The organism is Brucella daejeonensis, from assembly GCF_014199265.1.
Lineage (GTDB): Bacteria > Pseudomonadota > Alphaproteobacteria > Rhizobiales > Rhizobiaceae > Brucella > Brucella daejeonensis.
In genome coordinates, this window is sequence record NZ_JACIJG010000012.1 from 1 (window position 1) to 57,671 (window position 57,671).

Below are 57,671 nucleotides of genomic sequence, written 5' to 3' on the forward strand. Positions count from 1 at the left end.
GGTGCGGCGGTGGGTGCGTCGCGCGCGGCGGTGGATGCGGGCTATGCGCCGAACGACTGGCAGGTTGGCCAGACGGGCAAGGTGGTCGCGCCGGAGCTTTACATTGCGGTGGGCATTTCGGGCGCGATCCAGCATCTGGCGGGCATGAAGGACAGCCGCATCATCGTGGCGATCAACAAGGACGAGGAAGCGCCGATCTTCCAGGTGGCCGATTACGGCCTCGTCGGCGACCTGTTCACCGTCCTGCCGGAATTGCAGAAAGCACTCTGATAAACCGGAAAGCGGCGGGCAGACCCCGCCGCTTTCTCGTTGGGCGGTGCGGTCGCGGGCTTCAAGCTTTTGCGCCGCCGAGCGCATTGGACGATCTCGGTTGGAACGGGATGCCGGAACCGCTTCAGTAAATGCCGGTATGGATGGTGCCGTCCGCGCCACACCATGCGCGGTACATGCCGGGGCTGTTGAATGGCAGGCTGATATTGCCCTGACGATCAACGGCGACCAGACCGCCTGACCCGCCGATTTCGCCAAGTTCGCGAACGACGTTGCCTGCGGCTTCTTCTAGCGATTGCCCGGCCCAGCGCATTCGCGCATCGATTTCGTGTCCGACCGCCCAGCGTATGAAATATTCTCCGTGGCCGGTGGCAGAAAGCGCCGCCGTCCGGTCGTCCGCCCATGTTCCCGCACCGATGACCGGACTGTCTCCCACGCGTCCTGGCGTTTTCGCGGTCATGCCGCCGGTCGATGTCGCGGCGGCAAGGTGACCGAACCTGTCCAGCGCTACCGCGCCGACCGTGCCGTGCTTGCGAGCGGGATCGCCATCGTCGCTTGCGCCGCTTTCCCGGCGGGCCATTTCATCGTGCAACGCCTTGCGCCGCTGTTCGGTCGAGAACCAGTCCGGTGCGACCATTTCAAGACCGGCGGTTTCACAGAAACGCTTCGCACCTTGCCCGGCAAGAAAGACGTGCTCGGTCTGCTCCATGATCGCACGTGCGGCCAGAACCGGATTACGCGGACCGCAAATGCCGGAAATGGCGCCACATGCTCGGGTTGCACCATCCATGATTGCGGCATCCATTTCATGCGTTTCATCCGTCGTGAAAACGGCTCCGCGTCCCGCATTGAAAAGCGGATTTTCTTCGAGGGCGATAACGGATGCCGTTACCGCGTCAAGAGATTTTCCGCCATCGCGAAGCACATCCAGACCCGCTTGCAGACATGCACGAAGGCCAGCGTGATAGGCCGCTTCTTTCTCCGGCGTCATGTTTGTCTTGAGTATGGTGCCGGCGCCGCCGTGTAACGCGATGACAGGTGTAAATTCAGGCATTCTAACACTCGATTTGAAGTCCATCCCGAAAAGGGTGGAACGATTTCGGTGGGGAAGGCTGGTATTACTCCGGTTTGACGCCCATGGCCAACCTATCTTCGTCGGAGCGCGGCATTATAGGAAATCGTCTTCTTAAGGTCACGGCTGACGTGTTCACGGCCAGTGGGAGGCCCGGGTACTCCCAGAACAGCCCGTTACCTCGCTCGATGTCGTCATTCGCCATGGCAGGGTCGTTGAAGGAGGGACGGATTCTCCCGGTTTATCCACGTGAATCTGCCGAAATTTTTAAGCGCCCCTTGATTACAGTCAAGGAAGCCGGTCACCCTTGACCGTAAATCTGGCGGGGAGGGAGATCGGGCCATGCGAAACATAAAGCGCGCATTCTGGGGAATATTGATTTTGCTGAGTGCGCTTTGGCTGCTCACGAAACCAGCCATCTTGCCTGCAACCGGTTTCTTCGTTTTGCGTGACGCCATGATGCAATATAGCGGCATTATAGCAATGGGCTGCATGAGCGTAGCCATGATCCTGTCTCTGCGGCTGCGGTGGCCGGAGCGCTGGCTGGGCGGGCTGGACAAGATGTACCGTCTGCATAAATGGATGGGCATTGCGGCGCTTGTCGTTTCCATAGTTCATTGGCTATGGAGTGAAGCACCGAAATGGGGGGTGGGTCTAGGGTGGCTGAGCAGGCCAGCGCGCGGCCCTCGGCCAGCCATTGAAAATCCTGTTCAGCAATTTTTGATGACGTTTCGCGGCTCGGCAGAAGGGCTGGGCGAATGGGCGTTTTACGGGGCCGTACTCTTGATCGTGCTGGCGCTGATCAAGTATTTTCCCTATCGGTTATTTTACAGAACGCACCGTCTGCTGGCCGTAGCTTATCTCGTACTGGTGTTTCACTCGGTCGTTCTGATGACATTCGATTACTGGATGTCGCCCATAGGCCTGGCGATGGCGCTGCTGATGGTTGCTGGCAGCTACAGCGCGGTTGTCGTGCTCTTGCGTCGCGTAGGCATCGGACGGCAGGTGCGGGGCAATATAGTTTCGCTTCATTACTATCCCGGTGTACACACGCTTGAAACGGAAATCGACGTGCCGCATGGCTGGCCGGGACACAAGCCGGGCCAGTTTGCTTTCGCGACGTCGGATCGTTCGGAAGGCGCGCACCCTTATACCATCGCATCAGGATGGAATGACAAGGAACGGCGCATCACTTTCGTAACCAAGGAACTGGGCGATCACACTGACCGGCTGCGGGAAAAGCTCCGCGTCGGGCAGGCCGTGACGATCGAAGGGCCCTATGGCTGTTTCGATTTCGATAACATGCAGCCACGGCAGATATGGATCGGTGGGGGTATCGGGATCACACCTTTCATCGCAGGTATGCAGCACATCGCGCTGGAGCGCCAAGCGCATCCGAATGGGTTTCACCCGCCAGAGGTCGACCTGTTTCATTCGACCACGGAATACGATGAGGAGGCCATCGCCAAATTGACGGCGGATGCTGCGGCAGCGAATATCCGTATGCATGTGCTGGTAAATGCCCGTGACGGTCGCCTGACGGGGGATCGCATTCGTGACACAGTGCCGGAGTGGCGCGACGCCAGCATCTGGTTTTGCGGCCCGTCCGGTTTCGGTGAAGCGCTGCGCCGCGATTTTGCAGCCCATGGCCTGCCTGTCGATGAGCGGTTTCATCAGGAGCTTTTTGCAATGAGATGAGCGGCACTTTGCCAGCCGTTGCGTTCATTTTGCCGTCAACGAAACTTCAACAAGCTGAGACAAATCTGTTACGTTGAAAGCCTATTTCCCGAGTAGTTTCAATATCGGCCACCGATACACGGTGCCATTGTTGCTCGGGGAAAGACATGCTTATCACTCGTCGTCACGCATTGGGTCTGATGGGCGCTGCCGCAGGCACGCTTGTCATGCCAGGGATCGTTCTTGCAAACCAGCGCCGCTCGATCACCATCGCAGTCCAGAAGATCACCAACAACAACACGCTCGACATCTGGAACGAACAGTCGAATGTGGGCGAGCGCGTTTTCTTCCCCAATCTGTGGGAAGGCCTGATCCAGCGCGACTGGATGGGCAATCAGGGCCCTGTCGCGGGTCTGGCGACCGAATGGAAGCGTCTCGATGAAAAAACCATCGAACTGAAGCTGCGTCAGGGCGTGAAATTCCACAATGGCGACGAACTGACCGCCGAAGACGTGGTCTTCTCCTTCTCCGACGAGCGCCTGTTTGCCGGCACCGAACCTGCCGGTGGCAAGACGCTTTATGAAGCCAATTTCAAGCCGCAGACCGCCAAGGAATTGCCCGCCGGCATTCCGGGCATTTCACGCCGTCTCTGGCCCGCGCTGCGCGGCGTCGAAGCCGTCGACAAGTATACGGTCCGTTTCCACAATGCGACGCCTGATGTCACGCTTGAAGGCCGTCTCTACGCTTTCGGTTCGCAGATCGCCAACAAGCGCGCTTGGGATGAAGCCAAGTCTTATTCCGAATGGGCACGCAAGCCCGTCACGACCGGTCCTTACAAGGTTGCCGACTATAAGCCGGACGTGGAACTCGTTCTCGAAGCCCATGACGAATATTGGGGCGGACGTCCGCCGCTGCAGCAGATCCGTTTTGTCGAAGTGCCGGAAGTGGCAAGCCGCGTCAACGGCCTGATCTCCGGCCAGTACGACTTCGCCTGCGACCTGCCGCCGGATCAGATCGGCGCCGTGACCGCCAATCCGGGGCTGGAAATCCAGAGCTCGACTATCTGGAACCACCGCACCACCGTTTTCAACACGCAGAACGAAATCCTGCGCGATCCGCTGGTGCGCCGCGCTATGACCCATTCCATCGATCGTCAGGCGATTGTCGATGCGCTGTGGGCTGGCCAGACGGTTGTACCGGCAGGCTTGCAGTTTGAAAGCTTCCGCACGTCCAACATGTTCATCGAAGACTGGCAGCCGCCGAAATTCGACCCGGAACTGGCACGCGATCTGTTGAAGCAGGCCAATTACAAGGGCGACGCGATCCCTTACCGCCTGTTGAACAACTATTACACCAACCAGACGCCGACGGCGCAGGTGCTGGTGGAAATGTGGAAGCAGGTCGGCCTCAACGTCGAAATCGAGATGAAGGAAAACTGGGCCCAGATCCACGATCCGGCAGGCACCAAGGGCGTACGCGACTGGTCGGCGTCCAACAATATCAACGATCCGATCACGCCGATGGTCGTGCAGTTTGGCCCTAATGGTGAAGTGCAGCAGAAGAAGGACTGGTCGAACGACGAGGTCAACAAGTTGTCGGTCATCATGGAAACGTCCACTGATCATGACCAGCGCAAGAAGGCCATCAAGCGTATGCTCGAAATCTGCGAGCGCGAAGACCCAGTCTACAATATCCTGCATCAGAATGCCGTGTTCACAGGCATGAAGAAGGACCTGAAGTGGAAGGCCGCACCGGCATTTGCCATGGATTTTCGCTCCACGAACTGGAACGTCTGATCGTTCCATCGACAAAGGCTGGCGCATCAATGCACCAGCCTTTTCATTTTGACGAAAGGTGAGGACATGGCGTTCGTCTCCATTCGGGATTTGAAAGTCTCTTTCAGCGGCGTGCAAGTCCTCCACGGCATCGACCTCGATATCGAGCGCGGCGAAACGTTGGGGCTGGTTGGGGAATCGGGTTGCGGAAAATCAGTGACGTGGCTTGCCGCACTCGGCCTTCTGCCGGGTAAGGCCGCAGTCTCAGGCTCAGTCAAGATCGAAGACCGGGAACTGGTCAGTGCATCCCGCCTCGTCAAGGAAGGTGTTCGCGGCGGTCGTATCGCCATGATTTTTCAGGATCCGAGTTCCTCGCTCAATCCTGTCAAGAAAGTCGGCAGCCAGATCGTGGAATCGCTGTCGCTGCATCGCGGATTGAAGGACGAGGCCGCACGCAAGGAAGCGGTTCGCCTGATGGAACGCGTCGGCATTCCCGACGCCGAACGCCGCTTCAACCTGTTTCCGCATGAATTTTCCGGTGGCCAGTGCCAGCGCCTGATGATTGCCATCGCACTTGCCGGTCAACCCGATGTGCTGATCGCCGACGAACCGACCACCGCTCTCGACGTTACCATTCAGGCACAGATTCTCGACCTTCTCGACCAGATCCGGCAGGAAACCGGCATGGCGGTGGTGTTCATCAGCCATGATCTGGGCGCGGTCAGCCAGATCTGCGAACGCGTCTGCGTCATGTATGCCGGACGCATCGTGGAACGCGGCAAAACTGCCGAATTGTTCGAAGCACCGCAGCATCCCTATACGCGCGGCCTGTTCGACGCCATTCCCCGGATTGACGGCGGACGCGAAAGACTGCGCGCTATCCCCGGCACCGTGCCCGATCCGCGCCATCTGCCGCAGGGTTGCGCCTTTGCGCCGCGCTGCTCGCACGCGGCCGAACAATGCGCAACCGAACACCCGCAATTGCAGATGCTGAATGGGCAGGAAGTCGCCTGCTTTTATCCCTGTTCCGAGAGCACCGCGCCGCAAACCACGTCATGCAGCCAGACCGGCGTAACCCCGTGTCCGCAAGGAGCCTTCGCATGAGTTTCCTGCTTGAAGCACGCAATCTGGTCCGGGTTTACCAGAGCGACGGCCTTTTCAGGAAGGCCGCGCCGGTCAAGGCTGTTGACGGCGTGAGCCTCTCCGTTCGCCCCGGCGAAACGCTCGGCATTGTCGGTGAATCCGGCTGCGGCAAGTCCACCCTTGGCCGCATGCTGCTCGGCATCGATGATGCATCGGAAGGCGAAATCCTGTTCGACGGCAAGCCCCTGCCGCGCCGCCACACGAGCGAATGGCGCAAGCTGCGTTCCCAGATGCAACTGGTCTTTCAGGACCCGCTCGCGGCCCTCGACCGGCGTTTGCCGATTGCCGCGCAGATCGGCGAACCGTTGCAAATTCACGGCCTTGCTTCGGGCGCGGATCTGAAATCGCGCGTCGATGAGCTGATGCTGGCGGTCGGCTTGCGTCGGGATCAGGGCGAGCGCTATCCGCACGAACTGTCCGGCGGACAGCGCCAGCGCGTCGTCATCGCCCGCGCTCTCGCCACGGAGCCGCGTCTTCTGGTCTGCGACGAACCGGTTTCCGCGCTCGACGTGTCCATTCAGGCGCAGGTGGTCAATCTTCTGCGCGATCTTCAGGAAAAGCATGGCATCGCCATGGTGTTCATCAGCCATGACCTCAAGGTTGTGCGCAATATCTGCGACCGCGTTGCCGTCATGTATCTGGGCAAGATCGTCGAGGAAGCCAGTTCCGGCGTGATCTTCGAGACACCGCAGCACCCCTATACCAAGGCTCTGGTTTCTTCCGTACCGGTGCCCGGCAAGAAGCTCAACCAGCGCACGATCCTGAAAGGCGAACCGCCGAACCCGGCCAATCGCCCAACCGGCTGCGTGTTTCATCCGCGATGTCCGATAGCGGGTTTCCAATGCCCGACCGACATGCCCGTTCTGCAACCGTCCGGCTACGACAGACGCACCGCCTGCCATTTCGTAGAACCGGCCCAAAGCGCCGCGTGAGGAGGCCCCATGTTTTTATTCATAGCCTCTCGTCTCCTTCGCGCCGTCGTGACGGTCTTTCTGGTCATGACTTTTGCCTTCGTCGTGCTGCGCATGTCCGGCGATCCGGCCCAGATCATGCTCGGCCCCGATGCGCCGCAGGTCTCCGTCGATGCCTTCCGCAAGGCATGGGGTCTCGATGATCCTTTGTGGATACAATATCTCTCTTATCTCAAGGGCATTTTGAGCTTCGATTTCGGCATGTCGATGCGCGACAAGGCCCCGGCAATCGATCTGGTGCTGCAACGCGTGCCCGCCACGCTGCAAATCACCATTCCGGCGCTGATCATCAAGCTTAGTCTTGGCATTCCGGCGGGCGTTTACGCCGCCCTGCATCGTCAGGGCATTGCCGACCGCGGCGTCATCACGTTGTCGATCCTCGGTTTCACCGTGCCTTCATTCGTGCTCGGCCTGTTGCTGGTGCTGATCTTCTCGGTGCAGCTTGGCGTGCTGCCATCAGGCGGCAGCGATACGTGGATCCATGGCATCCTGCCGACGCTGACCATCGCCATTGGCGGCACGGCTATTCTGGCACGCTTCTCCCGCTCCGCCATGATCGAAGTGCTGGGCCAGCCCTATATCCGTACGGCCTCGGCCAAGGGTGTGAGCTGGCATGATGTGGTGTGGAAACACGCTTTGCCTAACGCATCCGTGCCGATTGTCACCATTGTCGGCTTCATGGTCGGTGCCCTGATCGCCGGTGCCGTGGTGGTTGAAACCATCTTCTCCTGGCCTGGCATCGGACGACTTCTCGTCGTCTCGGTCGCCAATCGCGATCTAGCAGTTGTGCAATGCCTGCTTCTGGTGATCGCAAGCTGCATGGTCTTCTCCAACCTGATTGTCGATGTGCTCTACGGCGTTCTCGATCCGCGCCTGAGAACAAAAACCGCGCATTGAGAGCATTTCCAGCAAAAGTGCGAAACGGTTTTGCGTTGGATAATGCGAAAATAGACGAGCTAAAATTATGACCGATACCGCCCTTCATGCCAGTCCCGTCAAGACCCCCGCTTTGGTCAGCCGGCTGCGCGCCATGATGCCCTTGAGCGTTGCCTTCGCCGTCTTCTGGCTGGCGCTGATGTTGTTCGTTGTGATCTTTGCCGACTATCTGCGTCCCTATTCCATCACCAAGATGGATCTGATGGCGCGTCTGGTGCCAACGGGAACGCCCGGTCATTGGCTCGGAACCGACGAACTCGGTCGCGACGTCTATTCGCGCCTGATCCAGTCGATCCGCGTTTCGCTGGTCATCGCTTTCGGGGCGACGATCCTGTCGGCAGTCTTCGGCACATTGCTGGGCTTTCTGGCCGCACGTTTTCGCGGCTGGGTGGAACACATCGTGCTGATGCTGGCCGATTTTCAGGCCGCCCTGCCCTTCATGGTACTGGCGCTGGCCGTGCTCGCCTTCTTCGGCAATTCCATGCCGCTCCTGATTGGCCTCATGGGTTTTTACGGCTGGGAACGTTATGCGCGTATCGCACGCGGGCTTGCCATTTCCGCCGGTGCACAGGGCTATGCCAGCGCTATTGCGCAACTCGGCGCGACGCCGTTGCGCGTCTATTTCCGCCATATCCTGCCCAATGTCGCCTCGACACTCATCGTCTCGATGACGCTGACCTTCCCGGAAATCATCCTGATGGAATCCGGTCTTTCGTTCCTCGGCCTTGGCGTGCAGCCGCCGGAAAGCTCGCTCGGCAACATGGTGGGTTTTGCGCGCGAATACCTGACGCGCGCACCATGGATCATGCTGGCCCCGGCTCTGGTGATCGTGCTGACCACGCTTTCGATTTCGCTTCTGGGTGACTGGCTTCGCGACAAGCTCGACCCGACCGTTCAATAAGGAAAACCCAAATGACAATGATCATGGCCCATCGCGGCGCGCGCAATCTGTGGGCCGAAAACTCTCTCACCGGCTTTCGCAATGTTCTGGCGCTGGACGTCGAGGGCGTGGAATTCGACCTGCACCTGACCAATTCCGGCCAGATACTGATCATCCACGATGCATCGCTCGACCGCACTACGACCGCAAGCGGCCATGTCCGCGATCTCGACGATGCGGGCCGTCGCGCCGTGCGCCTGAAAGACGAACAGGGCACCGTCACCGAAGACCATATTCCGACCTTCGAGGAAGTGCTCGACGTGCTGGCCGCACGCCCCGACCTGAAACTCTATGTCGAGCTTAAATCCGGCCCGGACGGCAAACCCTATGAAGACCTGGTGGAAAAGACCGTCGAAATCATCCGCGCCCGCAATATCGGCGAGCGCGTTGTCCTGCATTCCTTCGACCGCAGCGTCGTGGAGCATTGTGCCGAAGTCGCTCCTGAAATCGACCGGCTGATGTCGCTCAACACCGAATGGGTGGAGCGCAATGGCGGGCTGGAAAACTTTTTCCGCAGCGTGGAGCCGCTGGTTCGCTATGTCGGCGTTCACCACCAGCTTTTCGAGGCTGAATTCGACCGCATCACCGCCCTGTTTCCCAAGGATCGCCTTGGCGTCTGGACGCTCAATGACCGCGCACTGATCGACCGCTGGATGACACGCGGTGTCGCCAACATCACCTCGGACAGCCCCGATCTCGTTGTCGCTTCGCGTCTGGCGCTGACCGAAAAAGCAATCTGAACCAGAACTCCTCCCTCAACCATCCTCTCAATCAGGAAATCACCATGTCCGAACTGCCGCTTCTTGGCGCCGCGATGCCGCTCGCTCATCTGGAAAGCAATCTCGACTTCATCCTGTCGGAAAATCGCGATCTCGAAATTCAGGATTTCATCGAGGTCGCTCTCCTGAAAGGCGACTGGAAACCCCGCGCCGACCGCGTCAAGGCTGCGCTCGACGGCTATAAGGGGCGTCTTGGCATTCACGGCCCGTTCTGGGGCCTGAATTTCTCCAATCAGGACGAGGACATCCGCAAGATTGTCACCACGCGCTACCTTCAGGGTCTGGACGTGTGCGAATATATCGGCGCCACGCAGATGGTCATCCACAGCCCCTATACGCTGTGGTCCTGCAACAATGTCGAGAATTTCCCCGAAGCCGTCCAGCAGACACTCGATAACGCCCATGACACGCTGGCGCCTGTCGTGAAGCGCGCCGAAGAAATCGGCTGCACGCTGGTGGTCGAGAACATCGAGGATGTCGACACCGACGCACGCTGCGCGCTGGCCGACAGCTTCCAGTCGTCCGCCGTCGCCGTTTCCGTCGACACCGGCCACGCGCATTACTCCTACGGCTCGCAGGGCGCGCATCCGGTCGATTATTTCATCAGCCGCGCCGGCAACCGCCTGCATCACGTGCATCTTCAGGACGCTGACGGCCATGCCGACCGCCATTGGGGCATCGGCGAAGGCACGATCCGCTGGCATGGTGTCTTCGCAGCGCTGGCAAAACTCGACAGCAATCCGCGCCTGATCCTTGAACTGCGCAACAAGGACAAGATCATGCCGTCGGTCAAGTATCTGCAAGACGCTGGCCTCGCCCGCTGATCTCTACGGATTGCATCCGCTCCCCGGAGAAACAAGCCTTGCTCCACATTGGGTCTCTTGTTTCTCCAAAAGCGAATTGAAGGTCCTTTTCCTGCCTCCGGCCGATCTGATGTTGCTAATCCGCTGATGCATTTCGAGCATCAAAGGGCCGTGCGCGCTCCGACACCGTGCGCGCGGCATCTTCGATCAGCGGCCCGAAACTGCTGCTGAAGCTTTCCGCCGACCATTCCTGCAGATTGCCGGCAATGTGAATCGCGCCGATCGGGACGCCTTTTGCATCGGTGATAGGTGCGCCGATTGCGATCTCGTGGGTCAATAATTGATGGCAAAGGACGGAATGCCCGCGCTCGCGCGTTGCGCGAACCTGTTCCATGACGCCTTCGAGCGTGGTGATTGTATATGGCGTGAAGGGAGTCAGATCGGATCGGCTGACGATATCGGCGATCTTCTCGTCCGGGAGGCGCGACAGAACGGCGATGCCGCCAGCCGTGCAGTAGGTGGGGACCGCGTTGCCGACGATGGTCGCGCTGAAAATTTCGTGTTTTGAGGGCATACGCAGCGCATAAACCACCCGGACATCGTCGAAGAGCGACAGGTCGACGCGTTCGCGCACCCTGCGGCGCAGCTCCAGCATGACCGGATTGGCGCGCTGGAGCATCGGGTTGAGCCGCAGAAAATCATGCGTCATGTCAAGAATGCGCAGGCCCGGAAGATAGCCTCTGTCCTCTGGATCGCGCGCAACCATGCCGAGTTTCAGCAGGGAATTGACGATCCGCTGCGCCGCGCTGCGGTCGATGCCCGATGCCGTGGCTATCTGGGTCAGCGATAGCGGGTGACGCGCGCTCTGGAATGCCGACAGCACGGCGACCGTGCGCGCAACCGAACGTAGAAACAATGGGTCGTCTTTGAATTCCTCCGCTTCGTCAGGGGCGAAGGTGGATAGTCCGGTCAGGTCGCGAAATTGGTTCATGGGAAGAAGCTTTAGTCGCCATTCAAGGATTGACAAGGATCAAAATTGGTCCCTATCATAAAAACAATATAGATGTATCGCTGACAGATACACATATCCGCCCGAGGGGGCAAATCAGGAAATGGGAGTGTGCTCGTGCCAAAACGCGTGGCTGTCGCTGGCTTTTTGCATGAAACGAATACTTTCGCCGCGTCGCCGGCCGATATGGCGGCCTTTATCCAGGGGGGCGGATATATTCCGCTCTCTCGCGGAGCGGCGATACTCGACAATGCGCGCAACGTTAACCTTGGTATAGCAGGGGCACTCGATTTCGCCCGCGAGGCTGGTTGGGAGATCGTACCGATCCTGTGGGCCGGTGCCATTCCATCCGCGCCTGTGACGCGCGATGCCTATGAAGCAATTGTTTCCGAGATCGTTGAAGGCCTGGAAAATTGCGGCCCTGTCGACGGAATTTTCATCGACCTGCACGGCGCCATGGTTGCCGAGCATATCGATGACGGTGAGGGGGAACTTCTGCAACGCGTTCGCGCTGTTCGCCCTGCCGAACCGCTTGCTGTCGCGCTCGACCTGCATGGAAATATCACACGCCGAATGTTCGAGCATGCGGATGTGATGGTCGGTTTTCGCACCTATCCCCATGTCGACATGGCCGAAACGGGATACCGGTCCGCGAAGGCCCTAGAAGCCCTGATGGACAGACCGGAAGGCTGGCACAAGGCGATGCGTCAGGGTGATTACCTGATCCCAATTGCCTGGCAATGTACGGATGATGAGCCGGCCAAAAGTCTCTATGGCATGACGGTCGGTCTGCCGGACAACGTGTTGACCGCCTCGCTTTTCATGGGATTTCCCGCCGCCGATTTCGCCGAATGCGGGCCTTCGGTCTTTGCTTATGGCTGGGGCCGGGACGCTGTCGAAACCTGTGCCGATACCATTATGGCGGCACTGAAGACCGCCGAGCCATCCTTTGCAGGCACGGCCTATCAGCCGGAAGAGGGCGTAGCAAAAGCGATTGCACTGGCGCGGGATGCAAGCCGCCCCGTCATTATCGCGGATACGCAGGATAATCCTGGAGCAGGCGGCAGTTCCGATACGACCGGGATGCTGCGGGCGCTCGTGGCCTGTGGCGCCGAACGTGCAGCCATCGGATGTATCCATGATCCGGAAGCGGCAAATATCGCGCATCAGGCAGGCGAGGGCGCGGAAATTGAAATCGCGCTCGGCGGCAAGTCCGGGATTGAAGGGGACGGGCCGTTCACGGCGCGATTTATCGTTGAGAAGCTTTCTGACGGCAGGGCACATGCGACCGGTCCTTATTACGGCGGCACATGGCTGAACATGGGGCCATCGGCCTGTCTGCGTCTGGGTGGCACGCGGGTCGTCGTTACCAGCAATCTGGCCCAGATGGCGGATCGGGCGCTCTATCGCATGGTGGGTATCGAACCGGAAAAGGAGGCCATTCTCGTCAACAAGAGTTCCGTGCACTTTCGCGCGGATTTCGCTCCGATTGCAGAGAAGCTTCTGGTTTGCACCGCGCCCGGCGCGATGCCGATCAGCCCGGCGAAACTGTCATGGAAACATTTGCGTCCGGGCATAAGGCTCGAACCGCTCGGGCCGAAGTTCACATAATAAATAAAATAAAAACCTTCAGAGGAACCAAACAGATGCAGTTTTTCAGAACTCCCAAACCCGGACCTGTTCTTCGCAGGCTGAAATATGGACTTGCCGCGTCGCTGATAGCGCTCGGCTCAGGAAATGCCTGGGCGGAAACAACGCTTACCGCTGTAATGCATTCGGATCTGCGTGTTCTCGACCCGATCATCACGACAGCCCATATTACCCGCGATCATGCCTACATGATCTATGATGTGCTGATCGCCGTGGATGAAAACTTCAAGCCGCAGCCGCAAATGGCTGACTGGGCCGTCTCGGACGACAGCAAAACCTACACCTTTACGCTGCGGGACGGTCTGAAGTTCCACGACGGCGCTCCGGTCACGGCGGCAGATGCCGTGGCGTCGCTTGAGCGCTGGGCCAAGCGGGATGCGGGTGGCCAGCTCATCATGGATATAACGGGTTCACTGAAGGCGACCGACGACAAGACCCTTGTCTGGACACTGAAAGAGCCTTTCGCTCCGTTCCTCGACACGCTTGCCAAGCAGGCGGCGCTGCCTCCGTTCATCATGCCGGCGCGCATTGCGGCCACCCCGGCCGATACGGCGATCACCGAGCATATCGGTTCCGGTCCGTTCAAATTCGTACCCCAGGAATTTCAGCCCGGTGTCGGTGTGAGCTATGTCAAGAATGAGGACTATGTTCCCCGCAAGGAGCCAGCAAACTGGATGGCTGGCGGCAAGGTCGTGAACGTGGACAAGGTGCGCTGGGTCACGATGACCGACGCACAGACTGCCGTGAACGCTCTGACCAGTGGTGAGATCGACTATATGGAACAGGTTCCGGTGGACCTCGTGCCGTTACTCGAAGGAGACGACAGCGTCGTTCTCGAGCAGCGCGATCCGCTGGGTTACCAGACCATGGGGCGTCTCAACTTCAAGCATCCTCCTTTCGACAATCCTGATATCCGCCGCGCAGCCTTTTTGGCAATGTCTCAGGAACCGGTTCTTGCCGCATTGATGGCCGACCCGAACTATTACAAGGTCTGTGGTGCGGTTTTCGGCTGCGGCACCCCGAACGCGACCACTGTCGGGGCGGAAAGCATCATAGGGAAGGGGAATGTCGAGGAAGCGAAGGCCCTGCTCAAGAAGGCGGGCTATGACGGCAAGCCCGTGGTGTTGATGCAGCCGACCGATGTGACCAGCCTGTCGCCTCAGCCCGTTGTCGCGGCGCAGCAATTGCGCGCAGCCGGGTTCAACATCGACATGCAGCCGATGGACTGGCAAACCCTGGTCGGCCGGCGTGCCTCCAAGGACGAGCCATCCAAGGGCGGCTGGAACATCTTCTTCACCAACTGGCAGATTCCGGAAATCTGGACGCCGTTGAATTCGGTGATGCTGAACGGTCGCGGCGATCAGGGCTGGTTTGGCTGGCCGCAGGACGACAAGATCGAATCGCTGAAAAAGGACTATATCGCGGCGAAGACACCGGAAGATCAGAAGGCTGTGATCGAAAAGATACAGGCTCACACGCTTGAGAACGTACTCTACATCCCGCTCGGCGAATACAATCCGCCTCAGGGGCGCCGGGCCAATGTGGTCGATATGCTCGGCTCGCCCGTACCGGTCTTCTGGAACGTGAAGAAGACCGAAGAGTAACTCTGCCCGCCGCTATCGCTATTACGGCGCGATAGCTCCCAGTCCAACGCGGAGCCGGTTTGCCTTGCCGCCGGTTCCGCACCAAGCGGGACGTGCATATGGCTGTCTATCTGATAAAACGCATATTCGCGCTGGTGCCGGTTCTGTTGCTGGTATCGATTTTTGTTTTCCTCCTCCTGAGACTTACACCGGGCGATCCGGCCGCCATCCTCGCAGGCGATGCCGCGACGACCGAACAACTGGAACGCATTCGTGAGGCCATGGGCCTCAATGAGCCGATCCTGACGCAATATTTCACCTGGATGGGCAGGATATTCCGGGGCGATCTCGGCGTTTCGCTGATTTCCGGCGTTCCGGTGCTGGACATGATCTCGCAGCGCATCGGCCCAACGATTTCGATTGCCGTTCTGACCATCATAATCGCCGTACTGGCGGCAATTCCAATGGGGGTGGTGGCGGCTTGGCGCCACCGGTCGTGGATCGATTATCTGGTGATGAGCTTTTCGGTTCTTGGGTTTTCCGTGCCGGTCTTCCTTGTCGGCTATGTGCTCCTTCTCATTTTCTCGGTCAATCTGGGCTGGCTTCCGGTACAGGGCTTCAAGCCGATTTCGTCCGGCTTCGGCAGTTTCTTGGAACGAGCCATCTTGCCTGCTCTCACACTGGCCTCGATCTATATCGCGCTCATCGCCTGCATGACGCGTGCGGCAATGCTCGACGTTCTGGGCGAGGATTATATTCGCACCGCACGCGCCAAGGGTGTGAGCGACCGTCGCCTTCTCTTCGTTCATGCGTTGAAGAATGCCGCCGTGCCGGTCGTCACCATCGTTGGCACTGGGTTTGCACTGCTGATCTCCGGCGTCGTGGTCACCGAAAGCATCTTCAACATCCCCGGTATCGGTCGCCTGACCGTCGATGCCGTGCTTGCCCGCGATTATCCGGTCATTCAGGCCATGATCCTGCTGACGAGCGCGCTCTATGTCTTCGTCAACCTGCTGATCGATCTCTCCTACACATTGTTCGACCCGAGGATTCGCTATTGATGCGCTCAGAACCGACATCGGCTGGCATGAATTGGATGCTTCGCCTGTTCTCTTTGCCGCGCGTCGCTCGCGTCGGCATCGGGCCACTGATTGCGGGTGTGCTTCTCGCCGCAATTGTTCTTCTAACCCTGATTTCGCCATGGATTGCACCTCACGATCCGCTGGCCATAAACCCGATGATGCGGCTCAAGCCACCATCGGACGAATACATGCTGGGTACCGATAATTACGGTCGCGATCTCTTCTCGCGCATGATCCTCGGTGGACGCATTTCCCTGCTGATCGGGATATTTGCGGCTGCGGCATCGATTGCGGTCGGTGTGTTCATCGGCCTGATAGCGGGTTTCTTCCGCACGGCCGATGCGATCATCATGCGCATGATGGATGCCTTGATGGCCATGCCTTCGATCCTGATCGCCATTGCTCTCGTCGCACTCAACGGACCGTCCATCGGCTCGGTCATCGTGGCCATTACCATTCCGGAAATTCCGCGCGTGGTGCGTCTGGTGCGTTCCGTCATTCTGAGCGCCAGAGAGGAGCCATATGTGGAGGCCGCGCTGGCGCTCGGCTCCAGCACACCGAAGATTCTCTTCCGGCATCTTTTGCCTAATACGATGGCCCCGCTAATCGTGCAGGGAACCTATATCGTCGCCTCCGCAATCCTCACCGAAGCGATCCTTTCATTTCTCGGTGCGGGCATCAGCACGGAAATTCCGACCTGGGGCAATATCATGGCCGAAGGCCGTCAGTTCTTCCGTATCAAGCCCTCGATCGTGCTGTGGCCGGGGCTGCTGCTGACGCTTTGCGTTCTTTCGATCAATCTTCTGGGCGATGCGGCGCGCGATACGCTCGATCCGCGCCTGAAAAAGCGGGAGGGCTGACATGGAACTGCGAAATCGCGATTTCTCGTCGGAAGCGGTTGTGCTGGAAGTAGACAATCTCGTCGTAGCACTTCCTGGCGGGACGCCGGTTCTGCGCGGCGTGAGCTTCGATATCCGGAAAGGGGAAACGGTCTGTCTCGTCGGCGAGTCCGGTTCCGGAAAATCCGTCACCTCCCTGACGGCGATGGGGCTTTTGCCGCAAAACGCATTGCGAGTGAAAAGCGGCGCAATTCGGCTCGATGGAAAGAATCTCCTGCAACTCTCATCCGCAGAGATGAAGCAGATGCGCGCAACGCGCATTTCCATGATCTTTCAGGAACCGATGACCGCGCTCAACCCGGTCATGCGGGTAGGGGAACAGATCACGGAAGTTCTGGATATTCACACCGGACTGTCGGCGGCAGACAAACGCGCCAGGGTGATCAACATCATGGAGCAGGTTCACCTGCCGGATGTGGAGCGCATCTATCAGAGCTATCCGCACCAGCTTTCGGGCGGACAGCGCCAGCGCATCATGATCGCCATGGCGCTTGTTCTTGAGCCGGCGGTGCTGATTGCAGACGAGCCGACCACGGCGCTCGATGTGACGACGCAAAAGCAAATATTGTCGCTCATCGCCGAACTACAGGAAAAGCACGGCACCGCCGTTTTGTTCATCACACATGATATGGGCGTTGTGGCTGAAATCGCGGATCGCGTCTGCGTGATGCGCAATGGCGAGATCGTCGAGCGCGGGACAATCCGGCAAGTCCTGTCCGCGCCGCAACAGCAATATACCAAGGATTTGCTCAGTTCGGTCCCGAGCCTCATTCCACGCTCGGCGCGGATACAGCAGGAGCACAAGGCCGTCATTCGGGTACACGATCTCGGCATGACCTATCGCAGCGGGGGTCTTTTCAGGCGGAAGCCGGGTGTCAAAGCCTCGCGTGAAGTGAGCTTCGAACTACAGCCGGGACGCACGCTCGGTATCGTCGGCGAGTCCGGCTCCGGCAAGACCACCGTGGCGCGTTCGGTCATGCGGCTGATCGAGCCGACGGAGGGGCAGATATTCGTGGACGGGCAGGACATTGCCCATCTCGGCAAGCGGGAGATGAAGCCTTTCCGAAAAAAACTGCAAGTGGTGTTTCAGGACCCGTTCCGCTCACTCAATCCCCGCTGGACCATTGAGCAAAGCCTGACCGAAGGGCCGCTCAATTATGGCGTTCCCTATGAGAAAGCCGTGGCCGAAGCCAGACGTCTGCTGCGTATCGTTTCGCTGCCCGAAGATGCGCTGAAGCGTTATCCGCATCAATTCTCCGGCGGACAGCGGCAACGCATTGCGATTGCCCGGGCTGTTGCGCTTCGTCCTGACATTCTGGTGGCGGACGAGGCCGTCTCGGCGCTCGATGTATCGGTGCAGGCGCAGGTTCTCGACCTTCTGGCGGAGCTTCAGAAGGATACCGGTATCGCAATCATCTTCATTACGCATGATCTGCGTGTCGCAGCGCAGATTTGCGATGACGTGCTGGTGATGAAGCGCGGACAGGTGGTTGAGCAGGGCAATGCTGCCGATGTGCTCGGCAACCCTTCCCACGAATATACGCGCTCATTGATTGAAGCGGCTCCCGGTCGCTTCTGGGATTTTGCGGCTGGACGTCCTGCTGCCTGACCGACGGGCCGATGCTCACGGCCCCGGTTATCTTCAATTGTTTCACACAGGAATAAAATCATGCCCATCATACCGTTTATCGAGGAGAACGCCGACGAGATGCGGGCGGTCTTCGAGGATCTGCATCGTCATCCGCAAATCGGCTTTGAGGAGAAACACGCTTCGGGCGTCGTCACGGCTCTTCTGGAAAAGTGGGGTTTCGACGAGGTTCATACCGATATCGCCACGACCGGCGTTGTAGGTATCCTGAAAGGTCGAAATGCAGGCAATCGTCGGGTCGGCCTGCGTGCAGACATGGACGCCCTGCCCATCGATGAGATCTCGGGCGTTCCTTATACATCGAAAAATCCCGGTCGCATGCATGCCTGTGGTCACGACGGGCATACGACGATGCTTCTGGGCGCTGCGCAATATCTGGCCGCTACACGTAATTTCGAAGGCGATGTGGCGTTTATTTTCCAACCAGCCGAAGAGGGTCTTGGCGGCGCGCGCACCATGATCGCCGAAGGATTGTTCGAGCGCTTTCCATGCGACGAAATCTACGGAATGCACAATCAGCCATTGGGTACTCTTGGCAAGGCGGCCATTCGCAAGGGTGCCGCTATGGCTGGCGCAAGCTTCTTCGACATCAAACTGACCGGAAAGGGCAGTCACGCGGCGCAGCCGCATAATGCGCGCGATGTGCTGGTGATCGGCGCTGATCTGGTCGGTCAGTTGCAGACCATCGTATCGCGCAATATTCCGGCCACCGATGCCTGTGTCGTTTCCTGCACGCAGTTTCACACCGGCAGCGCCTATAATATCGTGCCTGAGACTGCCACGATTACCGGCACCATCCGTTATTTCGATAAGCGCGTCTGCGATCTTGCCGAAAGCCGCCTGCGCGAGATTTGCGCGGGCGTTGCTGCGGGTTACGGCATTACTGTCGATGTCGACCTGCGCAACGTATTCGATGTCCTGCGAAACGATCACGAACTGGCGGATGCCTATATCGCGGCGGCACGCGATGTTCTGGGCGATGAAAATGTTCGCGACGATTGCCCTGCTTTCATGGGCAGCGAGGATTTCGCCGACATGCTCGCGTGCGTGCCCGGTGCCTATATCAATGTGATGCACGGCGGCAAGGCCGCTCTTCATAATCCGGCCTTTACGCTCGATCCCGCGACGCTGCCGATCGGCGCGTCGATCTATGCCCGTATCGTTGAAACCCGTCTGCCCGTGAACAAGGAATTAGCAGCATGAGCGCGCAAGAACTGCCGTTTGACCTTGATGACATGATTGCGCGCCTGCGCCCATGGATTGAAACCGAGAGTCCCACTTTCGATGCCGCTGCCGTGAACCGCATGGTGGATGCTGCGGCCTATGATTTTGCCGCCGCTGGAGCGAGCGTCGAGTACATTCCCGGTCGCATGGGGTTTGGCGGCTCGCTGCGCGCCCGTTTCCCACATGCGGATCAGGGCAAGCCCGGCATTCTGGTTTCCGGCCATCTCGACACTGTTCATCCCCTCGGTGTCATCAACATCAATCCCTTCCGCCGCGAGAATGGCCGGATTTACGGACCGGGCATTCAGGATATGAAAGGCGGCAATTTTGTCGCCCTTGAAGCCATGCGCCAGATTGCGCGAAACGGGCTTGCGACAAAACTTCCGGTCACATTCCTGCTCACGCCGGATGAAGAAGTCGGGACGCCATCGACACGCGACCTGATCGAACAGGAAGCGCTGAAGAACAAATATGTGCTTGTTCCAGAACCGGCGCGTCGCGACGGCGGTGCGGTGGTGGGGCGTTACGCCATTGCACGCTACAATCTCGAAACGGTCGGCAGGCCGAGCCATGCCGGTTGGCTGCTCAAGGAAGGCCGTTCGGCCATCCGCCGCATGGCGGAGAAGATCATCGAGATCGAAGCTCTTACGACTGACGACTGTACCTTTTCGGTCGGTGTCATTCAGGCCGGGCAATGGGTGAACTGCGTCTCGTCAAGCTGCAGGGCGGAAGCCTTGAGCATGGCCAAGACCCAGCAGGATCTGGACGACGGCGTTGCGCGGATCATGGCGCTGGCTGGAGGCAAGGACGATGTCGAGTTCATTGTTACTCGCGGCGTTACACGGCCGGTCTGGGAACACGGGCAACCGCAGGACATGAAGCTTTTCAACTTTGCAAACGACATTGCCAGGGAGATCGGCTTCACGATGACCGCCCAGAGTTCGGGTGGCGGATCGGACGGCAATTTCACCGGCGCGCTTGGCGTTCCGACACTGGACTCCATCGGCGTTCGCGGGGAGGGCCTGCACACGCTTGGCGAACATATTTTCGAGGACAGCCTGATTGAGCGCGCCCGACTTCATGCCGGGCTCTTCTTGCGGCTTGAGTAAACGGTACGGGTGCAGTCATGTCCGATACGAGGCTTGCGGCCCGGAAGGTTCCGGGCCTGAAGGGCGACGTCACGATCAATGTGGACCGGTGGGGCATTGCCCATATCAGTGCCGGAAACCTGCATGATCTGTTTTTTGCGCAGGGCTGGAACGCCGCGCGCGATCGTCTCTGGCAGATCGATATTGCTCGCAAGCGGGGGCTTGGCCTTTTGGCGCGCGATTTCGGTCCCGGTTATCTTGAGCAGGACAGGGCTGCGCGGCTGCTTCTCTATCGTGGCGATATGGCGCTGGAATGGAAAGCCTATGGGCCGGATTCGGAAGAAATCTGTACGGCCTTCACTGAGGGGATCAATGCCTATATCGACGCCTGCGATGCGGGCACGATCGCGCTGCCGCCGGAATTTGCATTGCTCGGGAACCGGCCCGACCGGTGGAAGGCCGAGGATGTGGTGCGTGTGCGGACCCATTCATTGACTCGCAATGCTTCCTCCGAACTGTTGCGCTCAAAAGTGATGGCAGCGGCGGGTGTGGAATTGGGTGCGAAGCTGGACCTGCTTCGCAAGCAATTATCCCATGGCGTTGAACCGAGACCGGTTGATGGGTTTGATCCGGCAGTTATGACGGATCGCGTGCTCCGCGATTTCAATCTTGCAGTCAGCCCGGCCACCTTCTCAAAGGACAGGCTTGCCGCGACGCTTGATGAAGCCAGTTTGTGGACGAGCGTTACGCCCTCAGGCGACATTGTCAGAGCGTCTTTTGAAGAGGGCTCCAACAACTGGGCCATATCGGCAGATAAGACGACGACGGGACGGCCCATACTGGCGCTCGACCCACATCGCACGCATGTGCTGCCGTCGATCCGTTATGTCGTGCATCTTACGATGCCGGGACTGGATGTGATCGGCGCTGGCGAGCCAATGGTGCCGGGTATTTCCATGGGACACAATGGTACCGCAGCTTTCGGCCTCACCATTTTCGGAGCGGATCAGGAAGATATTTACGTCTATCGAACGCAGGAGGGCGATCCGGACCAATACAGCTATCGAGATAACTGGGAAACGGTCTCGACGGTCACCGAAACCATTCCGGTGAAGGGGCACCCGGACCAGACCGTTGAACTGAAGTTCACGCGGCATGGTCCGCTTATCTATCAGGATGCCAGAAACAATCGCGCTTTCAGTCTGCGGTCGGTCTGGATGGATGCGGGGATGGCACCTTATATGGCAAGCCTTTCCGTCATGAGGGCAAAGACCTATGCTGAATATTCGAGCGCACTGGAAGGCTGGGGCTGTCCGTCGGTCAACCACATCTATGCGGATACAGCCAATACAATTGCATGGAAACCTTCCGGCGCTTCCCCCATCCGCGATAATTGGGACGGGCTGCTCCCGGTGCCCGGTGATGGTCGTTACGAGTGGAACGGGTATCTTCCGCCAAAGTCGGGACCATTTGAAATAAACCCGTCGCGCGGGTTCATTGCGACGGCCAATGCCATGAACGTGCCGGACGCTTGGGCAGCGTCAAATCCGCCCGTCGGTTATGAATGGCTCGACAGCAGCCGGCATGAGACTTTGCATCGCGAACTGGCACGCCCTGCACTGATCTCGCTGGAAGATTGCGCACGGTTGCAGTGCTCGACTTTTTCACCCATCGCCATACGGGTGTTGGATAGCCTTAAGGCAATGTTTGGTTCGGACAATGAACCGCGCCCATGGCGGTTTTTGAGCGACTGGGACGGCGATCTGGGCGCTGGCTCGGGGCAAGCCGCCCTTTTCGAGATATGGTTCAGCAAGCATCTGGGACCGCTGGCAGCCCGCATGGAAGGGGCCACGCCGGAAGTTGCTTCATTGCTGGTACCTTTCGATCCACCCAGCATCGCTTCGTGGCTTGAAAAGGCAGCGCTAACCGCACGACATGCCGGGCTTGTCCGCCAAAGCCTTTCCGATGCCTGGGCGGAATGTGCCTCTTTAATGGGAGCCGATCCATCAAACTGGTCCTGGGGACACATCCATAAACTGAAGCTGGTCCATCCGTTGCAGTCGTTTACGGATGAAGAGTGGTCTTTGCCGCCCATCGCGCTTGGTGGAAGCAGTTCGACACTCAATTACGCCAATTACCGCCTTGCGGATTTTTCTGTTGTCGCGGGGCCATCGGTCCGAATGGTGATAGACGTGGGCGATTGGGATAACAGCCTCTTCATCAATAATCCGGGGCAATCGGGTGTGCCCGGTTCGCCTCATTATCAGGATCTTTTCGCCAATTGGCACGATGGAAGTCATTGTCCGATGGTCTATTCGCAAAAGGCTATAGAAGCTGCAACGGTACGGACAATCATATTGAAAGCGTAGCCAGTCAGGCCCCCGACAGCTTCTGCTGGCCAGCGCAACCGCCGTTTCCATGGCGGAAACATCCGTGCCCAATTTCATATACTTGCTTTTTTTCAAAAGATTGCAGACGTTGGGATCTGGACTCCGATCGGGGAGATCACTGGAGGGAGACATGCAGCATTTCAGACTGAAATCACTTTCTCTTGCCGTTCTGATTACCACTGCCATAAATCTGCCTTCGGCGTTTGCTGCTTCGCCAGCACCTGCCGAGGGTGAGAACGGCATGGTGGTTACGGCACAGCATCTGGCCTCACAGGTCGGGATCGATGTGCTCAAGAGTGGCGGCAATGCTGTCGATGCGGCTGTTGCGGTTGGTTATGCGCTGGCCGTGGTATATCCAACAGCCGGTAATCTTGGCGGCGGCGGTTTCATGACCATCCGCTTCAAGGACGGCAAGACCACTTTCCTTGACTTTCGCGAGCGCGCGCCGCTCGCTGCCACCAAGACGATGTATCTGGATAAGGGCGGCAACCCTGTCAAGGGAGCGAGTACGGATACTTATCTTGCCATCGGCGTGCCGGGTTCCGTGGCCGGTTTCGAGGAGGCGCGCGAGAAATATGGGACTCGCAAGCGCGAGGAACTGATCGAGCCGGCGCTGAAACTCGCCAAGGAGGGCTTTACGCTTGAATTGGGTGACATTCTTTCCTTTGCCGATGGCAATGAAAGACTTGCGAAAGACCCGGCGGCGGCAAAAATTTTCCTGAAAGATGGAAAACCGTTGGCACTGGGCGACAAGCTTGTCCAACCGGATCTGGCAAAGTCGCTCGCCTTCATTTCCGAGAAGGGGGCTCCCGCCTTTTATGACGGCGAAATCGCCGATCTGATCGTCAAGTCGAGCACGGAAAACGGCGGTATTCTCGCCAAGGCGGACTTCGAGCAGTACAAGGTACGCGAATTGGAGCCGGTCAAATGCAGCTATCGCGGCTATGACATCGTTTCGTCGCCGCCGCCCTCGTCAGGCGGCTTGATAATCTGCGAGATTCTCAACGTGCTAGAAGGCTACCCGGTTTCCTATCTGGGTTATGGTTCCGCGGAGACGACGCGCCTGATGGTCGAGGCGATGCGCTATGCTTATGTGGACCGCAATACCGCGCTGGGTGATCCGGATTTCGTCAAAAATCCGGTGGAAAAACTCACCAGCAAAGCCTATGCGGAAGAAATTCGCGGTCGCATCGACCCTTATCGCGCAGGTGTCAGTGAAGCGCTCAAGCCGGCAGAATTCACCGAATCCAAGGAAACCACCCATTACTCCATCATCGATAAGGACGGTAATGCGGTTGCGGTAACTTATACGCTGAACGGATCATTCGGCACGGCCAAGGTTGCGGAGGGAACCGGTATTCTTCTCAACAACGAGATGGACGATTTTACCGCCAAGCCGGGTGTTGCCAATCTTTACGGTCTGATACAGGGCGAAGCCAACGCCATCGAGCCGCGCAAGTCACCGCTTTCCTCCATGAGTCCGACCATCGTGTCGAAGGACGGGAAGCCGTTCATGGTCATCGGAAGCCCCGGCGGTTCGCGTATCATCACGATCACGCTTCAGGCGATCATGAACGTCATCGATCATGGCATGGATATTCAGGAGGCGATCGACGCTCCGCGCATCCATCATCAGTGGCTGCCCGACCGGGTCTATATGGAAGCCAACGCATTGTCGCCCGATACGGTCAGACTGCTGACCGGCATGGGCTATAAGGTTGGCGAGGACAAGGACTGGCCGGTCTGGGGCGAGGCGGCAGGCATTCTCGTCGGCGGCAAGGACATGGCGGCCATCGAAAAGGGTGGCGACAACCATTATTACGGCGCTATCGACAGTCGAGCCGTTGCCGGGGCTGCGCTGGGCTATTAATTCAAGGCGTTAATGCTATCCACGTCTTGAAAATGCTCAATTCCCAATAGCCCTAAACAAAGCCCGGTGAGTTTCACTCATCGGGCTTTGTTATTACCAGAATTTTGCAAATCATTCCCAGTTGCAAATTTCGGCGTGATATGTCACGAATTAATTGCGAATGATTTGCAATTGCATTGTTGTGGTGGCGTGAATGCTGAAAGGGATGAATACGGGATATGTTGAATCGTATCGGACATAGCGTACGCGCCGGGCTTGCTGCCATGGCGTTTGTCGGCCTGATGGCCTGCGCAGCGCAGGCGGATGACGGCAAGGCGCCAGCAAAATTCAAGGTGGTGACGACTTTCACTATTATCGCCGACATGGCGAAAAATGTGGCGGGCGATGCTGCGATCGTGGAATCGATCACGAAGCCGGGCGCGGAAATTCACGATTATCAGCCCACGCCGGGCGATATTCTCAAGGCACAGGATGCTCAACTGATCTTGTGGAACGGGTTGAATCTCGAGCGCTGGTACGAACGTTTTTTCCAGAATCTGGACGACGTTCCGGGCGTCGTGGTTACGGAAGGCATCGCACCGATGAGCGTTGCTGAAGGGCCGTACACGGGCAAACCTAATCCGCACGCATGGATGTCACCCAAAAATGCGCTGATCTATGTCGATAATATTCGCAAAGCGCTGGCCGAACACGACCCCGCCAACGCCTCGATCTATGCGGCGAATGCCGAGGCCTATAAGAAGAAGATCATGGATGCCATCGGCCCGATTGAAGCGAAGCTTACGGCCGTGCCTGAAAATCGTCGCTGGCTGGTGACGAGCGAAGGCGCATTCAGTTATCTTGCTCGCGATTTCGACCTCAAGGAACTTTATCTCTGGCCGATCAATGCTGACCAGCAGGGCACCCCGCAGCAGGTGCGCCGGGTGATCGATGCGATGAAGGCCAACGAGATATCCGTCATTTTCAGCGAAAGCACGGTGTCGCCCAAGCCCGCCCAGCAGGTGGCCCGCGAAACGGGTGCGAAATATGGAGGCGTGCTCTATGTGGATTCGCTCAGCGATCCCGACGGACCGGTGCCAACCTATATCGACCTCTTGCGCGTGACTTCGGACCGGATTGCCAAGGGATTTGCGGAATGAATGCGCCCCTGTCCTTTACCCCGTCGCTCAATCTTTCCGGTCAAGCCGGGGCTGGGCTTGCCGTGTATGATGTCACCGTCACTTATCGCAACGGCCATACCGCTCTCCACGATGCGAGTTTCGAGATACCGACCGGTACCATCAGCGCCCTGGTAGGCGTCAATGGCAGTGGAAAATCGACGTTGTTCAAGGCGATCATGGGTTTCGTAAGGCCTTCGAAAGGCACGATTTCCATCCTCGGTGAGCCGACCGGTCAGGCGCTCAAAAAGAATGTGGTGGCCTATGTGCCGCAGAACGAGGATGTCGACTGGAATTTCCCCGTTCTGGTCGAGGATGTGGTGATGATGGGGCGCTATGGTCATATGAACATGCTGCGAATCCCGAAGATGCGCGACCATGAGGCCGTGGCTTCCGCGCTGGAGCGGGTCGGCATGGGCGATTTCCGCAAGCGGCAGATCGGCGAACTGTCTGGAGGCCAGAAGAAGCGCGTTTTTCTTGCCAGGGCGCTGGCGCAGGACGGACAGGTCATCCTGCTCGACGAGCCTTTCACGGGCGTCGATGTCAAGACGGAAGACGCTATCATCGAGCTGTTGCGATCCTTGCGGGACGAGGGGCGGGTGATGCTGGTTTCAACGCATAACCTCGGCAGCGTACCGGAATTCTGTGACCGCACGATCCTCATCAATCGCACCGTTCTTGCGTACGGGCCGACAGCGCAGGTCTTCACGCAGGAGAATCTGGAAAAAACTTTCGGCGGCGTGCTTCGTCATGTCGTTCTGGGCCGCAGCGACGGGATCGATATCATCAGCGACGACGAGCGACCGCTCGTGCTGCCCGAGGATGGGCGGAAGAGGCGGCGATGACGGCTCTTCTCCTGGAACCTTTTACCTATGGCTATATGGTCAATGCCATGTGGGTCAGCGCACTGGTCGGCGGGGTCTGCGCCTTTCTGTCGGTTTATCTCATGCTCAAGGGCTGGTCGCTGATAGGCGATGCGCTCTCCCACTCCATCGTGCCGGGCGTGGCTGGCGCTTATATGCTAGGCCTGCCTTTCTCGATCGGCGCCTTCTTCTCCGGCGGGCTTGCCGCCGCAGCCATGCTGTTTTTGAACCAACGCACGCGCCTGAAGGAAGATGCGGTGATTGGCCTGATCTTTACCGCCTTCTTCGGGCTGGGGCTGTTCATGGTGTCGCTATCGCCGACCTCGGTCAATATTCAGACCATCGTGCTCGGCAATATTCTGGCCATCACGCCGGAGGATACGCTGCAACTCGCCATTATCGGCTTCGTGTCGCTCACCATACTCCTCGTCAAATGGAAAGACCTGATGGTGACGTTTTTCGATGAAAACCATGCGCGTTCCATTGGTCTCAATCCGACCTTTCTGAAAGTCGTCTTCTTCACGCTCCTTGCCGCCTGCACAGTGGCGGCGCTGCAGACAGTCGGAGCGTTTCTGGTTATCGCCATGGTGGTCACGCCGGGGGCAACGGCCTATCTCCTGACCGACCGTTTTCCCCGTCTCCTGATAATCAGCGTCGTCATCGGCACGGCAACCAGTTTCGCGGGAGCCTATTTCAGCTATTTTCTGGACGGGGCGACGGGCGGTATCATCGTTGTGCTACAGACGCTCATCTTCCTCATGGCATTCTTCCTTGCGCCGAAACACGGTATGCTGGCAGCCCGCAGACGCGCTGCCCAAGCGCTGGAGGGCGTCCGATGAGTCTTCTGGACACGCTTCTCCTGCCTTTCCAGTTCGGGTTCATGCGCCACGCGCTTTTGATCTCCGTTCTGGTCGCGGTTCCTGCGGCGCTACTCTCCTGCTTCCTCGTGCTCAAGGGGTGGTCGCTGATGGGCGATGCGATCTCGCACGCGGTTTTCCCTGGCGTGGTGATTTCCTACATCATCGGAATACCGTTCGCGATCGGTGCTTTCATAGCCAGCATGATCTCTGCGCTTGCGACGGGATTCCTGAAGGAAAACAGCCGCATCAAGCAGGATACGGTTATGGGTGTGGTCTTTTCCGGCATGTTCGGCCTCGGCATTGTACTCTATACCAAGATCCAGTCAGAAGTGCATCTCGACCATATCCTGTTCGGTGACATGCTTGGCGTCAGTGTGAGGGACATTCTCGAAACCGGAATAATCGCCGTCGTTACATCGGGAATCATCGCGCTCAAATGGCGCGATCTTCTGCTTCATGCGTTCGACGCGGTACAGGCAAAGGTCGTCGGCCTGCCGGTCCGCCTCCTGCATTATGGTCTGCTCGCCATCATATCGCTGACGATTGTCGGCGCGCTGAAAGCGGTCGGCGTCGTCCTCGCAGTCGCCATGCTGATTGCCCCTGGAGCCATCGCTTTCCTGCTGACGCGGGCATTCGGTCCGATGCTGGTTCTGTCGGTGGTAATTGCCGCTCTCGCTTCCTTCTTCGGCGTCTATGTGAGTTTCTTCATCGATAGCGCCCCCGCACCGACCATCGTCCTTTTGATGACCGCAATTTTCATCGTCGCCTTCCTGTTTTCACGCGTTGCCGGGATGCTGGCAATCTCACGATAAACGGTCAGCAAGTGTTCCCATCTTCTGCGAAATCGCCGGATATCCAAAAAGCAGCGGTTGACAATCGGCCTCAACCTTTTCATGGTTCCCGACACAATCTCAACATAATCCACGTGGGACGAGGGATCGGCGTTATGAAATTTGGAAGCAAAATCCGCCGCTTGGCTGTCGCGGCCGTCGCGGGTGCCGTGGCTTTGGGAGCGAGCTTCGCTGTCGCACAGGCTCCGGCATTTTTCCGCATTGGTACCGGCGGTACGGCTGGGACCTATTATCCGATTGGCGGACTGATCGCGAATGCGATTTCCGGTGCCGGCGAAAAGGGTGTACCGGGCCTCGTGGCGACGGCTGTTTCTTCGAACGGTTCGGTCGCGAATATCAACGCAATCCAGTCGGGCTCTCTGGAATCCGGCTTCACACAGTCCGACGTCGCCTATTGGGCTTATAGCGGCACTGGCCTCTATGACGGCAAGGGCAAGGTGGAAGACCTTCGCCTTCTCGCCACGCTTTATCCCGAAACGATCCATATCGTGGCGCGGAAAGACGCAAACATCAAATCGGTAGCCGATCTCAAGGGCAAGCGCGTTTCGCTGGACGAGCCGGGTTCGGGCACCATCGTCGATGCGCGTATCGTTCTGGAAGCCTATGGGCTGACCGAGGACGACATCAAGGCCGAACACCTGAAGCCGGGACCGGCGGGCGAGCGCCTGAAGGACGGCGCGCTTGATGCCTATTTCTTCGTTGGCGGTTATCCGACGGGTGCGATTTCGGAACTGGCTACCTCTAACGGCATTTCGCTTGTTCCGATCTCCGGGCCGGAAGCCGACCAGATTCTGGAGAAATATTCCTTCTTCTCGAAGGACCTGGTTCCTGCCGATACCTACAGGGACGTCGGCGAGACACCGACTCTTGCCGTTGCCGCGCAGTGGGTCACGAGCGCCAAGCAGCCGGATGATCTGGTCTACAACATCACGAAGGTTCTCTGGAACGACGATACGCGCAAGGCACTCGATGCCGGTCACGCAAAGGGCAAGCTCATCAAGCTCGATACGGCGACGACCAGTCTCGGCATCCCGCTGCATCCCGGCGCGGAACGCTTCTACAAGGAAGCGGGTGTGCTGAAATAGTCTTTTGAAGACCGTTTCGGTATCCGGACGATCTTATTTTGAACTGAATGGTGACATTGCGGCGGCTCGTTGTTCGAGCTGCCGCGTTTCCGTTTCCTGATCCAGCCTGTTGAAAATGCACGACCGGCAAAGTGGAGTTGGGCCGTATGACTCAAGAAGAAAACGCAAAGCTTTCGCCGATGGAGCTAGATGAATCCAAGGCAAGAGAGCTTGAAGAAAAATTCGACTCTGAAATCCGCTTTCGCCCGCTGGCGCCTCTGGCTGCCCGCATTGTCGGGGCCTTGCTCATAATTCTGTCGATCTTCCATTATTATACGGCAGGTTTCGGCCTTCTGCCGGAAATGGTGCATCGCGGCGTTCACCTGTCCTTCGTGCTGGGACTGGTCTTTCTGGTCTTTCCCTTTTCCCGCAAAGGCTATGACAAGCCTGCAACGTCATCGCTGCTGCGGCCGCTGGGGATATCGATCATCGACTGGGCGCTGGCGATCATTGCGGTCGTGGCGGTCGTGCATGTTCCGCTGATCCCGCTCGACGATCTCGCTTTCCGTGTCGGCAATCCCACGACGACCGATGTCGTGCTCGGCGGTCTTCTCATTCTTGTTCTGCTGGAAGCCACGCGTCGTTCGGTCGGCTGGCCGCTGCCGATCATCTCCATCCTGTTCATGCTTTATGCGCTCTACGGCCCTTCCATGCCGGGCATTCTGGTCCATCCGGGAGCAACCTTCAGCCAGCTTGTGAACCATCTTTACCTCACCACGCAGGGCATTTACGGCATCGCGCTCGGTGTGGTCGCCACTTACGTGTTCCACTTCGTGCTGTTCGGTGTTTTTGCTACGCGTATTGGCCTCGGCCAGCTCTTTCTCGACTGTGCGGCCTGGGTTGCCGGACGCTTCGCCGGCGGCCCGGCCAAGGTGTCGATCTTCGGCTCGGCCCTGTTTGGCATGATTTCCGGCTCTTCCGTCGCCAATACGGTGACGGTCGGCTCGCTGACCATCCCGGCAATGATCCGTCTGGGTTACAAGCGCCATTTCGCTGCGGCCGTGGAATCGGCATCCTCGACCGGAGGGCAGATCACGCCGCCCATTATGGGCGCTGCCGCATTCCTGATGATCGAGTTTCTCAACCTTCCCTATACGACGATCATTCTCGCGGCCATCGTACCGGCCTTCATGCATTTCTTCGGCGTGTTGACGCAGGTGCATTTCGAGGCCAAGCGCAACGGCCTGCGCGGCATGACCAAGGAAGAGCTTCCCGATCTCAAGGAAGCATTCAAGCGCGACTGGCCGACGGTCATTCCGCTGGTCGTGCTGATTGCCGTGCTGCTTTCGGGTTACACACCTTATCTGGCCGCTTTCTGGGGCATCACGCTCTGCATCGCCGTCGGTCTTCTCAATCCGCGTAAGCGCATGACCATCGGTGAAGTCCTTGACGGTCTGCGTGACGGTGCGAAATATGCATTGGCCGTTGGCGCCGCCGCCGCAACGGTCGGCATCATTGTCGGCGTGGTTACGCTGACGGGCGTGGGCTTCAAGATTTCCTATATCGTCACGTCCACCGCGGCACAGCTCGCCGCCTTCTTCGGCACGGTTTTGCCCGTAAGCTGGTTTGCGCCGCAGGCGCTTACATTGCTCTTCACACTCATCATGACGGGCATTGTGTGCATCCTGATGGGCTGCGGCATCCCGACGACTGCCAATTATATCATCATGGCGACCATTGCCGCCCCCGCGCTTGGCCTGCTTGGTGTCGAGCCGATCGTGGCGCATTTCTTCGTGTTCTATTACGGGGTCCTTGCGGATATTACGCCGCCAGTCGCGCTGGCGGCTTATGCCGCGGCCGGAATGGCCGGGGCCGACCCGTTCAGGACGGGCAACACCGCATTCCGTCTCGGCATGGGTAAGGTTCTGGTGCCATTCGTGTTCGTCTTCTCGCCGTCACTGTTGTTGGTCACATCGAACTTCAACTGGCCGGATTTCTTTATTGCGTTTCTCGGCTGCACCATCGGCATTGCAGCGCTGGGAGCGGCGTTGTCCGGCTTCTTCCTGATCAGGACGAAGATATGGGAGAATGTGCTTCTCATCCTGGCGGCAGTGCTTCTGGTGGCGCCGGAAATCTACTCGTCCGTTATAGGCCTGTTGCTGCTCACTCCGGTCGTGCTTCGCCATCTGACCGGGCTTCGTCGACCTCAGGCGGCCTAAAATCTTCCCAAAGCGGGAACCGCCTATGCGGGAAAATCAGTCAGGGGACTGATTTTCCGGTCCCGCTTCGATGATGCCCCCCATCCCTGGTATAGGTCAGCGCCGGGACAGAACGGCGATGAGGCATATGCCGCCGATGAGCGAGGCGAAAAGGCCGAGCGGCAAATTGTAGGGAAATGCCGCCATCCGCGCGAGCCAGTCGGCCAGGATCATCAGCATCATGCCGATCAGAACGGATGCCGTGATGAAGCCTTTCGGCCTGTGAAAACCGAAGGTCCGGGCCAGATGCGGCGCAATCAGGCCGATGAAGCTGAGCGGTCCGATCATCATCGATGCAATGGCGGTCAGAAGGGCAGCAATCAGCACGATCGCGAGACGGGACAGGGTCAGCGGCAGGCCGAGGCTGCGCATGGCAACGTTTCCGAGCGGGAGAATATCGAGCCAGCGCGAAAGGAGAAACAGGACGGTAAGGCTGACGATCAGTACACCGCCTGCGATCCAGAGTTGCAATGGCGCGATTTGCGTGCCTGTGCCGCTGAGCCATGCGAGAAGGACAAATGCCTGTGGTGAACCGGTGGCGATGATCGCGGTCAGGATGGAACTCACCATTGCACCAAGGCCGACACCCGCCAGCAGGAGTTTTTCGGAGCCGAAACCGCTGCGTGCGGCAATGGCGAGAATGAAGGCGAGGGCGAAGAGCGCGCCAACCGTTGCACCGGCCCATTGGGCGTAGAGGCTGGTTTCGGCAGAGAAAAGAAGAACGACGGCAAGTCCCGCGCCGCAGCCAAGGCCGATCCCCAATATTTCCGGGCTTGCGAGCGTATTGCCCGTCATGCGCTGGAGTATGGCGCCGGCAAGCGCAAGCATGGCGCCGGCCAATGCCGCAAGGAACAGATGCGGCATACGCCAGTAAAGAAGCTCCTCAAATAATGGTCCTTTTGCGATCATCCAACCATCGGGGCCTCTGCTGAGGCTGAGAGCGAGTATGACCGCCAGACCGATCAGTGCCACAAGGCCCATCAGAAAAAGTGCGGGATGGTTTTGTCGCGAAATATTGGTTTCCGGTCTGTCCGAGGGCCACTCAAACATATGAAGGCGAGGCAGCATCCAGAGGAGAAGAGGGCCTCCGAGAAGTGCCGTGGCAGCTCCTACGGGCAGGCGGTCGCCGGTGAAATTCTGGAAGAGATGGATGAGCGCATCCGTTAGCCAGAGCAGTATGGCGCCGATGGCGGGCGCCGCGAACAATCGGGATTTCAGACGCCGTGCGCCTGAAAGTTGGGCGAGGGCATGTGCTACCAGCCCGACGAAGCCGAGAATTCCGACTTCAGCCGTGATACTGGCGGCCAGCCAGACGGCGATGGCGATAACGGCCAGACGACTGGTCGCGAGCGATATGCCGAGATTGCGCGCATTGGCCGTCTCCAGCGCAAGCAGGGTCAGCGGACGCAGCAGAAAGAACGAAAATCCGCCTGCGATGGCGACCTGTGAACTCAGCGATAGTGCGGGTTTCCAGCTTTGCTGTTCCAGCGATCCGCCGCCCCAGACGAACAGCGAAAAGACATATTCGCCGTTGGCCAGAATGAGCGCCGTGCTGGCGGCGGTCGCGGTGAGGGAAACGATCATGCCGCAGAGGATGACGGATGCCGGTTCGAGCGAACGCTTCCAATTGAGCGCAAGAACAAGTGCAACGGCTATAAAACCACCGCCAAGCGCCAACCATTCGCGCATTATGACTGCCGCGGGCAGATAGAGCATTCCCGCGGTCATGGCCAGTTGCGCACCGGCCGCGATGCCGAGCGTGGAAGGCTCTGCAAGCGGATTGCGAAGCACCTGTTGCAGCAGCAGACCCGAAAGTCCCAAGCCCGCACCGCAGATCAGTGCCATCGCGCTGCGCGGCAGGATGACATCGAAGGCGATGATCCTGTTGAGAGCGAGCACATCCGGGGCCGAGAGCGCTTGCAGCAATTCATGGCCGGATAGTCCGGCGGCAAGGCACGCCAGCAAGGCCCAGAGCAGGTAAATCCCTGGAATGGATTTAACGCCGCGCAAATCATTCATGCGAATTTCCTCGCCATATCGCGCGAAGCCGGCGCAGGAAATGCCTTGCTGCCGGCAGGCCGCCGAAATGATCGATCGGCGGCAGAAAATGGATGCGATTTTCCTGGACGGCGGGGAGTGCGTTCCAGAGCGCGTTCTCCGGCAGGCGCTGCAATGTTTCCCGGTCGGTCGGGCCGATCACGATGACGGAGGCGTCGGGCGCACGGGCGAGTTCTTCGAGACCGACTGGTGCTGCGGCCGAATAGCTTGTCGCGGCATCCCAGGCATTTTCCAGTCCCACCCGCTCCAGAACATTGCCGAACAGGCTGTCTTTGCCGAATGCGCGAAGATGCCGGGCATCGCCGAGACTGATTATAAAAGCCTTGCGCCGCTCCAGCGATGCGAATTGCCGTGAAGCTGCTTCAATTTCGACCGCACTGGCCACAACCAGCGCGCGGGCGTTGTCTTCCAACCCGAGTTGTTCTCCCAGTTTCAGGGTTGCATCTTCCAGAAGCGCATAAGGCGGCTTGCCCGCCATGTGAACAGGTGGTGCGAATACGGGTGCGATGCGTTCGAAAGATGGACGCTGATATTCATAGAAATTGGAGGAGACGATCAGGTCCGGGGCAATAATATGCAGGAGTTCGAGATTGGGCGCGCCGCGCAGCCCGAGATCGGAGACGCTACCGGGCACATGAGGTTCAAGGCCGAGCTTTCGGTATTGCACGAGTTCGGTGGCGGCGGCGGGAACTGCGCCAATGGCAAGTGCGGTTTCCAGCATAGCCCAGTCGATGACGGCAAAACGCCTTGCAGCCGCGCGGGCGGGCCACCCAACGGGAGCGAGCGCGGCCATGCCGGCAAACCGAAGAAGGCTGCGACGGGTCAGCAAGGCGTCAGTCCTCACCCTGACGGGGCCGTCGCGGCATTGTTCCTACCATTTGGTATGGACCTTCAGCAGCGCTTTCCGGCCTTCGCCATAACCGCAGACATAGACGTCCTGACATCCGGCGACATAATCCTTGTCGAAAAGATTGGTGACGTTGAGATCGACGCCCCAATTATCCTTTTCGTAGCCGAGTTTGAAATCGACCAATGTGACAGCGGGCACCTTGAGCTTGTTTTCAGCATCGGCATAACTGGAACCGACATAGCGGATACCTCCGCCAAGGGTCAGGCCCTGAAGTGCTCCTTCCGGCACCTTGTATTCAACGAAGATCGAAGCCTGCTGTTCGGGAAGAAGGGTAGGTCGGTTGCCGATGAGCGCGGCGTCGTCATCTTCCTTTACCTTCAGGTCATAGGCCGTGATGGCTGCCGTGATCTTCCAGTCCTGCGCGATATTGGCCTGTAGTTCCAGTTCCACACCACGTGAATTGACCTTCCCGATCTGTGAGACGTTGTTGAACGGACCGGTCAGGACATTTTCCTTGGTGAGATCGAAAATGGATGCCGAGATGAGGCCGTCGAAGAAATCGGGACGATATTTTATCCCGGCTTCATACTGGATACCGGTTTCAGGTTTGGCGGGCGTGATCGCGACATCGGTGCCCGTGACCGTTCGCCCCAGCTCATCGATAACGGGATTGAAGAACGTGGCGACGCTTACATATGGCGTCAGGCCATTGTCGAACTCGTAACCCACGCCGACGCGGCCGGATGCGCGGCCTACATGGTCCTTATAGCGCGGCAGGCCCGTGGCCTCGGTGGAAACATAGTCGTAGCGACCGTTCAGCGTGACGATCCAGCCATCGCCGAATTCCATGCGGTCCTGCGCATAAACGCCGACCTGATGGCGCTTGAGATTCTGATCGATGTAGGGATCGCCCATCGGGGGCTGCGTTGTCCCATGGACCGGGTCATAGGCGTCGATCGGCGTGCCTGTGCCGCTCTGCTGCATCTGGTCGATGTCGAAGAATTTGTATTCGAGGCCGAACAGCACATTATGCGTGATCGCACCCGCATTGATCGCGCCTTCGAGCTGGTTGTCGACAAGGAATGTATCGACCGTCGTATCGTGCCTGAAATTGATCCGGGAAAGATTGGGATTACCGGGCAAGGGCTGCGCCAGGAACCCCTCATAGCCGTAAGCGTAGAGGCTGTGCTCCTTCACATGGGCATGACCGTAACGCAGGTTCTGGCGCACGGTCCAGTCGTTGTCGAAACGATGTTCGAGTTCGTAGCCGATGGATGCCTGTTCCCGGTCGTAGGAATCGAGACCGGGTTCCGTGAAGTTGGCCTTCCTTGAAATCCTGCCGAATTCCGTGGGCGTCACCGTGCCGTAATAGGGCAGGAAGCCACCGCCGTCATGATTAAGGTCGAGATGGGTATAATTGCCGAGTATGGTGAGCTTCGTCGCCTCATCCGGTCTGTATTCAATGCTGGGCGAGATGACGCCCCGGAATTCCCGGGCGTAATCGGTGTAATTGTCGCCGCCCTGGATCTTGCCATTGATACGATAATTGACCGTATCGCTTGCCTTGTCGCCGATGTCGAAACCCAGATAGCCGTTGCCATAGCTGTTAATGCCGGTTTCGACATAGCACAACCGCTCACCCGTTGGCCGCTTGCTGATATAATTGACGATGCCGCCCGGATTGCCGCCGCCATAAAGCGCGGAGGAGGCCCCCTTCAGAACGTCGATCCGCTCGATGCCGAAGGAGTCGATCAGGAAACCGCCGAAACCATAGCTGAAATTCTGGAGGCCGTCGAGATAGGTGCCGGAGGCTGTCGCATCGAAGCCGCGGATGTAGATCCAGTTCGTGTCGTTATCCACGCCGAAAGGCTGGGTGAAAACGCCTGACGTATAGCGAAGCGCTTCGTCCAGTTTTTGCGCGCCCGTTGCGTCCATCTGTGCGCGCCCGATGACGGAAACGGATTGCGGGACTTTTTCGATTGCCACGCTACTCTTGGAGCCGGTCGCGGTCGCAGTCGGGGCAAAACCTTCCAACGGTGCGGCACCATCCGCCCTTGACCCGTCGCCGGTCTGGATGACGACCGTATCGAGCTTGATCGTGTTTTCCTGCGCAATGACCGGAGCCGTTGAGAGCGGCAGAACCGTAAGCGCTGTTCCGGTGACGAGCAGGATCAGAAGATTTTGCCGGATGGATACGGTCATGTGGTTTAACCCCTTGATATTTCCCGACAGTGCCGGTTGGGGAGTTGTCCGGTCTTCGTTGAAGAACAAGGCAACTGGCACGATCATTGAGACGGGGTGCGTGGGCACCTGGATTAATATGAGTGTTTACATCAAGATATTGTGCGGGGATTGTTCGTTTTTTCGGTGAATTGAACGATTTTTGGCCAATGTGGAAAGCTGGACCCAAACGGTGCAGCCGCTCTATTGCGTCCGCTGTCGCAGCCAGGCGGCGGGTGTTGTGCCGGTCAGCCTTTTGAAAACACGGGTGAAATGCGCCTGATCGGAAAAACCTGTCACGGCAGCTATATGAGGTAGCGAACCGGTTCGCTGCACGAGAAGTGCCTGTGCGCGTTCTATGCGCCTGCGCATCTGCCAGGCATGGGGCGAAAGGCCGGTCGATACTTTGAAGGCGCTGCAGAAATAGGATTCCGAAAGGCCCACCAGTGTTGCAAGTTCCCGCAGACGGATGACCCGAGCGTGATTGTCCTCGATGAAATCCGTCACGCGGCGTAACTGGCGCGGAGGCAGTTTGCTGTTGTGCGGGCGCGGTTCCGGCCCAACCTGAAAAAGCTCCGCCGCCAGAGCGATAATCAGCCCCTCCCCATAAAGATCGTGCAGGGGGGCTTTCGAACCGCATTCATCCGCCAGCAGGCAACCGAGTTGCTCGATCCTGGCATTGGCGAACAACAGGTGCGGCCTGTCGATGGTGCTGCCGTTCAATGCGCCGCCGAAGCGTTGTTGCAGGACGTTCAGGTCCAGGTGAAGGTCGAGATGTTTCAGTGTGCCGGGGCGGGTAACGCGGCTCCAGATCGGCATTCCCGCAGGGATATAGCAAAGGCTTTGTTTTCTGGTCTGGCTGACCGGACCATGCGTATTCCGTTGCGGCTGTATGGCCAGTTCACCGCTGCTTTCCAGCACCATGAACAGGCGCGGCGCTTTCGAAACATACTCGCCCCGCGCGCCGGGGCCGCAATGGACCGACCATATATCGGCGATGGCTCCCGCCCACGCGCGATAGCGAAGATCGTCCAGCAGGTGGACGTCCTCGATGCGGCTTTTCATATGCGGATGGAAGTCCAATATGTTTTTCCCGGAAGATTATTGCTAAAACTTGTATATCGCTCTCATGTTTTGCTATCAACAGGCCGACGCCGCTTTCTTGCGCGGCTGTGATCCGAAATGGAAAGATTGATGACGCCAGCATTGTTCGAGCTTGAAAATGTCAGTTTTTCGGTTGCTGGGCGGACCCTGTTACAGCCGCTCACGATGTCGATATCGGCGGCGAGCCTGACGGCGCTTATCGGCCACAACGGATCGGGCAAATCGACCTTGCTGAAAATCCTCGCGCGCCAGCAGCCCGCTTCGGACGGCATGGTCCGCTTTGCCGGAAAGCCGTTGCGTGAGTGGGGCGACCGCGAGTTCGCCCGTCGCCTTGCCTATCTGCCGCAACACACAGCGTCCGCCTCGGGGATGCTGGTGAAGGAACTGGTGGCACTCGGTCGCTATCCCTGGCACGGCGCTCTGGGTCGTTTCGGCGCGCGCGACCGGAAGAAGGTGGATGAAGCCATCGAACTGACCGGGATATCGGCTTTTGCCGATCGGCTGGTCGATACGCTTTCCGGCGGAGAGCGCCAGCGTGTCTGGCTGGCCATGCTGGTGGCGCAGGATGCCGAATGCCTTCTGCTCGACGAGCCGACCTCCGCGCTCGATATCGCACATCAGATCGAAGTGCTGTCGCTCGTGCGCAAGCTATCTCACGAAAAGAAACTCAGCGTCTTTGTCGTCCTGCATGATGTCAACATGGCGGCACGGTTCTGCGATGAAGTGTTTGCGCTGCATGGCGGAAAGCTGATTGCGCAGTCCGCTCCGGCGGGCATCATGGTGCCGGAACGGTTACAGGAAATTTACGGCATCCCGATGGATGTGATGCGGCATGGCTCTACCGGTCATCTGATTGCCTCGCCGGTCTGATCCATCCTATCGAAACGCGCCCTATTTGTCGGTGTCTCGTCGGGCGTTGTCACCGTCATGGCCACGCCGCCAATAAGCCACGACCAGATGCCGGTTTTTCGAGACGCCGCGCTCCTTGCGCATATAGGTGCGGATTGCGCGGAAGGCGTTGAATTCGCAGCCCGCCCAGACATGGATGTCTTCCTCGTCCTGCGGAAATTCCACGGCACGCACCGCGTCCTGAAGAAGCGTTGTCGTTCCTGCCGGAGCGCCGTCGCGGTGTAGCCATTGCAGATCGACATCGGCGCGGGAAACCAACTCCTGCTGTTCCGCCGCATCCGCGATTTCGATACGTATGACGGCTTTCGCGCCTTCCGGCAATCCCTCCAGAATGCGGCCGATAGCGGGCAGGGCGGTTTCGTCTCCGGCGAGGAGATACCATTTGGCCTCGCCGGCATCGCCGCCGCCCGGTCCAGTCATGCCGACAATATCTCCGGGCTGCACGTTGGTCGCCCAGCCGGAACCCGGCGCATCGCAATCGTCGCCGTGGACCACCATGTCGATATCCACCCAACCGGCTTCGGGATCGATATTGCGGATCGTGTAGACGCGCGTGTCGAGCCTTGCTTCGCCATCCGGCCAGACGGGGCGTCCATCCTCACCCATTACGGGCCATTGCGGCTTGGCAGCGCCTTTCGGCGGGAACAGGAGGCGGATGTGCAGGCCGCCTTGGCAAAACCGTCGCAGATTTTCGCCCCTGAGCCGCACGCGGCGCATATTGGGCGTAACATTCGAGACGTCGATGACGCGCATTTCGCGGAAGAATGGCAACGGCAGACCGGCCGCGCCGTCACCTTGCCAGACGATGTTGGGCTTGGTGCCTCCCTTGTCCAGAAACTCCAGCACATGCTCGGCGATGGAATATTTCATAAAGGCAAGGCCTGTTTCATCGTCGCTTTTGACATCGAAACTCACGGTTTCATCGTCCCATTCAACGTCGGCCTCACCGAAGCTCAGCACCAGTCTTGCGCTGGTCTCGTGTCGCTGCACATCGCCGTGTTCCACGAAATGATCGAGAACCTGACCGACGACATGACCGGCATTGGCGAGCGTGAAGCGGGCACTGGCATTGAGTTCGGACATGAACCCGTCCTCCGTTGGATGATCTTCGCCAATCCTTATCCGAATATAACATGACTATTCAAGTCATCATTTTGATGGGCGCGACAACCGCACGCAATCCTGCCGCTTACAGATCAGCCGCCTCAAAGACGCTTGCCGTCCAGTCGAGAAACACCCTCACGCGCGGCGATAACTGACGGTTCTGCGGATAATAGGCCGCAAGCGGAAGCGGGGGCGGAGGCATGTCGGGCAGGATTTCAACGAGGGCGCCTCGCGCCAGATCTTCGCGGAAGCGGTACCGGGGCGCCTGTATCAATCCAAATCCCATGCGTGCGAGGTGGTGCGCCGTTTCCGCCTCGTTGGCGCTCACCCGGCATGGAAGCGTTATCTCCCGGAGACCATCGGTCGTCTGGAATTCCAGCGGCATCACACGCCTCGTACGGGAGGAAACAAAGCCGATCATCTGATGCCCGGCCAGTTCCTCCATCGAAGCGGGCATCCCGTGGCGCTCGATATAGTGCGGGCTTGCGCAGGTTATCTCCGGAATGTCCGGTAGCCTTCGCATGATCAGGCTGCTGTCATGCGGATCTCCGGCGCGAATGACGCAATCAACACCCTCGCGCACCAGATCGATAAGTCTGTCGCCCTGACCGATATGCAGGTTGATCTGTGGGTACGATTTCAGAAACTCCGGCAGGCGCGGCAGCAGGAATGCCCGCGTCAGTGCTCCGTGTGCGTCTATGCGCAGCACACCCGAGGGGCTGCCGCCGCGCAAAGCGCCTTCCGCTTCATCGATGTCGGCGAGTATCGACAGGCATCTTCGATAATAGGCTTCGCCATCCAGCGTTGGCGCCACGTGACGGGTGGTGCGTTCCAGCAGACGGCTGCCGAGTTGCCGCTCCAACCGCCGGATCGCTTCCGTAGCGGTCGAACGCGGAATATCGAGATCGGCGGCTGCCGCGGTGAAGCTGCGACGGTCGATGACTCTCACAAAAAGGCGCATTGCATCAAGACGATCCATGATTATTCGTATTATCCGAATTTTATTACCAATAAAAGGATGATTATTCAGCTTAGGCGCAGCGCTATCTTCTTGTCGAACAAAGGAGGTTCCCATGAAACTGAAAGACAAAACCGCTATCGTGACTGGCGCCGGAAAAGGGATCGGCGCGGAGATCGCCCGCCAACTGGCGCGGGAAGGCGTCGCAGTCACGGTGAACTATGCGCGTGACGAGAACGCAGCCCGTCAGGTCGTGCTGGAAATCGAGCGGGCAGGCGGCCGGGCGGTCGCGGTACAGGCCGACATCGGCGCCCCGGCTGGTATGCCTGCGGTGTTCGACGCGGCCGAAGCTGCATTCGGACCGGTCGATATTCTGGTCAATAATGCGGGTTTAATGCGGCTCTCATCCGTCGCCGACGCAACCGATAAGGACATTGAAGACCATTGCGCCATCAATCTCGCCGGTACATTCCGTGGAATGCGTGAAGGGGCCAGGCGGCTGCGTGATGGGGGGCGGATCATCAGCATATCGTCAAGCGTGGTGGGATTCTATCAGCCCGGCTACGGACTGTATGCTGCAACCAAGGCCGGGGTCGAGGCGCTCACCCATGTGCTTGCCAAGGAGTTGGGGGCGCGGCGGATTACGGTGAATGCAATCGCGCCCGGCCCGGTCGAAACCGATTTGTTCCTGAATGGAAAGTCGGAGGAACTGGTCGCGAACATCACACGTATGATTCCGCTCGGTCGACTCGGACGCCCAGAGGACATTGCGGAATCTGTTGTGTTTCTCGCCGGTCCGGAAAGCGGCTGGATAAACGGCCAGACTATCCGCGCCAATGGCGGCGCGATCTAATCGTTGCTCGCTAACATAAGGGCGGCCACTGCCTTTTGCGAACCGCGAACTGCTCAAGCTCCATGATTCCCCATGTCTTGACATGCCGGTCGGAAGCTCACGCGATGCTTCCCGATTTCATTTTGGAAAAACTGCGCCGGTTGAGAGCTGGCGCGGTTCGTTCTGTCTTTTCGTGGCGATATGGGGTCACGCCGCTTGTGGAGCGCGCTCCAGGTGTCTTATAAGGAAGGCGTTGCAAGTCGATTTGCACAAACATGCAGATTGTTCGATTTGGCGCTTGCTTTCCTCCATGCTTTTGGTTATCAGCGCACCGTCCAGCCGGAAACGGTTGGCTCCTTCGGGAAGATGGAACAAAGTTCCGGGCCGCTTTAGCTCAGTTGGTAGAGCACATCATTCGTAATGATGGGGTCGCGTGTTCGAGTCACGCAAGCGGCACCAGCACCTCATAAAATCAGCCAGTTAGTTATCGGCTTCCCTCGTCAGGGCTTGTCCGTTTGTCTATTGCACGGAAGTTTTTCGTCAGGAATGCGGTGCCTGAATGTCTGTCCAGTAGAGCAGGCGCCGTCGTTTTCAGGCCTCCATGCATAACAGCCATGTTGTTTTGCCGGTTGTCTAAAGCCGTCGAGACGCCCATCTGGCAGGCAATTGCAACACACCCGGATTTCCCGCGATGAAGCCGAACACTTATGCGGCCACGGTCCTTGTGGCGTGTGCGCTATTTTTAGCCTGGTCCATAGCGGAGCGGGTTCGATCCGAAATGGTGTCAGCGCCAACGCCGATAAAACGGCGCTGAACGGATACACGCACGTCTGTCGTGCGGCGTTGGTTTTCGGTCTGCGCAATAAATGGCCCGACAGAAGCGTTGCTGAGCGGGCCATAAGCTTGCGAATGCGTCTTATCTATCCAGAAGACTGTCGATCTGAGAGAACTCGTCTTCGGAAATTGTCCGGTTGAAAGCAGTTTCCAGCTGGTCCTTTGCGTCGTCCAGCGCCTGCTGGCGTTCGGCAGGGTCTTCGATCGCCATTGCGGCGTCGAGGGCCTGCTCGTAGGATGCGATTTTCCCGACGGCGGAGTTCGGCGCGGCATTTGCCCGTGCTGTTGCCGACGCATGGGCGGCATTCAGCGGGCCAAGGGTGTTTTTATCCCTGGTTACGCTCGCCTTGGTAACGGAATCCGTCTTGTGCTGCCCCGATTTCGTTGCCGAAGACCGGTGGGAAGCGCCATTGCCGGAATGGGCGGAGTTTCCTCCCTTGCCGCCACCATGGCTACCGCCATGCCCTCCACCATTTCCACCGCCGTTACCGCCGCCATTTCCCCCACCATTGCCACCGCCTTCACCTTTGGCGTAGGCAATATCGCTATGGGTGACGCCCGTTAACGCCGGCAATAAACTGATCGAAAGGGCCAGTCCGGCAGAAATGCCGAGAATACCCATCTTGCGGCTGATTGACATTGTCCATCTCCTGTTAAGAACCAATTTGAATATTAGCAAAATCTGATGCGGCAAAAGATGGGCGAAGGCGCGAGCAGCCGTTCACTTATGATTATAGGTGCGGCGGGATCGTGAGCTGATCCTTGTCGGATTGACAACAATCATGCGTTATAGGCTTCTATCGAGAAATAACTTGACGACGGCGGGCCGGGTTCGGTAACTTCTGGCAAACCTCTCATTTGGCATTTGGGCCCTTACTGGAATGAAAATTCCAGTGGGGTTTTTTGTTTGGCGCTCAGCATGGTCACGAACGGCAAAAAGAATATTCCTGTAGGCGTGTTGTTCTCGCACTCCGGTCCCTATGAAAAGCTGGGCTATGAGGGGTATTGCGGTGCCATGTCGGCAATCGGGGCGATCAATAGTCTTGCCCTTCCGTTTCATCTGGTGCCCCGCATTGCGGATCCGGGCGGCAATACCGACCGTTATGCGGCGCTTTGCGACGAGTTGATAAGCCGGAATGGCGTGCGTCATGTGGTTGGGTGCACGACCTCCTGGAGCCGCAAGGAGGTTATCCCTATCGTTGAAAAGCGGGACGCCGTGCTGTGGTATCCGTGCGTTTATGAAGGTTTCGAAGCCAGTGACCGCGTTGTCTATGTTGCTGCCTGCGCCAACCAGCATCTGGTGCCGCTGATCGATTTCGTCATGCCGCGTTTCGGCAAGAGGGCCATTCTGCTCGGCTCCAACTATATATGGGGCTGGGAAACCAATCGCCTGGCGCGCGAAATGCTCTGTGCCGCGGGTGGAGAAGTGCTCGGTGAGCGCGCCATCGCCATTGGCGATACGGATATCGACCATCTGATCCGCGAGATCGAGCACAAGAAGCCGGATTTCGTCCTCAATAATCTCATCGGTGAATCGTCATATGCTTTCCTGAAAGCCTATGCGGAACTGGGTCGTCGCAATCCGGAGTTCAGTGCGGCGCGTCGCCCTGTCGTCTCCTGTAATTTCTACGAAAGCGAACTGGAGCGCGTGGGCGCGGACGCGGAAGGCAATTTCACGGTCAGCTGTTATTTCCGCTCCCTGCCTGGGGAGGCCAACGGGGCGTTTCTCGATGAAGCCCGGACAAGCGCCTTTAAAAGCGGGATATCGGCCTTCTTTGCCGAGAGTTACTCCAGTATTCTGCTGATTGCGGCGGGGATAGAGCGCGCGGGAACCGACGACGTCGAGGCCGTGCTTGCTGCTGCCAAAACCCACGCAACCGCCACGCCGCTCGGTGACCTCATCGTCGATGCCGCCACCAACCACATTGCGTTGCCCGCCCATATCGGGCGTGCGCGGAGGGACGGCAGCTTCGACATCGTTCACCGGGCGGAGCATCCCATCCAGCCGGACCCTTTCATGGCCCGGACCCATCTGCAATCCAATGCGAACGGTGCGCAGCAATCCGGCTTCCTGAGGCTCGTAAAATGACCAAGACCGACCGATCATCGCAATTTGCGACCAGAGACATGAGCTGGGGCGCATTCGAAAACTGGACGGCGCTGATCGTTCATCGCCGCCATGCGAATGTCGATGCGATTACGCAGCAACTGGGTCGTATCGGCGTGGATGCCGTGGAGTGCTGGCCGAATCTTCCCGAAGGTGCCGATATATCCCGCTTCAACATCGTCTTTTTCGATGTGGACATGGGGTATGACGAGCAGTTTCCGTGGCAGCCGCAGCAAGCGCCGGTGCCCACGGTCGCGCTGATCGGATCGGAAGCGCCGGGCCGGATTGGCTGGGCGCTCAATCAGGGCGCCGATGCACAACTCCTCAAGCCTATCGGCAGCGCTGGCGTATATAGCGCCCTGGTCATTGCCATGCACAATTTTCAGCGCCGCCATGCCCTGGCAACGGAGATCGGCGAATTGCGTGAGAGCCTCGCCGGTCGGGAAGCCATTGCACAGGCAACCGCGATCATCATGTTTGCGGATAATATTTCAGCGAAACAGGCCTATCAGAAACTGCGTCTTGCGGCGATGGCCGAGCGCATCAGTGTTGAAGCCTTTGCCCGGCGGTTTCTGACAGAAAACCAAACGAGGACCGATCGTGAGCGCGCTTGATACTCTCCCTGTTGGCCAGAGCAAAGCCGAACGCGGCGTTTTTGCCCGCATCATACGCAGGCCGCTGGCGGTTTTCGGTCTTGCGGTCATCATCGTCGCGGTGACGGCGGCTATTTTCGCGCCATGGATCGTACCCTTCGATCCGAATGAGCAGTTTTTCGACGGGCTGACGCTCGAAGGCGCTCCTCTCTCGCCTAATGCCAAATTCTGGTTCGGAACCGATCTGGTCGGGCGCGACCTGTTCTCGCGTCTTATCTATGGCGCGCAGACCTCGCTCATCATTGGCGTGGTGGCCAATGGCATTGCTGTTTTCATCGGATCGGTGGTCGGTATCTGCGCTGGCTATTTCCGTGGCTGGGTGGAAACCGTGCTGATGCGCTTCACCGATCTGATGATGGCTTTTCCGGCCCTTCTGCTGGCCATCGTGCTTGCGGCGATCTTCAAGCCGAGCCTGTGGATCGTCGCCATGGTGATCGCCATGGTCAACTGGGTGCAGATCGCGCGCGTGCTCTATACGGAAACCCGCTCGCTGTCGCAGCGCGACTTCATCGAGGCCGAGCGCGCCATGGGCGCGGGCGCGCCGCGCATCATTCTCAAGCATGTCCTGCCGCATCTCTTTTCCACGATGATCGTCTGGGCGACGCTCGGTATCGCCACCACGGTGCTTCTTGAAGCCACACTGTCCTTCCTCGGCATCGGCGTGCAGCCGCCAACCCCGTCCTGGGGCAACATCATCTTTGAAAACCAGACCTATTTCACGAGCGCGCCCTGGCTGGTGTTCATACCTGGCGCGGCGATCCTGCTGCTGGCGCTTGCCTTCAATCTTGTCGGCGATGTCTTGCGCGACGTGCTCGATCCAACACAGCAGGGGCACCACTGATGCTCGCCTATATTGCCCGCCGTCTCATCCAGACCGTGCTGATTCTGATCGGCATCAGTTTTGTCACCTTCATCCTGCTTTATCTGGTGCCAGCCGATCCGGCGCGTCAGATCGCAGGCCGCAGCGCCACGGCGCAAACGGTGGAAAATATCCGCGAGCAACTGGGGCTGAACTTGCCCTTTTATGAGCAATATCTGCGCTATCTAAAGGGTCTGGTTCAGGGTGATTTCGGACGTTCTTATTTGCAAAAGACCGAAGTTGCTTCGCTCATCTGGTCGCGTCTGCCTGCAAGCCTTCTTCTGATGGCGGGCGCGATTTTCTGCGAACTCGTTATCGGTATCACCATGGGCGTTATCGCCGCGACGCGACGCGGCACCCGCACCGACAACGCACTGATGATTTTCTCCTTCGTCGGCGTCTCCGCGCCGCAATTCGTCATCGGCATCTTGATGCTTTACGTCTTTGCCGTGCAGTTCGGCTGGTTTCCCATCGGTGGTTACGGCACCTTCCGGCATCTGGTTCTGCCCTCGCTCACCCTCGGCCTTCTGGGGGCTGGCTGGTATTCGCGCATGATGCGCTCGTCGCTGCTCGATGTGCTGCGTCAGGACTATATCCGCACCGCCCGCGCCAAGGGGCTGGCGCGCTGGAAAATCTTGATGCGCCACGCCATGCCCAACGCCATTCTGCCCGTCATCGCGATGATCGGCATCGACATCGGCCTGTTCATGTCGGGCATCGTGGTCGTGGAAAGCGTCTTCGGCTGGCCCGGCATCGGCCAGCTTGCCTGGCAGGCGATCCAGCGCGTGGATATCCCCATCATCATGGGCGTCACCATCGTGTCGGCCTTCGCCATCGTCCTCGGCAATCTTCTGGCCGATCTTGTCACCCCATTCATCGATCCGCGCATCAAACTGCGCTGACAAAAACACTCCAGAGAAAGGGAACCACAATGAAAAAATCACTTCTCATCGGCGCTTCCATGCTGGCGCTTGGCCTTGCCCAGCCCGCCATTTCGGCCGACATCAAGCAGGGCGGTTCCATGACCGTTACCTATAAGGACGACGTTTCGACGCTCGATCCCGCCATTGGCTATGACTGGCAGAACTGGTCGATGATCAAGTCGATTTTCGACGGGCTGATGGATTATGAGCCGGGAACAACGACTCTGCGTCCCGAACTGGCCGAGTCCTATACGATCTCCGACGACGGCAAGACTTTCACCTTCAAACTGCACAAGGGCGTGAAGTTTCACAATGGTCGCGAACTGACCGCCGACGATGTCAAATATTCCATCGAGCGCGTGGTAAATCCCAAGACGCAGAGCCCCGGCGCAGGTTTCTTCGGCTCCATCGTCGGTTTCGAGGATGCGTCGGCGGGTAAGGCGGAGCATATGTCGGGCATTACCGTGGTCGATCCCTATACGATCAAGTTCGAGCTGAGCCGCCCCGACGCGACCTTCCTGCATGTGCTGGCGTTGAATTTCGCCCATGTCGTGCCGAAGGAAGAAGTGGAAAAATACGGCGCCGATTTCGGCAAACATCCGGTCGGCTCCGGCGCATTCAAGATGACCGACTGGACACTCGGCCAGCACATCGTCTTCGAACGCTTCAAGGATTATTACAAGCCGGGCCTGCCCAAGCTCGACCAGATCACGTTCGAGGTCGGTCAGGAACCGGTGGTTGCGCTGCTGCGCATGCAGAATGGCGAAATCGACATTCCGGGCGACGGCATTCCGCCGGCGAAATTCATCGAAGTCACCAAGGATCCGAAATTCAAGGATCTGATCATTCAGGGCGGCCAGCTGCATACCGGCTACGTGACCATGAATGTGAAGATCAAGCCGTTCGACAATGTGAAGGTGCGTCAGGCCGTCAACATGGCCATCAACAAGGACCGCATCGTGCGCATCATCAACGGTCGCGCCGTACCGGCCACGCAGCCGCTGCCGCCGTCCATGCCGGGCTATGCCAAGGATTACAAAGGCTATCCTTTCGATCAGGCAAAGGCCAAGGCGCTTTTGGCCGAAGCGGGCCTAGCCGATGGTTTCGAGACGGAGCTTTTTGTCGCCAATACCGATCCGCAGCCGCGCATCGCGCAGGCCATCCAGCAGGATCTGGCGGCAATCGGCATCAAGGCTTCCATCAAATCGCTGGCACAGGCAAACGTCATCGCCGCAGGCGGCGAACCGGAAGGCGCGCCGATGATCTGGTCCGGTGGCATGGGCTGGATTGCCGATTTCCCCGATCCGTCCAACTTCTACGGCCCGATCCTGGGCTGCGGTGGCGCGGTTCAGGGCGGCTGGAACTGGTCGTGGTACTGCAATGAGGACCTCGACAAGAAGGCACAGGAAGCCGACGCCATCGTCGATCCGGCCCGCAAGGCCGAACGTGAGCAGCTCTGGCGCGACATCTATCTGAAGATCATGGAAGACGCGCCATGGGCTCCGATCTTCAACGAAGAACGCTTCTCCGTGCGCTCCGAACGTCTCGGCGGCCCGGATGCGATCTTTGTCGATCCCGTCCACATCCCGGTCAATTACGACGAGGTTTATGCAAAAGATGTGCAATAATTGCCAATATACCATCCATGGTCGCCATCATCACTTCGGCTGGGACAATTCGTTCCAGCCAGTGGAGACGGTCGCACCGGGATCGACGTTGAAATTCGAATGTCTCGACAGCGGCGCCGGGCAGTTTAATCCCAACAGCACGGTTGCCGACGTCGCGACCATGGATTTTTCCAAGGTTAACCCGGTCACAGGTCCGATCTTCGTCGATGGAGCCAAGCCCGGCGACATATTGAAAGTCACCATCCATCAGTTTGAGCCTTCGGGCTTCGGGTGGACGGCCAATATTCCGGGCTTCGGCCTTCTGGCCGACGACTTCAAGGAACCGGCGCTGGCGCTATGGGACTATAATCCTGCAACGCTGGAACCCGCGCTTTTTGGTAAACACGCCCGCGTGCCGCTCAAGCCTTTCGCGGGAACCATCGGCGTCGCACCGGCGGAAAAGGGCCTGCATTCGGTGGTGCCGCCGCGTCGCGTCGGCGGCAATCTCGACATTCGCGATCTGGCAGCGGGCGCCACGCTCTATCTGCCGGTTGAAGTCGAGGGCGCGCTGTTCTCCATCGGCGACACCCACGCCGCACAGGGCGACGGCGAGGTCTGCGGTACGGCGATTGAAAGCGCGATGAATGTCGCGCTGACACTCGACCTCATCAAGGACACGCCGCTGAAAATGCCGCGCTTCACCACGCCGGGACCGGTGACGCATCATCTCGACACAAAAGGCTACGAAGTCACCACCGGCATCGGCCCCGATCTGTGGGCGGGCGCACAGGCGGCATTGTCCAATATGATCGATCTTCTCTGCCAGACGCAGAACCTCAACCCGGTGGACGCCTATATGCTCTGCTCGGTCTGCGGCGATCTGCGTATCAGCGAAATCGTCGATCAGCCGAACTGGGTCGTGTCCTTCTACTTCCCGCGTTCTGTTTTTGAATAAAGAGAAATGAACATGAAAACGGTTTCCCCGCTTTTGCAGGTCAAAGATCTGGTGACGCAGGTGGCGACACCCGACGGTGCGCGCACCGTGGTCGATCATCTTTCCTTCGATCTGCAACGCGGGGAAACGCTATGCATCGCAGGCGAAAGCGGATCGGGCAAATCCATGACCGTGCTTTCGCTGATGCAGCTTCTGCCCAAAAGCCTTGCAAGGGTGGCGGGTGGTTCGGCCATCATGAATGGCCGCGATATTCTCAAGCTCAATGAAAGCCAGATGCGCGGTGTGCGCGGGCGTCATATCGGCATGATCTTTCAGGAACCGATGACCTCGCTCAATCCCGTGCTCACCATTGGGCGGCAACTTTCCGAAGCGGTTGGCGACGGCCTGTCCGGTGCCGCCACGATGCAACGCTGCAAGGAACTGCTCGATCAGGTGCAGATTTCCGACGCGGCCCGGCGTCTCACGCAATATCCGCACGAGCTTTCCGGCGGCATGCGCCAACGCGTGATGATCGCCATGGCGCTGGCGCAAAAGCCGGAAATCCTGATTGCCGACGAGCCGACCACCGCGCTCGATGTGACGGTGCAGGCGCAGATACTGGCGCTCATCCGAAAACTTCAGGCCGAAAACGGCGTCTCCGTCATCCTGATTACCCACGATATGGGCGTCGTTGCCGAAATGGCCGACCATGTGCTTGTCATGAATCAGGGGCGTCAAGTGGAACAGGGACCGCTTCGCGACGTGTTCTTCACGCCTCAGGATGACTATACCAAGCGCCTGCTGGCCGCAGTCCCGCGCCTTGGCGAAATGACCGGCACAAACGCCCCCAAACGCGCACCGGCACAAGCCAAAGCCGAACAGAAGCCCGAAACGGCCACGCCCGTGCTCGAAGTTGAAAATCTGGTCGTTCGCTTCGACATCAAGGGCGGCATATTGCAACGACCTGTCCGGCGCGTCCATGCGGTGGAAGGCGTGTCGTTTACCGTTAATCGCGGCGAAACGCTTTCGCTGGTAGGGGAATCGGGATGCGGAAAATCCACGACCGGCAAGGCGCTGCTCAATCTCGTCAACTGGAGCGGCGATGTGCGCATTAACGGCCAGAGCACCAGGGGCCTGAGCCGCGCCGCCATGCGACCGATTTTGCGCGACGTCCAGATGATTTTTCAGGACCCCTATGCCTCGCTCGATCCGCGCATGCGCGTCGGCGATCTGGTGGCCGAACCGCTGGTCATTCATGGTCTGGCTTCTGGATCGGAACTCAAGGACCGCGTGGAATATCTGTTCCGCCGTGTTGGTCTGTCAGCGGAACAGATGAAGCGCTATCCGCATGAGTTTTCGGGCGGGCAGCGCCAGCGCGTCTGTATCGCCCGCGCTCTGTCGCTGTCACCCAAACTCATCGTCGCGGATGAGAGCGTGGCAGCGCTCGACGTTTCCATTCAGGCGCAGGTGCTCGATCTGTTGCAGGATATCCAGAACGAAACCGGCATGTCCTATCTGTTCATCAGCCATGACATGGCGGTGGTCGAACAGATCAGCCACCGCGTCGCGGTGATGTATGCCGGGCGCTTTGTCGAAACCGGCACGCGCGCGCAGGTTTTCGAAAATCCGCAGCACGACTATACGCGCAAATTGATGGATGCCGTTCCGGTCGCCGATCCAGACCGGGATCGGCGTCTCTTCGTGCCAAATGAAGGCGAATTACCAAGCCCCGTCAAGCCGCTCGATTATATACCGCCTGTGTTTCACCAAACCGAAGTTTCTGCCGGGCACAGCGTCTGGCGATAGGGCCATTCCAGCAGAAGCGTCCCGAGCGCCGGTCTGATTCAGTCAGGTCGAAACGTGTTCTAACGAGAACGGGGGTCGAGCGCGTCACGCAGGCCGTCGCCAAGCAGGTTGAACGACAGAACCGTCATGAAAATCGCCATGCCGGGCCAGAGCGCCATCCATGGCGCATTGCCGAGGAAGCGTTGCGCCGAATTCAGCATGGAACCCCACGACGGCGCGGGCGGCTGCAAGCCCAGACCGAGGAACGACATGCTGGCTTCGGCTATGATCGCCGCCGCAATCGTCAGCGTGGCCTGAACCATAAGCTGCGGCAGGATATTGGGCAGGATGTGCCGCACCGCAATGCGCCATTGCGGATTGCCGACCGCATTCGCCGCCTCGACATATTCCTCCGCCCGGATCGACAGAACCTGACCGCGTGTCAGACGGATGAAGAGCGGCATCGCCGTGATACCGATGGCCAGCATGGCATTGGTCAGGCTTGGGCCAAGGAATGCCGCGAAGGCGATTGCCAGAATGAGAAACGGACAGGCAAGCATGGCATCGGTGAAGCGGCTGATGAGACCGTCGATCACGCCGCCAAGGAAACCCGCCGCAAGCCCAAGCGGCACGCCGATGGCCATGGCGATGCCAACCGATGTGAGGCCCGCCATCAGTGAAGCGCGCGCGCCCCAGATAATGCGGGACAGGATGTCACGACCGGTTTCGTCTGTGCCGAGCCAGTGAAGGGCGGATGGTGCCTTGCGCACGGCGGTCCAGCTTTGAGCCGCCGGATCATAGGGGGCCAGCAATGGCGCAAAGAGCGCTATGAACACCATGAACAGGACGACGACGAGGCCGACAAGCGCGCTCTTGCGCTTTGAAAGCCGTCGCCAGAAACGGCTCTGGAAAAAGCGCACCACAAAATTCGGAGAGGGTCGGGTTTGCGAGATCGTCTGCATGGTCAGCCTCTCAATCGAGGATTGGCGAGGATATATCCGATATCGGCCAGTAGGTTGAGGGTGATGTAGAACAGCGACGTCACGAGAACCACGCCCTGCACAACCGGATAGTCGCGGGTGAAGACCGCATCGACGATCAGCTTGCCGAAGCCGGGGATTGTGAAAATCTGTTCTGTCAGAACCGCGCCCGAAAGCAGGGCGCCGAATTCGAGCGCGCCAAGCGTGATGATCGGCGTCAGCGCGTTGCGCATCGCATGCTTGAACACCACGACCCATTCACTGAGGCCCTTGGCGCGCGCGGTGCGCACATAATCGCTGTCCAGCGCCTGCAACATCGCGCCCCGCGTGTGGCGCATGATTACGCCTGCGATTGCCATGCCCAGCACGAAAGCGGGCATCACCGTGGTGGAGAGGCTCATTCGCCAGTCTTCCCACGGGCTGACGAAACCGGAGGCGGGCAGCCAGCCAAGATGAACCGAGAAAAACAGGATCAGCATGATGCCGAGCCAGAAATTCGGCACCGAAATACCGGCCAGCGAGACGATATTCGTCGCATAATCGACGGCGCTGTTGCGCTTCAGCGCCGAGATCACACCGCCGGTAATACCGAGGACCAGCGCGACGATGATACCCATGACGGCAAGCTGTAGCGTGACCGGCAGTTTCAACAGGATAAGGTCGAGAACCGGGCGATTGTGACGCATGGATTCGCCAAGATCGCCGGTCAGCACGCCTTTCACCCAATAGAAATACTGGACGATGAGCGGCTGATCGAGATGATATTGGGCACGGATGGCCGCAAGCGTCGCCTCATCCGGGTTGTCGCCCGCCAGCACCAAAGCCGGATCGCCCGGCAAAAGATGCTGGAGCGAGAAAATGATGAGCGACAGGAGAACGACCGTCGGAATGAGTTGCAGCAGGCGGCGTACGAGAAGCGAGGACATGGCTTAGCTCCCTGTAACCGTTCGCGCCGGGTGAGCGGCCATGGCCTCAAAGGCTGCAAACAGCTTTTCGAGCTTGGGATTGCGGGATTCGCGATTGCCTTCGGCCTCGTCCTGCTTCGGCAGTTCGCGCCAGAAGGCACAGGCATTGGCGTGACCGCTGGATTCCACATCCAGCACCATGCTGACGCTCTGGCACTCCGGCCTTGCGTAAGGACAGCGCGTATGCAGACGGCAACCCGGCGGCGGGGAAAGGGGGCTGGGCAGGTCGCCTCGCAGCCGCTCGGCGCGCAAGCGCCGTTGGCTGGGTGGTGCGGCAACCGGAATGGCCGACAGAAGCGCGCGCGTGTACGGATGGCGCGGCGCATTGAAAACGGCATCGGCGGTGCCGATTTCGACCATTCTGCCCAGATACATGACCGCAACGCGGTCGGCGATATGTTTCACGACACCCAGGTCGTGACTGATGAAAATGAATGCCAGACCGAGCTTTTTCTGCAAATCCTTGAGAAGATTGAGAACCTGCGCCTGAATGGACACATCAAGCGCGGATACCGCCTCGTCGCAGATGATGGCCTTCGGCTCGGAAGCAAGCGCGCGCGCAATCACCACGCGCTGGCGCTGGCCGCCGGAAAACTCGTGCGGATAGCGGCTTGCCTGTTCGGGACGCAGACCCACCATTTCCAGAAGCTCCGCCACGCGTTTGGCGCGCTGTGAAGCTGGCACGATATTGTGCAGCATCAGCGGTTCGGCAATCGTCTGCGCAATGGTCATGCGCGGATTGAGCGAAGCGTAGGGATCCTGAAAAATGAGCTGGACATGCCGTCGCTGCCGCCGCATCGCCGCATGGCTGATGCCGGTAATATCCAGGCCGTCGATGAACACCTCGCCTGCGGTCGGCTTGATGAGCCGCATCAGGAGACGGCCAAGCGTTGACTTGCCGCAGCCAGATTCCCCGACGATGGCCAGCGTTTCGCCCGGCATGAGGGAAAATGTGATGTCGTCAACTGCGCCGACCTCAGCCAGCGGACGCCCCGTCAGGCTGCGCTTGAGAATGAAATTTTTGCCCAGTCTGCGCGCTTCAATGATCGGTTTTACAGATGAAGAAGGAGCTTTTGTCACGAAACGATGTCCTCCAGAGGCGCGCGCCAGCAGCGACTGAAATGACCTTCCGAGACTTGCCGCAGCTCCGGCATCCCGGCGCATTTCTCGATGCGGAACGGGCAGCGCGCCTGGAAGCGGCACCCGCCGGGCGGATTGGCCATGTCGGGAACCGTGCCGGTGATCGCCACAAGCCGCTCGCGCTTTTCGTCAAGGCGCGGCAATGAACCGAGCAGGCCGACCGTATACGGATGCTGCGGAAAGGTGAAAAGTTCTTCGACCGTGCATTGCTCGACAATCTGTCCCGCATACATGACGACAACGTCGTCGCAGGATTCGGCGACAACGCCGAGGTCGTGCGTAATGAGAACGATGGCCGTTCCGGTCTTTTGCTGCAATTCACGCATCAGTTCCAGAACCTGCGCCTGAATGGTCACGTCGAGCGCCGTGGTCGGCTCGTCGGCTATCAACAGCTCAGGATCGCAGGCCAGCGCCATGGCGATCATCACACGCTGGCGCATGCCGCCGGAAAGATTGTGCGGATATTGATGATAGCGGGTTTCCGGCGACGGAATGCGCACCAGACGAAGCATGGCAATCGTGCGTTCCGCAGCTTCCTTTCGGGAAATCCGGTTGTGCCGCAAAATGACTTCGTTGATCTGGTCGCCAATCGTATAGGACGGGTTGAGCGAGGTCATCGGCTCCTGAAAGATCATCGCCAGACGGTTGCCGCGCAAGGCTCGCATGGCGCTTTTCGTCTCGTCCAGAAGCTGGCGTCCGTCGAAATCGATGCGGCCGGAAATGCGCGCCGAATATTCGGGCAGAAGCCGCATGATGGCGAGCGAAGTCACGCTCTTGCCGCTGCCGGATTCGCCGACAATGGCGAGCGTGCGGCCCTTATTGACCGTAAAACTAACGCCATCGACCGCCGTGACGGTCCGCCCGTCGCCTTCAAAGGCGACACGCAGATCCGAAACGTCGAGAATGGTTTCGTCAGCCCGATCGGATCGGGCTGACTGGTCGTGGACCATGGGGGATGACATGCTCATTGCCGTCCACGCAGCCTAGCTTTTACGGCTGACGCCGTTCAGGCGGATGATACCGTCCGGGGCGGGCTTGAAGCCGGTCAGGTTGGAATTATGCGCGAAAATCCACTGGGAATGATACAGATAGACAATCGGCAGATCCTTGAGCAGGATTGCCATGGCCTTGCTATATTCCGCCTTGCGGGCTTCTGTGTCGGTCAGCGAACGCGCCTTGGTCAGGATCGCATCGAGGTCCTTGTTGCAATAATGCGCATCGTTACCGGCAGCGCCGCAAGCCAGCATCGGCGTGATGTTGAGATCGGGATCGACGCGACCGCTCCAGCCGACGAGATGGGCCTCGAACTTGCCCTGACGCGCGACGTCGAGAAGCGTCATCAGTTCGGTCGGCTTGATCGAGACATTGATGCCGATTTCCTGCACCATCGCCTGAATGAGCTGAATGACCTGCTGGCGCTCGGCATCGGTCGGCACGAGTATTTCCAGGTCGACCGACTTTACGCCTGCTTCTTCCATCTTTTTCTTCGCGGCATCCAGATCGCGTGCCGGAACGGGGAAGTTCTTGTCATAGAAGGCGCTCGACGGCGGGAACGGTTGGTTGCCGGTGCTGGCCTGCCCGTCGAAGACGACGCTGCTGATCGCGTCACGGTCGATCGCCAGACTGAAGGCTTCGCGGATCGCGGCCTTTTTGCTTGCGTCGAGATTGGCGCCTTCGCCGGTAATGTTGAAGGTGATGCCGTAATAGCCAAGCCCGATCACCGGATCGACGGTCAAACCCTTATCGGCCTTCACGGATTCCACATCGGTCGCGGCAAGACGCTCGATCAGGTCGGCCTGACCGGAGCGCAGATTGAGCAGGCGAACGCTGGAATCCGGCATGCCGCGATAGACCAGTTCATCGAAATGGAACTGATCGGCATTGTAATAATCCGCGAATTTCTCAAGCGTGATGTGATCCTGCGTCACGCGTTCCTTGAACTTGTACGGGCCGGAGCAAACCGGCGCTTCCGTGAACTTGTCGCCGAGCGCTTCGCCTGCCTTCGGGCTGACGATCATGCCTGCGCGGTCACTGAGCGCGGCAAGCAGCGGAACGGATGGTTCCTTGAGATTGATCTTGACGGTGGCATCGTCAACCACATCAATCGAGCCGATAGCGCTGATTTCGGCCTTGCGGCGCGAGATCTTCGCATTCAGGCCGCGTTCGAGATTGTATTTGACCGCCGCCGCATCGACCTTGGTGCCGTCATGGAACAGCGCATCCTTGCGCAGCTTGAGCGTCAGCGCCGTGCTGTCCGCATTCCATTCCCAGCTCGTGGCGAGCATCGGGATGATCTGGCCCTTTTCATCGATATCGACAATCTTGTCGCACAGAGATTGCAGCACATGGCGGCCGACAAAGCTCCAGTTGGAGACAGGGTCGAGCGTATCCGGATCGTCCTGCAAGGCGATATTCAGCGTCGACTGGGCGGCTGCGGGCATGGCGGTCGCCGCAACGCCGCTGAGCGCCAGACCGGCCGCGAGCGCGAGATATAATGGTTTCATCGATTGTTCCTCTCTTTACTTTATTTTTAATCAGCGGGCGACGGCGTAACCCTGCACGCCACGCGGATTGGCTCCAGCTTTCACCAGTTGCGTGTCGCCATCCATTTCTCTTGCCACGGCGGAAATGCGTCCTTCCGACCAGGCGTCACCGACGGTGATCTTGTGGCCGCGCGCCGCCAGTTCGTCGCGCACCGCTTCCGGGAAACGGGATTCCAGCGTGATCGCGCCGCGATTGATTTCACGCGGCCAGAACGAACCGGGCAGATGGTCGGTGTGGAAGGACGGCGCGTCAATCGCCTGCTGAAGGTTCATGCCCTTATGGACATGGCGCAGGAACATGATGAGCTGCCACTGGTCCTGCTGATCGCCGCCCGGCGTGCCAAAGGCCATGTAGGGGCTTCCGTCGCGATAGACCATCGACGGCGTCAGCGTCGTACGTGGGCGCACCGACGGCTTCAGTGTGGAATTCAACCCTTCCTCAAG

48 protein-coding genes and 1 tRNA gene (1 of these 49 running past the window's edge) are annotated in these 57,671 nt (G+C 58.8%); 34 read left to right on the top strand and 15 right to left on the bottom strand.

The features are described from left to right. A partial coding sequence (locus tag FHS76_RS15260) for an electron transfer flavoprotein subunit alpha/FixB family protein (RefSeq protein ID WP_210306130.1) occupies nt 1–270 on the top strand: 270 nt, incomplete at its 5' end. 124 nt (nt 271–394) lie between these two features. On the opposite strand, the gene FHS76_RS15265 is transcribed toward FHS76_RS15260, so the two are convergent. Continuing rightward, nucleotides 395–1,324, bottom strand: coding sequence for an isoaspartyl peptidase/L-asparaginase family protein (locus FHS76_RS15265; RefSeq protein WP_183654442.1), 930 nt, complete (start codon nt 1,322–1,324; stop codon nt 395–397). 360 nt (nt 1,325–1,684) lie between these two features. On the opposite strand from FHS76_RS15265, the gene FHS76_RS15270 reads away from it, so the two are divergent. The 8 genes from FHS76_RS15270 to FHS76_RS15305 all read left to right on the top strand — a co-directional run bounded on the left by FHS76_RS15270 (nt 1,685) and on the right by FHS76_RS15305 (nt 10,387). Next, nucleotides 1,685–3,040, top strand: coding sequence for a ferredoxin reductase family protein (locus FHS76_RS15270; protein WP_183654458.1), 1,356 nt, complete (start codon nt 1,685–1,687; stop codon nt 3,038–3,040). Between the two features lie 146 nt (nt 3,041–3,186). Continuing rightward, on the top strand, nt 3,187–4,815 hold the full coding sequence (locus FHS76_RS15275; protein WP_183654461.1) for an ABC transporter substrate-binding protein: 1,629 nt from the start codon (nt 3,187–3,189) through the stop codon (nt 4,813–4,815). A 66-nt stretch (nt 4,816–4,881) separates the two neighbouring features. Next, nucleotides 4,882–5,898 carry an ABC transporter ATP-binding protein gene (locus tag FHS76_RS15280; RefSeq protein WP_183654463.1) on the top strand — a complete coding sequence of 339 codons (1,017 nt, stop codon included), beginning with the start codon at nt 4,882–4,884 and terminating at the stop codon, nt 5,896–5,898. Continuing rightward, nucleotides 5,895–6,869 carry an ABC transporter ATP-binding protein gene (locus tag FHS76_RS15285; RefSeq protein ID WP_183654466.1) on the top strand — a complete coding sequence of 325 codons (975 nt, stop codon included), beginning with the start codon at nt 5,895–5,897 and terminating at the stop codon, nt 6,867–6,869. Before FHS76_RS15280 ends, FHS76_RS15285 begins: the two co-directional genes overlap by 4 nt. A 9-nt stretch (nt 6,870–6,878) precedes the next feature. Continuing rightward, nucleotides 6,879–7,805, top strand: a complete 927-nt coding sequence (locus FHS76_RS15290) for an ABC transporter permease (protein ID WP_183654469.1) — start codon at nt 6,879–6,881, stop codon at nt 7,803–7,805. Nucleotides 7,806–7,872: 67 nt separating this feature from the next. After that, nucleotides 7,873–8,745 carry an ABC transporter permease gene (locus FHS76_RS15295; protein WP_183654472.1) on the top strand — a complete coding sequence of 291 codons (873 nt, stop codon included), beginning with the start codon at nt 7,873–7,875 and terminating at the stop codon, nt 8,743–8,745. Between the two features lie 11 nt (nt 8,746–8,756). Beyond that, nucleotides 8,757–9,524, top strand: coding sequence for a glycerophosphodiester phosphodiesterase family protein (locus tag FHS76_RS15300; protein ID WP_183654475.1), 768 nt, complete (start codon nt 8,757–8,759; stop codon nt 9,522–9,524). A 44-nt stretch (nt 9,525–9,568) separates the two neighbouring features. Beyond that, nucleotides 9,569–10,387 carry a sugar phosphate isomerase/epimerase family protein gene (locus FHS76_RS15305; RefSeq protein ID WP_183654478.1) on the top strand — a complete coding sequence of 273 codons (819 nt, stop codon included), beginning with the start codon at nt 9,569–9,571 and terminating at the stop codon, nt 10,385–10,387. 115 nt (nt 10,388–10,502) lie between these two features. On the opposite strand, the gene FHS76_RS15310 is transcribed toward FHS76_RS15305, so the two are convergent. Next, on the bottom strand, nt 10,503–11,357 hold the full coding sequence (locus tag FHS76_RS15310) for an IclR family transcriptional regulator (protein WP_183654481.1): 855 nt from the start codon (nt 11,355–11,357) through the stop codon (nt 10,503–10,505). Between the two features lie 135 nt (nt 11,358–11,492). Here FHS76_RS15310 and FHS76_RS15315 point away from each other — a divergent pair, with 135 nt between their 5' ends. The 15 genes from FHS76_RS15315 (at nt 11,493) to FHS76_RS15385 (ending at nt 31,823) form a co-directional block, all read left to right on the top strand. Further along, nucleotides 11,493–12,986 (top strand): M81 family metallopeptidase, encoded by a 1,494-nt coding sequence (locus FHS76_RS15315; RefSeq protein ID WP_183654484.1) that lies wholly within the window; start codon nt 11,493–11,495, stop codon nt 12,984–12,986. A gap of 35 nt (nt 12,987–13,021) precedes the next feature. Continuing rightward, nucleotides 13,022–14,629, top strand: a complete 1,608-nt coding sequence (locus FHS76_RS15320; protein WP_183654487.1) for an ABC transporter substrate-binding protein — start codon at nt 13,022–13,024, stop codon at nt 14,627–14,629. A gap of 98 nt (nt 14,630–14,727) precedes the next feature. Next, entirely contained in the window at nt 14,728–15,669 is a 942-nt protein-coding gene (locus FHS76_RS15325) for an ABC transporter permease (protein WP_183654490.1), read from the top strand. A gap of 35 nt (nt 15,670–15,704) precedes the next feature. Beyond that, the gene (locus tag FHS76_RS15330) at nt 15,705–16,550 is read left to right on the top strand and encodes an ABC transporter permease (protein ID WP_235992698.1); all 846 of its coding nucleotides are present in this window, start codon (nt 15,705–15,707) and stop codon (nt 16,548–16,550) included. Nucleotide 16,551: 1 nt separating this feature from the next. Continuing rightward, nucleotides 16,552–18,198, top strand: coding sequence for an ABC transporter ATP-binding protein (locus tag FHS76_RS15335; protein ID WP_183654496.1), 1,647 nt, complete (start codon nt 16,552–16,554; stop codon nt 18,196–18,198). A 60-nt stretch (nt 18,199–18,258) separates the two neighbouring features. Then, the gene (locus FHS76_RS15340) at nt 18,259–19,440 is read left to right on the top strand and encodes a M20 aminoacylase family protein (RefSeq protein ID WP_183654500.1); all 1,182 of its coding nucleotides are present in this window, start codon (nt 18,259–18,261) and stop codon (nt 19,438–19,440) included. Then, on the top strand, nt 19,437–20,570 hold the full coding sequence (locus tag FHS76_RS15345; protein ID WP_183654503.1) for a M20/M25/M40 family metallo-hydrolase: 1,134 nt from the start codon (nt 19,437–19,439) through the stop codon (nt 20,568–20,570). The genes FHS76_RS15340 and FHS76_RS15345 overlap by 4 nt, the downstream gene beginning before the upstream one ends. A gap of 17 nt (nt 20,571–20,587) precedes the next feature. After that, on the top strand, nt 20,588–22,918 hold the full coding sequence (locus FHS76_RS15350; protein ID WP_183654506.1) for a penicillin acylase family protein: 2,331 nt from the start codon (nt 20,588–20,590) through the stop codon (nt 22,916–22,918). Between the two features lie 151 nt (nt 22,919–23,069). Continuing rightward, nucleotides 23,070–24,809 (top strand): gamma-glutamyltransferase, encoded by a 1,740-nt coding sequence (ggt, locus tag FHS76_RS15355; RefSeq protein WP_183654509.1) that lies wholly within the window; start codon nt 23,070–23,072, stop codon nt 24,807–24,809. 218 nt (nt 24,810–25,027) lie between these two features. Continuing rightward, nucleotides 25,028–25,948 (top strand): metal ABC transporter substrate-binding protein, encoded by a 921-nt coding sequence (locus tag FHS76_RS15360; RefSeq protein ID WP_183654512.1) that lies wholly within the window; start codon nt 25,028–25,030, stop codon nt 25,946–25,948. Then, nucleotides 25,945–26,811, top strand: a complete 867-nt coding sequence (locus FHS76_RS15365) for a manganese/iron ABC transporter ATP-binding protein (RefSeq protein ID WP_183654515.1) — start codon at nt 25,945–25,947, stop codon at nt 26,809–26,811. The genes FHS76_RS15360 and FHS76_RS15365 overlap by 4 nt, the downstream gene beginning before the upstream one ends. Then, on the top strand, nt 26,808–27,668 hold the full coding sequence (locus tag FHS76_RS15370; RefSeq protein WP_183654517.1) for a metal ABC transporter permease: 861 nt from the start codon (nt 26,808–26,810) through the stop codon (nt 27,666–27,668). The genes FHS76_RS15365 and FHS76_RS15370 overlap by 4 nt, the downstream gene beginning before the upstream one ends. After that, nucleotides 27,665–28,501 carry a metal ABC transporter permease gene (locus FHS76_RS15375; protein ID WP_183654520.1) on the top strand — a complete coding sequence of 279 codons (837 nt, stop codon included), beginning with the start codon at nt 27,665–27,667 and terminating at the stop codon, nt 28,499–28,501. Before FHS76_RS15370 ends, FHS76_RS15375 begins: the two co-directional genes overlap by 4 nt. A 134-nt stretch (nt 28,502–28,635) precedes the next feature. Next, nucleotides 28,636–29,625, top strand: a complete 990-nt coding sequence (locus FHS76_RS15380) for a TAXI family TRAP transporter solute-binding subunit (protein ID WP_183654522.1) — start codon at nt 28,636–28,638, stop codon at nt 29,623–29,625. A gap of 146 nt (nt 29,626–29,771) precedes the next feature. Then, nucleotides 29,772–31,823, top strand: a complete 2,052-nt coding sequence (locus FHS76_RS15385; RefSeq protein WP_183654524.1) for a TRAP transporter permease — start codon at nt 29,772–29,774, stop codon at nt 31,821–31,823. Nucleotides 31,824–31,919: 96 nt separating this feature from the next. On the opposite strand, the gene fhuB is transcribed toward FHS76_RS15385, so the two are convergent. The 4 genes from fhuB to FHS76_RS15405 form a co-directional block, all read right to left on the bottom strand. Then, entirely contained in the window at nt 31,920–33,881 is a 1,962-nt protein-coding gene (gene fhuB / locus FHS76_RS15390; RefSeq protein ID WP_183654526.1) for a Fe(3+)-hydroxamate ABC transporter permease FhuB, read from the bottom strand. Further along, nucleotides 33,874–34,749 (bottom strand): ABC transporter substrate-binding protein, encoded by an 876-nt coding sequence (locus FHS76_RS15395; protein WP_235992691.1) that lies wholly within the window; start codon nt 34,747–34,749, stop codon nt 33,874–33,876. The genes fhuB and FHS76_RS15395 overlap by 8 nt, the downstream gene beginning before the upstream one ends. A 42-nt stretch (nt 34,750–34,791) precedes the next feature. Beyond that, nucleotides 34,792–36,972 carry a TonB-dependent siderophore receptor gene (locus FHS76_RS15400; RefSeq protein WP_183654528.1) on the bottom strand — a complete coding sequence of 727 codons (2,181 nt, stop codon included), beginning with the start codon at nt 36,970–36,972 and terminating at the stop codon, nt 34,792–34,794. 222 nt (nt 36,973–37,194) lie between these two features. Next, the gene (locus FHS76_RS15405; protein WP_183654529.1) at nt 37,195–38,073 is read right to left on the bottom strand and encodes a helix-turn-helix transcriptional regulator; all 879 of its coding nucleotides are present in this window, start codon (nt 38,071–38,073) and stop codon (nt 37,195–37,197) included. 111 nt (nt 38,074–38,184) lie between these two features. Between FHS76_RS15405 and FHS76_RS15410 the strand changes: the two genes are divergently transcribed. Beyond that, nucleotides 38,185–38,964: an ATP-binding cassette domain-containing protein gene (locus FHS76_RS15410; protein WP_183654540.1), complete on the top strand. Its 780-nt coding sequence runs from the start codon at nt 38,185–38,187 to the stop codon at nt 38,962–38,964. 21 nt (nt 38,965–38,985) lie between these two features. Here the strand turns inward: FHS76_RS15410 and FHS76_RS15415 are convergent, their stop codons facing one another. Both FHS76_RS15415 and FHS76_RS15420 read right to left on the bottom strand, forming a co-directional pair. Beyond that, complete coding sequence (locus FHS76_RS15415; RefSeq protein WP_183654543.1) at nt 38,986–40,086, bottom strand: siderophore-interacting protein; 1,101 nt, start codon at nt 40,084–40,086, stop codon at nt 38,986–38,988. A gap of 106 nt (nt 40,087–40,192) precedes the next feature. Next, nucleotides 40,193–41,086 (bottom strand): LysR family transcriptional regulator, encoded by an 894-nt coding sequence (locus FHS76_RS15420; protein ID WP_183654546.1) that lies wholly within the window; start codon nt 41,084–41,086, stop codon nt 40,193–40,195. Nucleotides 41,087–41,180: 94 nt separating this feature from the next. On the opposite strand from FHS76_RS15420, the gene FHS76_RS15425 reads away from it, so the two are divergent. Beyond that, nucleotides 41,181–41,918: an SDR family oxidoreductase gene (locus FHS76_RS15425; RefSeq protein ID WP_183654548.1), complete on the top strand. Its 738-nt coding sequence runs from the start codon at nt 41,181–41,183 to the stop codon at nt 41,916–41,918. A gap of 362 nt (nt 41,919–42,280) precedes the next feature. Next, a tRNA-Thr gene (locus FHS76_RS15430) sits at nt 42,281–42,356 on the top strand. 457 nt (nt 42,357–42,813) lie between these two features. On the opposite strand, the gene FHS76_RS15435 is transcribed toward FHS76_RS15430, so the two are convergent. Next, the gene (locus FHS76_RS15435; RefSeq protein ID WP_183654550.1) at nt 42,814–43,371 is read right to left on the bottom strand and encodes a Holotricin-3 precursor; all 558 of its coding nucleotides are present in this window, start codon (nt 43,369–43,371) and stop codon (nt 42,814–42,816) included. Between the two features lie 279 nt (nt 43,372–43,650). Here FHS76_RS15435 and FHS76_RS15440 point away from each other — a divergent pair, with 279 nt between their 5' ends. Genes FHS76_RS15440 through FHS76_RS15470 form a run of 7 tightly spaced genes read left to right on the top strand, consistent with a single transcriptional unit; the run spans nt 43,651 to nt 51,620 of the window. Continuing rightward, nucleotides 43,651–44,820, top strand: coding sequence for a transporter substrate-binding domain-containing protein (locus FHS76_RS15440; protein WP_183654552.1), 1,170 nt, complete (start codon nt 43,651–43,653; stop codon nt 44,818–44,820). Continuing rightward, nucleotides 44,817–45,452 carry an ANTAR domain-containing response regulator gene (locus FHS76_RS15445; protein WP_235992693.1) on the top strand — a complete coding sequence of 212 codons (636 nt, stop codon included), beginning with the start codon at nt 44,817–44,819 and terminating at the stop codon, nt 45,450–45,452. The genes FHS76_RS15440 and FHS76_RS15445 overlap by 4 nt, the downstream gene beginning before the upstream one ends. Next, complete coding sequence (locus tag FHS76_RS15450) at nt 45,439–46,332, top strand: ABC transporter permease (RefSeq protein ID WP_183654554.1); 894 nt, start codon at nt 45,439–45,441, stop codon at nt 46,330–46,332. The genes FHS76_RS15445 and FHS76_RS15450 overlap by 14 nt, the downstream gene beginning before the upstream one ends. Then, nucleotides 46,332–47,252 (top strand): ABC transporter permease, encoded by a 921-nt coding sequence (locus FHS76_RS15455; RefSeq protein ID WP_183654556.1) that lies wholly within the window; start codon nt 46,332–46,334, stop codon nt 47,250–47,252. Before FHS76_RS15450 ends, FHS76_RS15455 begins: the two co-directional genes overlap by 1 nt. Before the next feature lie 29 nt (nt 47,253–47,281). Beyond that, a complete protein-coding gene (locus tag FHS76_RS15460) occupies nt 47,282–48,901 on the top strand; it encodes an ABC transporter substrate-binding protein (protein WP_183654558.1) in 1,620 nt (539 codons plus the stop codon). Next, the gene (locus FHS76_RS15465; RefSeq protein ID WP_183654766.1) at nt 48,891–49,835 is read left to right on the top strand and encodes an acetamidase/formamidase family protein; all 945 of its coding nucleotides are present in this window, start codon (nt 48,891–48,893) and stop codon (nt 49,833–49,835) included. Before FHS76_RS15460 ends, FHS76_RS15465 begins: the two co-directional genes overlap by 11 nt. 6 nt (nt 49,836–49,841) lie before the next feature. Continuing rightward, a complete protein-coding gene (locus FHS76_RS15470) occupies nt 49,842–51,620 on the top strand; it encodes an ABC transporter ATP-binding protein (protein ID WP_183654560.1) in 1,779 nt (592 codons plus the stop codon). Nucleotides 51,621–51,679: 59 nt separating this feature from the next. Here FHS76_RS15470 and FHS76_RS15475 read toward each other — a convergent pair whose 3' ends face one another. The 6 genes in view from FHS76_RS15475 to FHS76_RS15500 are tightly spaced (at most 30 nt apart) and all read right to left on the bottom strand, a layout consistent with a single transcriptional unit that may run on beyond the window. After that, nucleotides 51,680–52,561, bottom strand: coding sequence for an ABC transporter permease (locus FHS76_RS15475; protein ID WP_183654563.1), 882 nt, complete (start codon nt 52,559–52,561; stop codon nt 51,680–51,682). A 2-nt stretch (nt 52,562–52,563) separates the two neighbouring features. Next, a complete protein-coding gene (locus FHS76_RS15480) occupies nt 52,564–53,505 on the bottom strand; it encodes an ABC transporter permease (protein ID WP_183654566.1) in 942 nt (313 codons plus the stop codon). A 3-nt stretch (nt 53,506–53,508) separates the two neighbouring features. Continuing rightward, nucleotides 53,509–54,624, bottom strand: a complete 1,116-nt coding sequence (locus tag FHS76_RS15485) for an ABC transporter ATP-binding protein (RefSeq protein WP_328700504.1) — start codon at nt 54,622–54,624, stop codon at nt 53,509–53,511. Beyond that, nucleotides 54,621–55,646, bottom strand: coding sequence for an ABC transporter ATP-binding protein (locus FHS76_RS15490; RefSeq protein ID WP_235992705.1), 1,026 nt, complete (start codon nt 55,644–55,646; stop codon nt 54,621–54,623). The genes FHS76_RS15485 and FHS76_RS15490 overlap by 4 nt, the downstream gene beginning before the upstream one ends. Nucleotides 55,647–55,667: 21 nt before the next feature. Further along, the gene (locus FHS76_RS15495) at nt 55,668–57,188 is read right to left on the bottom strand and encodes an ABC transporter substrate-binding protein (protein WP_183654575.1); all 1,521 of its coding nucleotides are present in this window, start codon (nt 57,186–57,188) and stop codon (nt 55,668–55,670) included. Between the two features lie 30 nt (nt 57,189–57,218). Then, a protein-coding gene (locus FHS76_RS15500; RefSeq protein WP_183654578.1) for a gamma-glutamyltransferase family protein crosses the window boundary here: on the bottom strand, nt 57,219–57,671 show its 3' portion. The gene runs 1,380 nt beyond the window's last position; 453 of the gene's 1,833 nt are visible here — the last part of the coding sequence; its start codon lies off the right edge, out of view — the gene reads right to left on this strand; the stop codon is at nt 57,219–57,221.

Bases quoted from the DNA above. Each gene is read 5' to 3' on its own strand.
- FHS76_RS15265 (WP_183654442.1), bottom strand. From the start codon at position 1,324: ATGCCTGAATTTACACCTGTCATCGCGTTACACGGCGGCGCCGGCACC.
- FHS76_RS15270 (WP_183654458.1), top strand. From the start codon at position 1,685: ATGCGAAACATAAAGCGCGCATTCTGGGGAATATTGATTTTGCTGAGT.
- FHS76_RS15275 (WP_183654461.1), top strand. From the start codon at position 3,187: ATGCTTATCACTCGTCGTCACGCATTGGGTCTGATGGGCGCTGCCGCA.
- FHS76_RS15280 (WP_183654463.1), top strand. From the start codon at position 4,882: ATGGCGTTCGTCTCCATTCGGGATTTGAAAGTCTCTTTCAGCGGCGTG.
- FHS76_RS15285 (WP_183654466.1), top strand. From the start codon at position 5,895: ATGAGTTTCCTGCTTGAAGCACGCAATCTGGTCCGGGTTTACCAGAGC.
- FHS76_RS15290 (WP_183654469.1), top strand. From the start codon at position 6,879: ATGTTTTTATTCATAGCCTCTCGTCTCCTTCGCGCCGTCGTGACGGTC.
- FHS76_RS15295 (WP_183654472.1), top strand. From the start codon at position 7,873: ATGACCGATACCGCCCTTCATGCCAGTCCCGTCAAGACCCCCGCTTTG.
- FHS76_RS15300 (WP_183654475.1), top strand. From the start codon at position 8,757: ATGACAATGATCATGGCCCATCGCGGCGCGCGCAATCTGTGGGCCGAA.
- FHS76_RS15305 (WP_183654478.1), top strand. From the start codon at position 9,569: ATGTCCGAACTGCCGCTTCTTGGCGCCGCGATGCCGCTCGCTCATCTG.
- FHS76_RS15310 (WP_183654481.1), bottom strand. From the start codon at position 11,357: ATGAACCAATTTCGCGACCTGACCGGACTATCCACCTTCGCCCCTGAC.
- FHS76_RS15320 (WP_183654487.1), top strand. From the start codon at position 13,022: ATGCAGTTTTTCAGAACTCCCAAACCCGGACCTGTTCTTCGCAGGCTG.
- FHS76_RS15325 (WP_183654490.1), top strand. From the start codon at position 14,728: ATGGCTGTCTATCTGATAAAACGCATATTCGCGCTGGTGCCGGTTCTG.
- FHS76_RS15330 (WP_235992698.1), top strand. From the start codon at position 15,705: ATGCTTCGCCTGTTCTCTTTGCCGCGCGTCGCTCGCGTCGGCATCGGG.
- FHS76_RS15335 (WP_183654496.1), top strand. From the start codon at position 16,552: ATGGAACTGCGAAATCGCGATTTCTCGTCGGAAGCGGTTGTGCTGGAA.
- FHS76_RS15340 (WP_183654500.1), top strand. From the start codon at position 18,259: ATGCCCATCATACCGTTTATCGAGGAGAACGCCGACGAGATGCGGGCG.
- FHS76_RS15345 (WP_183654503.1), top strand. From the start codon at position 19,437: ATGAGCGCGCAAGAACTGCCGTTTGACCTTGATGACATGATTGCGCGC.
- FHS76_RS15350 (WP_183654506.1), top strand. From the start codon at position 20,588: ATGTCCGATACGAGGCTTGCGGCCCGGAAGGTTCCGGGCCTGAAGGGC.
- ggt (WP_183654509.1), top strand. From the start codon at position 23,070: ATGCAGCATTTCAGACTGAAATCACTTTCTCTTGCCGTTCTGATTACC.
- FHS76_RS15360 (WP_183654512.1), top strand. From the start codon at position 25,028: ATGTTGAATCGTATCGGACATAGCGTACGCGCCGGGCTTGCTGCCATG.
- FHS76_RS15365 (WP_183654515.1), top strand. From the start codon at position 25,945: ATGAATGCGCCCCTGTCCTTTACCCCGTCGCTCAATCTTTCCGGTCAA.
- FHS76_RS15370 (WP_183654517.1), top strand. From the start codon at position 26,808: ATGACGGCTCTTCTCCTGGAACCTTTTACCTATGGCTATATGGTCAAT.
- FHS76_RS15375 (WP_183654520.1), top strand. From the start codon at position 27,665: ATGAGTCTTCTGGACACGCTTCTCCTGCCTTTCCAGTTCGGGTTCATG.
- FHS76_RS15380 (WP_183654522.1), top strand. From the start codon at position 28,636: ATGAAATTTGGAAGCAAAATCCGCCGCTTGGCTGTCGCGGCCGTCGCG.
- FHS76_RS15385 (WP_183654524.1), top strand. From the start codon at position 29,772: ATGACTCAAGAAGAAAACGCAAAGCTTTCGCCGATGGAGCTAGATGAA.
- fhuB (WP_183654526.1), bottom strand. From the start codon at position 33,881: ATGAATGATTTGCGCGGCGTTAAATCCATTCCAGGGATTTACCTGCTC.
- FHS76_RS15400 (WP_183654528.1), bottom strand. From the start codon at position 36,972: ATGACCGTATCCATCCGGCAAAATCTTCTGATCCTGCTCGTCACCGGA.
- FHS76_RS15410 (WP_183654540.1), top strand. From the start codon at position 38,185: ATGACGCCAGCATTGTTCGAGCTTGAAAATGTCAGTTTTTCGGTTGCT.
- FHS76_RS15415 (WP_183654543.1), bottom strand. From the start codon at position 40,086: ATGTCCGAACTCAATGCCAGTGCCCGCTTCACGCTCGCCAATGCCGGT.
- FHS76_RS15420 (WP_183654546.1), bottom strand. From the start codon at position 41,086: ATGGATCGTCTTGATGCAATGCGCCTTTTTGTGAGAGTCATCGACCGT.
- FHS76_RS15425 (WP_183654548.1), top strand. From the start codon at position 41,181: ATGAAACTGAAAGACAAAACCGCTATCGTGACTGGCGCCGGAAAAGGG.
- FHS76_RS15435 (WP_183654550.1), bottom strand. From the start codon at position 43,371: ATGTCAATCAGCCGCAAGATGGGTATTCTCGGCATTTCTGCCGGACTG.
- FHS76_RS15440 (WP_183654552.1), top strand. From the start codon at position 43,651: ATGGTCACGAACGGCAAAAAGAATATTCCTGTAGGCGTGTTGTTCTCG.
- FHS76_RS15445 (WP_235992693.1), top strand. From the start codon at position 44,817: ATGACCAAGACCGACCGATCATCGCAATTTGCGACCAGAGACATGAGC.
- FHS76_RS15455 (WP_183654556.1), top strand. From the start codon at position 46,332: ATGCTCGCCTATATTGCCCGCCGTCTCATCCAGACCGTGCTGATTCTG.
- FHS76_RS15460 (WP_183654558.1), top strand. From the start codon at position 47,282: ATGAAAAAATCACTTCTCATCGGCGCTTCCATGCTGGCGCTTGGCCTT.
- FHS76_RS15465 (WP_183654766.1), top strand. From the start codon at position 48,891: ATGTGCAATAATTGCCAATATACCATCCATGGTCGCCATCATCACTTC.
- FHS76_RS15470 (WP_183654560.1), top strand. From the start codon at position 49,842: ATGAACATGAAAACGGTTTCCCCGCTTTTGCAGGTCAAAGATCTGGTG.
- FHS76_RS15475 (WP_183654563.1), bottom strand. From the start codon at position 52,561: ATGCAGACGATCTCGCAAACCCGACCCTCTCCGAATTTTGTGGTGCGC.
- FHS76_RS15480 (WP_183654566.1), bottom strand. From the start codon at position 53,505: ATGTCCTCGCTTCTCGTACGCCGCCTGCTGCAACTCATTCCGACGGTC.
- FHS76_RS15490 (WP_235992705.1), bottom strand. From the start codon at position 55,646: ATGTCATCCCCCATGGTCCACGACCAGTCAGCCCGATCCGATCGGGCT.
- FHS76_RS15495 (WP_183654575.1), bottom strand. From the start codon at position 57,188: ATGAAACCATTATATCTCGCGCTCGCGGCCGGTCTGGCGCTCAGCGGC.